59 protein-coding genes, 1 pseudogene and 2 riboswitches (1 of these 62 only partly in view) are annotated in these 57,671 nt (G+C 32.1%); of the genes and pseudogenes, 16 read left to right on the top strand and 44 right to left on the bottom strand.

Going from position 1 to position 57,671, the window contains the following annotated elements:
• The 3 genes in view from clpB to EXD82_RS02625 are tightly spaced (at most 53 nt apart) and all read right to left on the bottom strand, a layout consistent with a single transcriptional unit that may run on beyond the window.
• Positions 1-1,625 carry the 5' portion of an ATP-dependent chaperone ClpB gene (clpB, locus tag EXD82_RS02635; RefSeq protein WP_142535364.1) on the bottom strand. The gene continues 970 nt to the left of window position 1, outside the view, so only the first 1,625 of its 2,595 coding nucleotides appear in the window; its start codon is at positions 1,623-1,625; its stop codon lies off the left edge, out of view.
• Positions 1,626-1,678: 53 nt separating this feature from the next.
• The gene (locus EXD82_RS02630) at positions 1,679-2,278 is read right to left on the bottom strand and encodes a hypothetical protein (RefSeq protein ID WP_142535363.1); all 600 of its coding nucleotides are present in this window, start codon (positions 2,276-2,278) and stop codon (positions 1,679-1,681) included.
• Between the two features lie 18 nt (positions 2,279-2,296).
• A complete protein-coding gene (locus EXD82_RS02625) occupies positions 2,297-2,692 on the bottom strand; it encodes a replication/maintenance protein RepL (protein WP_142535362.1) in 396 nt (131 codons plus the stop codon).
• Positions 2,693-2,989: 297 nt separating this feature from the next.
• Here EXD82_RS02625 and EXD82_RS02620 point away from each other — a divergent pair, with 297 nt between their 5' ends.
• Complete coding sequence (locus tag EXD82_RS02620; RefSeq protein WP_142535361.1) at positions 2,990-4,114, top strand: GGDEF domain-containing protein; 1,125 nt, start codon at positions 2,990-2,992, stop codon at positions 4,112-4,114.
• Between the two features lie 38 nt (positions 4,115-4,152).
• On the opposite strand, the pseudogene EXD82_RS02615 reads toward EXD82_RS02620, so the two are convergent.
• The 8 genes and pseudogenes from EXD82_RS02615 to EXD82_RS02580 form a co-directional block, all read right to left on the bottom strand.
• Positions 4,153-4,479: pseudogene (locus EXD82_RS02615) on the bottom strand (Spx/MgsR family RNA polymerase-binding regulatory protein); the annotation flags it as partial.
• 127 nt (positions 4,480-4,606) lie between these two features.
• Positions 4,607-5,236, bottom strand: coding sequence for a thiamine phosphate synthase (locus EXD82_RS02610; protein ID WP_142535359.1), 630 nt, complete (start codon positions 5,234-5,236; stop codon positions 4,607-4,609).
• A 47-nt stretch (positions 5,237-5,283) separates the two neighbouring features.
• Positions 5,284-6,402, bottom strand: a complete 1,119-nt coding sequence (gene thiH, locus EXD82_RS02605; protein ID WP_142535358.1) for a 2-iminoacetate synthase ThiH — start codon at positions 6,400-6,402, stop codon at positions 5,284-5,286.
• 31 nt (positions 6,403-6,433) lie between these two features.
• On the bottom strand, positions 6,434-7,219 hold the full coding sequence (locus tag EXD82_RS02600) for a thiazole synthase (RefSeq protein ID WP_142535357.1): 786 nt from the start codon (positions 7,217-7,219) through the stop codon (positions 6,434-6,436).
• Between the two features lie 26 nt (positions 7,220-7,245).
• On the bottom strand, positions 7,246-8,070 hold the full coding sequence (gene thiF / locus EXD82_RS02595) for a thiamine biosynthesis protein ThiF (RefSeq protein ID WP_142535356.1): 825 nt from the start codon (positions 8,068-8,070) through the stop codon (positions 7,246-7,248).
• Between the two features lies 1 nt (position 8,071).
• The gene (gene thiS / locus EXD82_RS02590; RefSeq protein ID WP_142535355.1) at positions 8,072-8,266 is read right to left on the bottom strand and encodes a sulfur carrier protein ThiS; all 195 of its coding nucleotides are present in this window, start codon (positions 8,264-8,266) and stop codon (positions 8,072-8,074) included.
• Between the two features lie 55 nt (positions 8,267-8,321).
• Positions 8,322-9,629 (bottom strand): phosphomethylpyrimidine synthase ThiC, encoded by a 1,308-nt coding sequence (thiC, locus tag EXD82_RS02585; RefSeq protein WP_142535354.1) that lies wholly within the window; start codon positions 9,627-9,629, stop codon positions 8,322-8,324.
• Positions 9,630-9,828: 199 nt separating this feature from the next.
• Positions 9,829-9,941, bottom strand: a riboswitch (TPP riboswitch).
• A gap of 53 nt (positions 9,942-9,994) precedes the next feature.
• Positions 9,995-11,419: an alanine/glycine:cation symporter family protein gene (locus EXD82_RS02580; protein WP_142535353.1), complete on the bottom strand. Its 1,425-nt coding sequence runs from the start codon at positions 11,417-11,419 to the stop codon at positions 9,995-9,997.
• 421 nt (positions 11,420-11,840) lie between these two features.
• Here EXD82_RS02580 and EXD82_RS02575 point away from each other — a divergent pair, with 421 nt between their 5' ends.
• Both EXD82_RS02575 and EXD82_RS02570 read left to right on the top strand, forming a co-directional pair.
• The gene (locus tag EXD82_RS02575) at positions 11,841-13,106 is read left to right on the top strand and encodes an ArsB/NhaD family transporter (protein WP_142535352.1); all 1,266 of its coding nucleotides are present in this window, start codon (positions 11,841-11,843) and stop codon (positions 13,104-13,106) included.
• Positions 13,107-13,181: 75 nt separating this feature from the next.
• Positions 13,182-13,637 (top strand): hypothetical protein, encoded by a 456-nt coding sequence (locus tag EXD82_RS02570; RefSeq protein ID WP_142535351.1) that lies wholly within the window; start codon positions 13,182-13,184, stop codon positions 13,635-13,637.
• 61 nt (positions 13,638-13,698) lie between these two features.
• Here EXD82_RS02570 and ftsH read toward each other — a convergent pair whose 3' ends face one another.
• Positions 13,699-15,555, bottom strand: coding sequence for an ATP-dependent zinc metalloprotease FtsH (ftsH, locus tag EXD82_RS02565; RefSeq protein WP_142535350.1), 1,857 nt, complete (start codon positions 15,553-15,555; stop codon positions 13,699-13,701).
• A gap of 170 nt (positions 15,556-15,725) precedes the next feature.
• Positions 15,726-16,289, bottom strand: a complete 564-nt coding sequence (locus EXD82_RS02560; protein ID WP_142535349.1) for a hypothetical protein — start codon at positions 16,287-16,289, stop codon at positions 15,726-15,728.
• A gap of 193 nt (positions 16,290-16,482) precedes the next feature.
• Here EXD82_RS02560 and EXD82_RS02555 point away from each other — a divergent pair, with 193 nt between their 5' ends.
• Complete coding sequence (locus EXD82_RS02555; RefSeq protein ID WP_142535348.1) at positions 16,483-16,938, top strand: DUF6173 family protein; 456 nt, start codon at positions 16,483-16,485, stop codon at positions 16,936-16,938.
• A 66-nt stretch (positions 16,939-17,004) separates the two neighbouring features.
• Here the strand turns inward: EXD82_RS02555 and EXD82_RS02550 are convergent, their stop codons facing one another.
• The 16 genes from EXD82_RS02550 to EXD82_RS02475 all read right to left on the bottom strand — a co-directional run bounded on the left by EXD82_RS02550 (position 17,005) and on the right by EXD82_RS02475 (position 32,479).
• A complete protein-coding gene (locus tag EXD82_RS02550) occupies positions 17,005-17,847 on the bottom strand; it encodes a 4-hydroxy-3-methylbut-2-enyl diphosphate reductase (RefSeq protein ID WP_142535347.1) in 843 nt (280 codons plus the stop codon).
• A gap of 15 nt (positions 17,848-17,862) precedes the next feature.
• Positions 17,863-18,498 (bottom strand): lysophospholipid acyltransferase family protein, encoded by a 636-nt coding sequence (locus EXD82_RS02545; protein ID WP_142535346.1) that lies wholly within the window; start codon positions 18,496-18,498, stop codon positions 17,863-17,865.
• Between the two features lie 18 nt (positions 18,499-18,516).
• Complete coding sequence (gene cmk / locus EXD82_RS02540) at positions 18,517-19,167, bottom strand: (d)CMP kinase (RefSeq protein ID WP_142535345.1); 651 nt, start codon at positions 19,165-19,167, stop codon at positions 18,517-18,519.
• Between the two features lie 38 nt (positions 19,168-19,205).
• Positions 19,206-20,465 carry a BaiN/RdsA family NAD(P)/FAD-dependent oxidoreductase gene (locus EXD82_RS02535; protein ID WP_142535344.1) on the bottom strand — a complete coding sequence of 420 codons (1,260 nt, stop codon included), beginning with the start codon at positions 20,463-20,465 and terminating at the stop codon, positions 19,206-19,208.
• Between the two features lie 16 nt (positions 20,466-20,481).
• Entirely contained in the window at positions 20,482-21,123 is a 642-nt protein-coding gene (locus tag EXD82_RS02530) for a histidine phosphatase family protein (protein WP_142535343.1), read from the bottom strand.
• Between the two features lie 191 nt (positions 21,124-21,314).
• Positions 21,315-21,797: a GNAT family N-acetyltransferase gene (locus EXD82_RS02525; RefSeq protein WP_142535342.1), complete on the bottom strand. Its 483-nt coding sequence runs from the start codon at positions 21,795-21,797 to the stop codon at positions 21,315-21,317.
• Positions 21,798-21,820: 23 nt separating this feature from the next.
• On the bottom strand, positions 21,821-22,699 hold the full coding sequence (locus tag EXD82_RS02520) for a YitT family protein (protein WP_246081991.1): 879 nt from the start codon (positions 22,697-22,699) through the stop codon (positions 21,821-21,823).
• 61 nt (positions 22,700-22,760) lie between these two features.
• Positions 22,761-23,918 carry an iron-containing alcohol dehydrogenase gene (locus tag EXD82_RS02515; protein ID WP_142535341.1) on the bottom strand — a complete coding sequence of 386 codons (1,158 nt, stop codon included), beginning with the start codon at positions 23,916-23,918 and terminating at the stop codon, positions 22,761-22,763.
• 70 nt (positions 23,919-23,988) lie between these two features.
• Complete coding sequence (locus EXD82_RS02510) at positions 23,989-24,855, bottom strand: MurR/RpiR family transcriptional regulator (RefSeq protein WP_142535340.1); 867 nt, start codon at positions 24,853-24,855, stop codon at positions 23,989-23,991.
• 174 nt (positions 24,856-25,029) lie between these two features.
• Positions 25,030-25,605 (bottom strand): tRNA (mnm(5)s(2)U34)-methyltransferase, encoded by a 576-nt coding sequence (locus EXD82_RS02505; RefSeq protein ID WP_142535339.1) that lies wholly within the window; start codon positions 25,603-25,605, stop codon positions 25,030-25,032.
• A gap of 106 nt (positions 25,606-25,711) precedes the next feature.
• On the bottom strand, positions 25,712-26,428 hold the full coding sequence (locus EXD82_RS02500; RefSeq protein ID WP_142535338.1) for a pseudouridine synthase: 717 nt from the start codon (positions 26,426-26,428) through the stop codon (positions 25,712-25,714).
• A 20-nt stretch (positions 26,429-26,448) separates the two neighbouring features.
• Positions 26,449-27,114, bottom strand: a complete 666-nt coding sequence (locus EXD82_RS02495; RefSeq protein WP_142535337.1) for an outer membrane protein assembly factor BamD — start codon at positions 27,112-27,114, stop codon at positions 26,449-26,451.
• 134 nt (positions 27,115-27,248) lie between these two features.
• Complete coding sequence (lysA, locus tag EXD82_RS02490) at positions 27,249-28,541, bottom strand: diaminopimelate decarboxylase (RefSeq protein ID WP_142535336.1); 1,293 nt, start codon at positions 28,539-28,541, stop codon at positions 27,249-27,251.
• A gap of 22 nt (positions 28,542-28,563) precedes the next feature.
• A complete protein-coding gene (locus tag EXD82_RS02485; RefSeq protein ID WP_142535335.1) occupies positions 28,564-29,757 on the bottom strand; it encodes an aspartate kinase in 1,194 nt (397 codons plus the stop codon).
• Between the two features lie 142 nt (positions 29,758-29,899).
• Positions 29,900-30,068: riboswitch (Lysine riboswitch) on the bottom strand.
• Positions 30,069-30,164: 96 nt separating this feature from the next.
• Positions 30,165-31,802 (bottom strand): hypothetical protein, encoded by a 1,638-nt coding sequence (locus EXD82_RS02480; RefSeq protein WP_142535334.1) that lies wholly within the window; start codon positions 31,800-31,802, stop codon positions 30,165-30,167.
• 20 nt (positions 31,803-31,822) lie between these two features.
• Positions 31,823-32,479 (bottom strand): hypothetical protein, encoded by a 657-nt coding sequence (locus EXD82_RS02475; RefSeq protein ID WP_142535333.1) that lies wholly within the window; start codon positions 32,477-32,479, stop codon positions 31,823-31,825.
• 188 nt (positions 32,480-32,667) lie between these two features.
• On the opposite strand from EXD82_RS02475, the gene EXD82_RS02470 reads away from it, so the two are divergent.
• Positions 32,668-34,332 (top strand): glutamine--tRNA ligase/YqeY domain fusion protein, encoded by a 1,665-nt coding sequence (locus EXD82_RS02470; RefSeq protein ID WP_142535332.1) that lies wholly within the window; start codon positions 32,668-32,670, stop codon positions 34,330-34,332.
• Positions 34,333-34,434: 102 nt separating this feature from the next.
• A complete protein-coding gene (locus tag EXD82_RS02465; RefSeq protein WP_142535331.1) occupies positions 34,435-35,043 on the top strand; it encodes a sugar O-acetyltransferase in 609 nt (202 codons plus the stop codon).
• A 51-nt stretch (positions 35,044-35,094) separates the two neighbouring features.
• Here the strand turns inward: EXD82_RS02465 and EXD82_RS02460 are convergent, their stop codons facing one another.
• On the bottom strand, positions 35,095-35,547 hold the full coding sequence (locus EXD82_RS02460; RefSeq protein ID WP_330573683.1) for a GNAT family N-acetyltransferase: 453 nt from the start codon (positions 35,545-35,547) through the stop codon (positions 35,095-35,097).
• Between the two features lie 314 nt (positions 35,548-35,861).
• On the opposite strand from EXD82_RS02460, the gene EXD82_RS02455 reads away from it, so the two are divergent.
• The gene (locus EXD82_RS02455) at positions 35,862-36,107 is read left to right on the top strand and encodes a hypothetical protein (protein WP_142535330.1); all 246 of its coding nucleotides are present in this window, start codon (positions 35,862-35,864) and stop codon (positions 36,105-36,107) included.
• A 102-nt stretch (positions 36,108-36,209) separates the two neighbouring features.
• Complete coding sequence (locus EXD82_RS02450; protein WP_142535329.1) at positions 36,210-36,647, top strand: hypothetical protein; 438 nt, start codon at positions 36,210-36,212, stop codon at positions 36,645-36,647.
• 42 nt (positions 36,648-36,689) lie between these two features.
• Here EXD82_RS02450 and EXD82_RS02445 read toward each other — a convergent pair whose 3' ends face one another.
• The 6 genes from EXD82_RS02445 to EXD82_RS02420 all read right to left on the bottom strand — a co-directional run bounded on the left by EXD82_RS02445 (position 36,690) and on the right by EXD82_RS02420 (position 40,832).
• Complete coding sequence (locus EXD82_RS02445) at positions 36,690-37,190, bottom strand: VanZ family protein (RefSeq protein ID WP_142535328.1); 501 nt, start codon at positions 37,188-37,190, stop codon at positions 36,690-36,692.
• A gap of 95 nt (positions 37,191-37,285) precedes the next feature.
• Complete coding sequence (locus EXD82_RS02440; protein ID WP_142535327.1) at positions 37,286-37,480, bottom strand: hypothetical protein; 195 nt, start codon at positions 37,478-37,480, stop codon at positions 37,286-37,288.
• A gap of 4 nt (positions 37,481-37,484) precedes the next feature.
• Entirely contained in the window at positions 37,485-37,916 is a 432-nt protein-coding gene (locus EXD82_RS02435; RefSeq protein ID WP_142535326.1) for a GNAT family N-acetyltransferase, read from the bottom strand.
• Between the two features lie 151 nt (positions 37,917-38,067).
• Positions 38,068-39,333: a zinc-binding dehydrogenase gene (locus tag EXD82_RS02430; RefSeq protein WP_142535325.1), complete on the bottom strand. Its 1,266-nt coding sequence runs from the start codon at positions 39,331-39,333 to the stop codon at positions 38,068-38,070.
• Positions 39,334-39,402: 69 nt separating this feature from the next.
• Complete coding sequence (gene pfkB, locus EXD82_RS02425) at positions 39,403-40,326, bottom strand: 1-phosphofructokinase (RefSeq protein ID WP_142535324.1); 924 nt, start codon at positions 40,324-40,326, stop codon at positions 39,403-39,405.
• Positions 40,327-40,328: 2 nt separating this feature from the next.
• Positions 40,329-40,832 (bottom strand): PTS sugar transporter subunit IIA, encoded by a 504-nt coding sequence (locus EXD82_RS02420; RefSeq protein ID WP_142535323.1) that lies wholly within the window; start codon positions 40,830-40,832, stop codon positions 40,329-40,331.
• Between the two features lie 226 nt (positions 40,833-41,058).
• Here EXD82_RS02420 and EXD82_RS02415 point away from each other — a divergent pair, with 226 nt between their 5' ends.
• From EXD82_RS02415 to EXD82_RS02400, 4 genes are all read left to right on the top strand, one after another.
• Complete coding sequence (locus tag EXD82_RS02415) at positions 41,059-42,435, top strand: PTS mannitol transporter subunit IICB (protein WP_142535322.1); 1,377 nt, start codon at positions 41,059-41,061, stop codon at positions 42,433-42,435.
• 3 nt (positions 42,436-42,438) lie between these two features.
• Entirely contained in the window at positions 42,439-44,544 is a 2,106-nt protein-coding gene (locus EXD82_RS02410; RefSeq protein ID WP_142535321.1) for a BglG family transcription antiterminator, read from the top strand.
• Between the two features lie 79 nt (positions 44,545-44,623).
• The gene (locus EXD82_RS02405; RefSeq protein ID WP_142535320.1) at positions 44,624-46,072 is read left to right on the top strand and encodes a sodium:solute symporter family protein; all 1,449 of its coding nucleotides are present in this window, start codon (positions 44,624-44,626) and stop codon (positions 46,070-46,072) included.
• Positions 46,073-46,076: 4 nt separating this feature from the next.
• Positions 46,077-46,508, top strand: coding sequence for a MarR family winged helix-turn-helix transcriptional regulator (locus EXD82_RS02400; RefSeq protein WP_142535319.1), 432 nt, complete (start codon positions 46,077-46,079; stop codon positions 46,506-46,508).
• A gap of 82 nt (positions 46,509-46,590) precedes the next feature.
• Here EXD82_RS02400 and mscL read toward each other — a convergent pair whose 3' ends face one another.
• The 6 genes from mscL to EXD82_RS02370 all read right to left on the bottom strand — a co-directional run bounded on the left by mscL (position 46,591) and on the right by EXD82_RS02370 (position 50,143).
• Entirely contained in the window at positions 46,591-47,004 is a 414-nt protein-coding gene (gene mscL, locus EXD82_RS02395; protein ID WP_142535318.1) for a large conductance mechanosensitive channel protein MscL, read from the bottom strand.
• A gap of 13 nt (positions 47,005-47,017) precedes the next feature.
• On the bottom strand, positions 47,018-47,458 hold the full coding sequence (locus EXD82_RS02390) for a hypothetical protein (protein WP_142535317.1): 441 nt from the start codon (positions 47,456-47,458) through the stop codon (positions 47,018-47,020).
• A gap of 209 nt (positions 47,459-47,667) precedes the next feature.
• On the bottom strand, positions 47,668-48,426 hold the full coding sequence (locus EXD82_RS02385; protein WP_142535316.1) for an EFR1 family ferrodoxin: 759 nt from the start codon (positions 48,424-48,426) through the stop codon (positions 47,668-47,670).
• A gap of 3 nt (positions 48,427-48,429) precedes the next feature.
• Positions 48,430-48,795, bottom strand: a complete 366-nt coding sequence (locus EXD82_RS02380) for an ArsR/SmtB family transcription factor (RefSeq protein ID WP_142535315.1) — start codon at positions 48,793-48,795, stop codon at positions 48,430-48,432.
• 198 nt (positions 48,796-48,993) lie between these two features.
• Positions 48,994-49,578 (bottom strand): helix-turn-helix domain-containing protein, encoded by a 585-nt coding sequence (locus tag EXD82_RS02375; RefSeq protein ID WP_142535314.1) that lies wholly within the window; start codon positions 49,576-49,578, stop codon positions 48,994-48,996.
• 88 nt (positions 49,579-49,666) lie between these two features.
• Positions 49,667-50,143, bottom strand: a complete 477-nt coding sequence (locus tag EXD82_RS02370) for a GNAT family N-acetyltransferase (RefSeq protein ID WP_142535313.1) — start codon at positions 50,141-50,143, stop codon at positions 49,667-49,669.
• Between the two features lie 311 nt (positions 50,144-50,454).
• On the opposite strand from EXD82_RS02370, the gene EXD82_RS02365 reads away from it, so the two are divergent.
• The 4 genes from EXD82_RS02365 to EXD82_RS02350 all read left to right on the top strand — a co-directional run bounded on the left by EXD82_RS02365 (position 50,455) and on the right by EXD82_RS02350 (position 55,488).
• A complete protein-coding gene (locus EXD82_RS02365) occupies positions 50,455-51,126 on the top strand; it encodes a response regulator transcription factor (RefSeq protein ID WP_142535312.1) in 672 nt (223 codons plus the stop codon).
• Entirely contained in the window at positions 51,111-52,022 is a 912-nt protein-coding gene (locus EXD82_RS02360; protein ID WP_246081990.1) for a sensor histidine kinase, read from the top strand. Before EXD82_RS02365 ends, EXD82_RS02360 begins: the two co-directional genes overlap by 16 nt.
• Positions 52,023-52,153: 131 nt before the next feature.
• Complete coding sequence (locus EXD82_RS02355; RefSeq protein ID WP_142535311.1) at positions 52,154-52,822, top strand: ABC transporter ATP-binding protein; 669 nt, start codon at positions 52,154-52,156, stop codon at positions 52,820-52,822.
• 11 nt (positions 52,823-52,833) lie between these two features.
• Positions 52,834-55,488 (top strand): ABC transporter permease, encoded by a 2,655-nt coding sequence (locus tag EXD82_RS02350; RefSeq protein WP_142535310.1) that lies wholly within the window; start codon positions 52,834-52,836, stop codon positions 55,486-55,488.
• Positions 55,489-55,535: 47 nt separating this feature from the next.
• Here EXD82_RS02350 and EXD82_RS02345 read toward each other — a convergent pair whose 3' ends face one another.
• Positions 55,536-56,924, bottom strand: a complete 1,389-nt coding sequence (locus EXD82_RS02345) for a PTS mannitol transporter subunit IICB (RefSeq protein ID WP_142535309.1) — start codon at positions 56,922-56,924, stop codon at positions 55,536-55,538.
• Positions 56,925-57,184: 260 nt separating this feature from the next.
• The gene (locus EXD82_RS02340; RefSeq protein WP_142535308.1) at positions 57,185-57,643 is read right to left on the bottom strand and encodes a low molecular weight protein-tyrosine-phosphatase; all 459 of its coding nucleotides are present in this window, start codon (positions 57,641-57,643) and stop codon (positions 57,185-57,187) included.
• Positions 57,644-57,671 lie beyond the last annotated feature (28 nt).

The following is a 57,671-nucleotide window of genomic DNA, read 5'->3' as shown; positions in this document are numbered from 1 at the left end:
TCATCTTCAGTAACTTCTTCTTTTAATAAAGATGTTTCTGATTCATTCTTCATTTTTTCCTCTTTTTCTTTTATCTGTTCCTCAAGTTGAGGTATTTCACTGTATTTTACCTGAGCTGCACTGTTGTAGTCGTATTCTCTTTCGTATTTTTCGACTTTTGCTCTTGCATCGTCAAGTTTTGCTTTAAGCTCTTTTACTTCAGTTATATGAGCTTTTTCTTTTTCATATTTTGCTGTCATCTCATCATTCTGTGCCTTAAGTTCTGCAATTTCTTTTTTCAGATCCTCAAGTCTTACTTTACTCTTTTCATCTTCTTCTTTTAATAGAGCTTCTCTTTCTGTTTCAAGAGTAAATAGTTTTCTTCTTATTGAATCAAGTTCTGTTGGAAGCGAATCTATCTCACTTCTTATCATAGCGCTGGCTTCGTCTATAAGGTCTATAGCTTTATCAGGTAAATATCTGTCTGTTATATATCTATCTGAAAGTTTTGCAGCGGCTACGATTGCGCTATCATGTATTCTTATTCCGTGATGTATTTCAAATCTTTCTTTTAATCCTCTAAGTATTGATATTGTATCTGAAACTGTAGGTTCTTCAGCTACAACAGTCTGGAAACGTCTTTCAAGAGCCTTATCTTTTTCTATATATTTTCTGTACTCGTCAAATGTAGTAGCACCTATACAGTTTAATTCCCCTCTTGCTAGCATAGGTTTTATAAGGTTTCCTGCATCCATAGATCCCTCTGTCTTACCTGCTCCTACAATATTGTGTATTTCGTCTATAAATAATATTATCTTTCCTTCAGAACCCTGTACTTCTTTAAGTACTGCTTTTAGTCTTTCTTCAAATTCACCTCTGTATTTTGCTCCAGCTATAAGAGCACCCATATCAAGAGAGAATATTATTTTGTCTTTTAATCCCTCAGGAACATCTCCTCTTACTATTCTTTCGGCAAGTCCTTCTACTATCGCTGTTTTACCAACACCAGGTTCACCTATAAGAACCGGATTATTTTTAGTTCTTCTTGATAGAATTCTTATAACCCTTCTTATTTCTTCATCTCTTCCTATTACTGGATCCAGTTTGTTTTTCTTTGCAAGTTCTACAAGGTTTGTACCATATTTTGCAAGAGCATCATATGTTCCCTCTGGATCCTGAGTGTCTACTCTCTGGTTCCCTCTTACCTGATGAAGTACACCAAGGAAACTATCTTTTGTTATTCCATATTTTGAAAGTATTCTTCCTGAAGGAGTATTTTTCTCCAGTTCTATTATTGCAAGCATTACATGCTCTACACTTATATAAGAATCTCTGAAATCCTTTGATATCTGCTCTGCTTTTATAAGAACTTCGTTTATTCTTCTTGTCGCTGTTACTCCCTGAGAATCAGCACCTTCTCCATATACTTTTGGAAGTCTTTCAAGTTCATTTTCTATATCTCTTCTTACTGAATCAGCTGATATATTCATTTTTTCCACTATATTTGGAACGAGTCCATCCTCCTGATTCATAAGTGCTGATAAAAGATGTATTACATCAACCTGCTGATTGTGATGTCTTACGGCCTCCTGAAAGGCTTCATTTAAACTTTTCTGTACTCTCACTGTCATTTTTTCAACATCCATAATCTATTACCTCCATATCTTTTCTGATTTCGTATTTTTAATCTATTTGTTTGTTACTTTATTCCATCGTTTATAATTATAGATTTTCTCAAATCTATCAAACTATCCAGAAGATTTTCTCCCTCTGATGCATCAAAAGAAAACATGATTACAAAACTTCTGTCTCTATTGAATATCCTGAAATTTTCCTGAGTTTCTGCATTTATATATAGATTTTCTGTTATCTTTCTATCTTCTCCTATACTTAGATATCTGCATCGCTCTACAAATAACCTACTGAAATTCATTATATATGCATTTATATTTTTATCATATGTATATACAGCCACATTATTAAATATATTCAATAGGTTTGAGTTTATAAAATCATAAATCATATTATCATTATAAAATGATCTTTTTTCATATATATATTCTCTAAATATGGGATGTACATTCTTTTTTAATCTTATTACTGTTTCCTGAGGTATTTCAAAATACATTTTCCAGTAATCTGAGTTTTCTTTTTCTAGTGTAAATCCTGTTTTGTCTCCCTCTGGAGTTTTTCTTACATAACTTTTACAAAGGAAATTGTTCTTTTGAACAGATGACTTTTCATCTTCGAAAAAGGAATCAAACCACTGCATAATATTTCTATCTAGTTTCAATGCCATATTATCTACCTTCTTTCACTACTTTCCTATCGAATGGTATTCCTCTATCAAATCTTCTCTATCCATTCTACTTCCTCTATATGAGATTGCCGGATTTATCATATATTCTCCATTTTTTACTCTCTTTAAGAAATCCTTCTTTTTAAGTTTTGTAAAAAGTGTGGACAATCCTGTTTTTGGATAATCAAATTCCCTTGACATTTCATCTAAAGTCATTCTTATTCTATTATCTCTATCCATTCTCTCAATAAGCAAAAGAGGAATTATATCCTTTTTTGTATAAGAATCACCAACTACCCGTATTAGATTTTTAAGACATAAATTTGAGTATTTATCTTTTTTTCCAACTATATTTCTACTTTCTGTATACTGCTCATTTATATCTACTTTTGATTCAACATTTATTTCAAACATAAGCATCACCTGCCCTACAGGATCTTCCTGTTATCCTTTCGTTATGATTATCATAGTACAAAAAAAATGCAATGTCAAAGCTCCAAAACACAAAAGTTTATTCATAAAATAAACTTTTATTTATTTATATGATGAACTTTTATTTTTCATTGAAAACGTATTTTTCAACATTTAAGAGGATATTTTTTATTATTTTTCTATTTTTTTAAAATTTTTTTATTTACATACTACTGTGTTATAATAATCTTAATAGATTTTATATAAATATAATTAATCTCAACTAAGGGGGTATGATTTATGTCAGCTGACATAATTATAAATATAGATAGAATTTTATTTTTATTTGGTATCTTTTCATTATTTCTATTTGTATTATTTGAAAAGTATCTGAATCAGGTATCACCAATTGATTTTCTTCATATAGCTTTGTTTGCAGTACTTGTGTCTATTTCTTTCAGAGGTATAAGTGATGGTTCTTATTCGGAAAGCCTTGTATTGTTTTCTGTATCATTTATACCTGTTATAGGTCTTTTGTCCAGATACTGCGATCGAAAATATATTAAATTCTCAAGAATTATTTCATCTATGGCGTGTATAATCGCAACTGTATTATTCTTCATAGATGTTTTAGGTATTTTAGATATAAATATGTCTTTTTCAGTTATATTTATTACTGCTTTTGTCGGATATCTATTTTCTTTTATTGTTTATATGAATATAGTTATTACAAAATCATCGGACCTGATATTTATAGTATCCAATGGAATACTTTTTGCCGGCCTAATTTCCGGGGCTTTTTTTACATCTAAATTCATAATTCTTCTTTCATCCATATCTTTTGTATTTCTGATTTTTATATCGGTTTTCAGAAGATATTCAGAAGACTATAGAATTTCTGTTTTCAAATATATACATGAACAGAATATGTATAATGATATACTTACTTCTCTGGGAAACAGAAAGGCTTTTGAAAAGCAGCTGGAAGAAGATGATAAAATGATATATGATTTTTCGTCATATTGGGCAATATCAATTGATATAAATAATCTAAAATACATAAATAATAATTTTGGGTACATTCAGGGAGATAAGATTATTCAGAATTTAGCTGATACAATTGATGATGTATTTTCAGATACCGGAAAATGCTTCAGAATAGGAAGTGATGAATTTACAGTCCTGATTAAAGATTTGACAAAACCTGAGGTAGAAAAATACATCTCACTTTTTTATTCCATGATAAATTCGTATAACACAATAAATGACATAGAGCTTAGCGTTGCTATGGGATATGATTATTTTAAACCAGGATACGATCAATCTGTGTATGATCTTTTAGCAAGAACTGATAGTATGATGGCCTGTAACAAAAGAAAGGTAAAAGCTTCACGGTTCAAATCTTTTGGTGAAGATGATTTATAATAAAAAACTCGCTGTTTTTAAATCAGCGAGTTTTTTTATTATTTATTTAACTTTTCTTCCCATTCAGCTTCTTTAAATCCTATAAGGACAGCATCTTCAGCGTCAAAAATAGGTCTTTTTATAAGCATACCATCACTTGCAAGTATATCAAGAAGTTTATCATCAGACTCAGTTTTTACAACTTCTTTCATATTAAGCTCTCTGTATTTTTTACCACTTGTATTGAAGAATTTCTTTATTTCAAGACCACTTTTTCTGTATAAATTTTCAAGCTCCTCTTTTGATGGAGTTTCCTTCACTATATCAACTTCATCAAATTCAAATCCTTTTTCCATAAGCCATGCCTTGGCTTTTCTTACAGTAGATCATCTTGAATATCCATATAATTTCATATTGTTTTCCTCCGTGCAATTTTAATACTATATTTCTACCCTTATATAATATAGTATAAACACTTTTATATATTTTTACTATATTTAATATAGTTTTTATCTATTTATATATTTTTAGATTCTCTACTGTTCTGTATACATTATCACTTTTCATAATCTCGGACATAACAGCATAATCATCGGCATATTTCATAACCTCTGATACATTATCACTATTTATTCCACCAAGTGCAATTATTTTTACATCTGTGTGTTTTTTACCTTCCTCAAGCAGCTTTAATCCTTTTGGTTTAAGATTTTTTTTACAGTCAGTCTCAAAAATATGAGATAGTGTTATATAATCAACTTTTATATTGCTTTCTCTTTTTATTTTCTCCATTTCATCTATATCCTCTATGCTGTGAAGTGATATTCCAAGTAATTTGTTTTTATCAAAATAAAAATTTTCATTTATCAAGCTTTTAAATAAGCTGAATGGAAGATGTATTCCATCACATTCTTTTTTTCTGTAAATATCCGTATTGCTGTTTACAATAATTTTATTACGTTCCCTTATTGTTTTTTCTTCCGATAGCTTTACACATACTTTCATAAATAATTTCTCAAGTGATTCACTATCAAGATCTTTTTCCCTTATGATTATATATTCAACACCAGCTTTGCATGCATCATATATTATACTTTCATATTTATTTTTATCACATAATTTTCTATTTGTAATAAGAAACATTTTTTATCCTCCATACAGAAAAAGAGTCTATACAGACTCTTTTTCTTTTATTCATGTATATATTCAAATCTGTTCCAATCCTTGAATACATGCTGATATCCGATACTTTTCAGCATATCTGTAACCTGTTTTACCTCACAGTCATGATTAACCTCAAATTGAGCAGTATCATGTTCATTCTGAGAATGTCCTCCGACATCAGTTGAAACTCCTGCACTTATTTTTGTAACACCAAATGGCATTATATTTCTTCTCATTTCAAGGTTTTCTCTTGTAGATACATTAAGCCCCGCATGTGGATCAAAAAGTCTCATCGCAAGCATCGCCTGAACCATGTTTCTATCAGTTACATCCATTATTCCTTCAAAACATCCTTTGAAAGGTCTTATCCTTGGAGCTGAATAGGAAAGCTCTATATAAGGGTATTTATCCTTTAGATATTCTCCGTGCAAGATTGTAAAGAATGCATCCTCTCTCCATTTATAAAGTCCAAGAAGAGCTCCCAAAGTAAGAGTTCTCATACCAGCCATAGCCCCTCTTTCAGGTGCATCAAGTCTCCATTTGTAATTTGCCTTTGGTCCTTTTATATGAACCTTCTGGTACATTTCTTCATTATATGTTTCCTGATATACAGTAAGCCCTTCTGCTCCATTTGAAACAAGGTGTTTGTAACCCTCTACACTCATTGGATAAACTTCTATTCCTATTGAAGGAAAGTATTTCGAAGCACATTTAACCGCATCACCTATATATTCTATACTTGAATATTTTTCACTCTCTCCTGTAAGGATAAGTATATGTTTAAATCCCTGTTCTGCTATACTCTGGCACTCCAGATCTATTTCTTCAAGATTAAGTTTCTTTCTTTTTATTCCACTGTGACAGTTATATCCGCAGTAAAGGCAATGATTCTCACAATAATTTGCTATATACATAGGAGTATATAGTGTTACAGTCTTTCCAAAATTCTGTACACTTTCCTTATGTGCCTTCTGTGCCATTTCCTCCATGTGTCTTTCTGCTGCAGGAGAAAGAAGATTCAGAACATCCATATGGTTCATTCTGTGTTTTGCTATACTTCTTTTTACATCGTCATCCGTTACATTTTTCCAATACTCATCAAAATCAAAATCTCTATATTTTTCTATTACTTCATAAAAACTCATATTTGTCGCCCGCTTTCTTATTTTTAGTTAATTATTTATTATCAAGACTTCCTAAAAATCCTGTAAGCGGTGATGATGCATTTGCATATTCTGAAACAGCACCTGTTTTTGCAAGATAGGCAGCTCTACCACCTTCTACTGCAAGTTTAAATGCTCTTGCCATTTCAACAGGATCTCCTGCAGATGCTATTGCTGTATTTACAAGGACTGCATCTGCACCCATTTCCATAGCCTCCATTGCCTGTGATGGTTTTCCTATTCCTGCATCAACAACAATTGGTATATCAAGCTCTTCTATCATTATTCTGATCATTTCCTTCATCTGAAGACCTCTGTTTGAACCTATTGGGGCTCCAAGTGGCATTACTGCTGCTGCACCTGCCTCTATAAGTCTTCTTCCTGCATAAAGATCTGGAGTCATATATGGTAAAACTACAAATCCCTCATCTGCAAGTATTTTTGTAGCTTTTATTGTTTCCTCATTATCTGGTAGAAGATATCTCATATCTGATATTATTTCTATTTTTATAAAATCTCCACATCCCATTTTTCTTGATATTCTTGCTATTCTTACTGCCTCCTCAGCATTTGTAGCTCCTGAAGTATTTGGAAGAATTGTCATATCCTCAGGTATATATGTAAGTATATTTTCTTCTTTGTTTCTTTCATCAAGGTCCACTCTTCTAAGAGCCATTGTTATCATCTGACTTCCACTGGCTTCTATAACTTTTGGAAGAACATCATTTGAACCGTATTTACCAGTTCCTATAAATAATCTGCTGTCAAATTCGTGACCTTTTAATATTAACTTATCCATCTTTACATACGCCTCCTGAATAATTTCTATAATTTTTTATCCGCAAGAATCTGTACTGCAAGATTTGCCATATGATTTGCGCATATTGAGACTCTTGGAGCCATAAGCCCATCACCTTCTCTGGCCTCATGTACAAAATCACCGCATATATAGAAATTTTCTCTTATTTTTTTTGTCTGTATTATATTTGAGTCATAGTATCCAGCCATTCCCGAAGATGCTATGAGACATTTATTTTTCATATATTTAAGTACATAATTACTTATCCGAGCTTTACTTTCCGGATTATCAAATGCTTCTATTATGATGTCAGTATCACTAAATATTTGCATATTTTCAGGTGTTACCATAAGATCATGTGTTTCAATATCTATAAATGGATTTGCCATTTTTATATTTTCTTTTGTTGCTTCAGTCTTTTTTTTACCTATATCTGATATAAAGTAATTCTGCCTATTGAGATTTGAAGGTTCGACAATATCAAAGTCTGCAATTATAAGTTTCCCTATACCAACTCTTGCAAGCGATATGGCTATATTAGATCCAAGACCTCCAAGTCCAAGTATCGCTATTTTTCCGTCTTTAAGTGAATTGTGAAGACCCGGAGTATGCCTTGCAATAAGAAGTGACTCAAGTTCATCCTTATCCGGGCAGATTCCTTTTTTAATAAAAGATATCCTGTCTTTTTCTGAAACTGCTCTATTGTCTTTTTTTATATCTATTGGAAATCCGTTCAATATTGTTATATCAGAATTCGGGTAAAATTTTTCCTTTATATCTTTTAACTCTACACCCTCTGCAACACTTGTTTCTTTTTCATTTATATATATTTTTATATTGCAAAAGGACATTTTAACCGCCCCCTACAAAGGCTATAAGTTCAACCATAGCCTCTTTATCCGGTATATATGTATCGTACTCCTCTTCATCTATTATCTGCATATTTACTTCTACAACAACCCTTTTTCTGTCAATTTTATACACATCAAGAATTTCAGATATTGTCATTGTTTTATCAAAATCTACATCTTTTCCATTAATTTTCATGATTTCACCTCTTTTCAGGAAACATTTTATAAATCAGTTTTAAATTAATATCCTCTTAGTCAAACACAAGGTCTACCTCTTCACCTTTGAATATTTTATTTACAGTTCTTAATGCGCACATCTTGCCACACATAGTACAGCTGTCCTCATGTTCCGGTTTAGATGAGTCTCTATATTTTTTAGGTTTTTCAGGATCAAGTGCAAGCTCAAACATTGTATTCCAATCAAGTTCTGCTCTTGCTTTTGACATAGCATTATCCCAATCTCTTGCACCTTTTATTCCTTTCGCGATATCTCCTGCATGAGCTGCTATTTTAGTCGCAACAATTCCTTCCTTCATATCATCAAGATCTGGCAATCTAAGATGTTCTGCAGGTGTTACATAACATAGGAAATCCACTCCTTTAGATGCTGCCAGAGCTCCTCCTATTGCACTTGTTATATGGTCGTATCCTGGAGCAACATCTGTAACAAGAGGTCCTAAAACATAGAAAGGCGCTTCGTGACAAAGTTTTTTCTCAAGCATAACGTTTGCTTCTATTTCATTTATAGCCATATGACCAGGACCTTCTATCATTACCTGAACATTTCTTGCCCACGCTCTTTTAGTAAGTTCCCCTAGATTTATAAGTTCCTGTATCTGCGCATAATCTGTTGCATCTGCTATAGATCCAGGTCTACATGCATCACCAAGGCTTAAAGTAACATCATATTTTTCACATATATCAAGTATTTTATCAAACTGAGTAAGCATTGGATTTTCCTTGTTATTCATATACATCCATCCAAATAGAAGAGAGCCCCCTCTTGATACTATATGAGTAAGTCTTTTATCCTTTGCTATTCTATTTCCTATTTCTCTTGTAAATCCGGCATGTATTGTCATAAAGTCCACACCGTCTTTTGCATGCTGTTCTATAACCTGAAGGAACTGTTCCTCAGTTATTTTTACAAGTTCTGTTTCTGTAAATCCTACAGCATCATACATAGGAACAGAACCTATCATAGCCGGTGATATCTCTACTACTTTTTCTCTGAATTCCCTTGTCTTACCGTAGTTACTAAGATCCATTATGGCTTCTGCCTTCATCTCAATAGCAGTTTTTACTTTTTCAAGTTCTTTATCTACATCTTTGCAGTCTCTAGATATACCAAGATTTACATTTATTTTTGTCTTAAGACCTTTTCCTATTCCCTCTGGACTTAAAGATTTGTGATTCTTATTTGCAGGAATTACAACTTTACCTTCCGCTATAAGCTCTCTAAGTTCTTCAACATCCATCATTTCTTTATCTGCAACAATTTCCATTTCTTTTGTTATAATACCTTTTTTTGCCGCATCAAGCTGTGTAGTGTAGTTCATATCCATTACCTCCAAATAGTTAATGTTACAAATAAAATCAATCTTAAGCATATAAACCGCTTATAAATACTTTTATGCATATAAAAAGTGCCTTCCCTGAATCAGGGAAAGCACTGTAGTTTCAAATAATGTATGTATATAATAGATAGAATAAAAATTATGACTCTATCTACACTGAGTTTATACATTTCCTTTTATGATATATTTTCAGCAGCTTCCCTTCGCAAGCATTATCTTGATCAGGTATTTAGGGTTTGTAAGTTTAAGGCTCTTTCTCTCAGCTGACCAATTTCAGCGCCCCTAGCTTTTCGATTAAATTTTATTTCGAGATTAGTATATCACAATAGAATTATATGTTCAATATTTTATTTATCTTTATGCCAGTATTCAACATTTTCAAGACCTTCTATGTCATCTACATAGAATATTGGATCTTTTACTCCGGCTTTTTTCTGCTTAGTATAGTCATCAAGTGCTATATATGCAAATTTACCTAATTTCGCTATGACAATCATATTTATTATAGCCATAAATGCCATAAATAAATCCGCCATATCCCATACAAACTGAACCTTTGCAACAGCTCCGAAAAGAACCATTCCGCATACAAGAGCTCTGTATATATTAAGAGCACCCTTGCTTTCAGTTACAAACTGTATATTAGATTCACCATAGTAGTAATTTCCTACTATTGAACTGAATGCAAACAGGAATATACATATTGCTATAAATATTCCACCAAAAGAACCTATATGAGAAGAAAGTGCTTCCTGAGCAAGTGCTATACCTTCATTTGAACTCGTAGCATATCCATTATATAAGAGAACCATGAAAGCTGTACAAGAACATATTATTATAGTATCAGTAAAAACTCCTAATGACTGTATTAGACCCTGTTTAACCGGATGAGAAACCTCTGCTGTAGCCGCTGCATTAGGTGCAGAACCCATACCTGCCTCATTAGAGAATAAGCCTCTTTTTACACCTGTAAGAAGAACTGTCATAAACCCTGCTCCAGTTCCCATTATCATTTCGCTTGGTTTAAATGCTGATTTAACTATATCTGCAATAAGAGCTGGTACACTTCCTATATTCATTATAACTATTCCTATTGCAACAAGTATATATAAACCTGCAAATACAGGAACTATTATTTCAGAAACTTTTGCAACTCTGTGTACTCCCCCGAATATAACCGCTGCAGTAAGTGCAGCTAATACTATACCTATCACCAGGTAGCTTACTCCAAAAACATTATTGAATGCTATTGAAAGTGTGTTTGACTGAACAGAGTTGAATACAAATCCGTATGTAATACTTATAAGTATTGTGAATATTATTCCAAGCCATCTCATATTAAGTCCCTGCTCTATGTAATATGCAGGACCACCTTTATATGCAGTACCGTTTTTAACCTTATAAATCTGAGCAAGTGTACTTTCAACAAAGCTTGATGCTGAACCTATAAGAGCCATTACCCACATCCAGAAAATAGCCCCTGGTCCTCCTCCTGCTATTGCAAGAGCAATTCCAGCTATATTTCCAGTACCAACCCTTGAAGATGTACTTATACAGAATGCCTGGAAAGAAGAAATTTTACCATTTTTCTTTGCATTTTTATTTGCATTTCCATCAGTTAGAAGTTTAAACATTTCCGTAAAGTATCTAAACTGAACAAATTTAGTTCTGATAGAAAAATATATACCTAAAACTACAAGCATAATTATAAGTATATAAGACCATAAATAATTATTCATAACACCTATGAAACCATGTATCTGTGCTATCATATTAATCCTCCTGTTTTTATGTTATTAAAATTAAAATAGGTCAATTGTAAATAAAGTAACGACTTGCTTTAATTTTGAAAGTTTTTACAAATGACTTTTCATATTAACTAGATTATATCCAAATTCTATCCTTATTTCAAGGTATTAAATGAATAAATATATATATTATTATTCAATTATTCGATTAATAAGTTAATTGAATATATGTTTATCTTTTTATTTTTTTGCGTCAAACTTTTTTTCTTAATCAAATAAATGAATTTTAGGATAAGCCTTTCATTGTTTAATAATTATTTATCATCAAAACCTATTGATTTATCTTTTGAAAAGGTCTATTATATTTCTGTTCTTAAAATATATACTTATATTTTGAAACTTTTAATATAATTTAATATCGAAAACTTATATAGGAGGCATAATTATGGATTTTCAGCAGATATTATCAATCCTTATCTTCCTGGTTGTTATGGCTGCAATAATTTCCGAAAAGGTCAACAGAACAGTTGCTGCCCTTGCCGGAGCAATTTTAATGATTGTATCCAATATACTTACAGTAGATAAAGGACTTGAGCATGTAGATTTCAATACCATTGGTGTTCTTATCGGTATGATGCTTTTTGTTTCCGTTGTAAAAAATTCAGGTCTATTTGAATATATAGCAATATGGACTGCAAAGAAAACAAAAGGTGATCCATGGAAAATAATGGTTTACTTTATGATAGTAACAGCGCTATTATCAGCTGTTCTTGATAACGTAACAACAGTTCTTCTTATAGGACCTATGACTATCGTTGTTACTCAGCTTCTAGGAGTAAATCCAATTCCTTTCCTTATGACGCAGATACTTGCATCTAATATAGGAGGTACTTCTACTCTTATAGGGGACCCTCCAAACATAATGATAGGTAGTGCTGCCGGACTTAGTTTTATGGATTTCGTAATACATCTTGGACCAGTTGTTGTTGTAATACTTCTTGTAACAATACTTGCCTTCAGATTTATATACGGAAAGAACATGTCTGTAAGTGATGAAGCAAGAGAAAGTATAATGAAGCTTGACGAGAAAAAATCTATACAGGATAAATCTCTACTTAAAAAGAGTATTGTTCTTATTTTCCTTACACTATTTGGATTTGTTTTCCATTCAAGCCTTGGAATAGAATCTTGTGTGGTTGCTCTTACAAGTGCTGTTATAATGCTTTTCATAGGAAAGCAGGATATAGATGAGATATTTGCATCTATAGAATGGTCTACAATCTTCTTCTTTGTAGGTCTTTTCATCGTAGTAGGTGGTCTTGTTGAGTCAGGTGTAATTTCTATGCTTGCAGAACTTATAATAGGTGCAACAGAAGGACATATGGTTGCAACAATGATGATAATTCTTTGGCTTTCTGCCATTATATCTTCATTCCTTGACAATATACCATTTGTTGCTACACTTATACCACTTATACTTACAATGCAGTCACAGGGAATAGATGTAACTCCTTTATGGTGGGCAACTTCTCTTGGAGCATGTCTTGGAGGTAATGGTTCTCTTATAGGTGCTTCAGCTAACGTCGTACTTGCCGGTGTAAGTGCAAAACACGGACATCCTATAACATTTAAGTATTTCCTAAAAATAGGATTCCCTCTAATGATAGTATCTATATTAATATCAACTGCATATCTTCTTATCGTATTTTAATTAACAGAGTTTGTTATTCTGATTTAAATCATCGTTGAAATGATGTATAATAGTTTATAAGAAGGAGTGATTTTTATGGATTTAAATACATTTGAAGCGGATTCTATTGAGCTTTTACTTAGACAAATGGGTGCTACAGAAATCAAAAAAGTCAGAGGGATACTTTATTTTATAGAGTTTGAAATTGATGAGGATCTGGAAGTTTCATACTGCTATAACGTAAACAAGAAGGGTAAATATTTCCTTCAGAGAATAAATCCTTATCCAATTTCTGAGGGTGTTTTCGAAACAGAAATAGAAGTTGTTTCATTTATAACTAAGGACTTAAAGAAATTTAAAAATGCTAAAAACAGTAGAAACTTTAAAACTTTCCTTGAAGTTACAAACAAGGTAAACAAAATGACTGATACAATAGAATATCTTTTCCTTAACTACAATGTGGAAGGTAAAGATCTTGATAAGTTAAATCATGAAATAGATGATATAAATCTTACTGTTGAACAGATTGAAAAAAATGCAAAAGAATTATAGCAAGATAAAAGCCATGGAATTACATTCCATGGCTTTTTTATACACTATTTATTTTTATACACTATTCTATTTCACTGCCAGAAGCTTCTTTATTTTCTTCTACATCTTCTCTTTTTAGAATTTCCATAAACTCTTCACCTGTTATAGTTTCTTTTTCAAGAAGATATGCAGCAAGTTCATGAAGTTTGTCTATATTGTTCTGTAGTATCTCAACAGCCTGTTCATGACATGTTCTTACAAGAGATATAACCTCTCTGTCTATTTTAGCTGATGTCTCCGGAGAACATGCAAGAGATGCATCTCCACCAAGATACTGATTAGTTATAGTTTCAAGAGCAACCATACCAAATTCATCACTCATACCAAATCTTGTAATCATAGCTCTTGCTATTTTAGTCGCCTGTTCTATATCATTTGATGCTCCGGAAGTACTCATATTAAATACAACTTCTTCAGCTGCTCGACCACCTGTATATGTTGTTATTTTGTCTATAGCATCTTCTTTTGACATAAGAACCTTCTCGCCTTCTTCAACCTGCATTGTATAACCAAGAGCTCCAGATGTTCTAGGAACTATAGTTATCTTATGTACAGGGGCTGAATTTTTTGTTACTGCAGCTACAAGTGCATGTCCTATTTCGTGATATGCAATTACTTTTTTCTCATGTTCATTTATAACAGCACCTTTTCTCTGATATCCTGCGATTATAGTCTCTACAGATTCTTCAAGATCTCTCTGTGATACTGTTTTTCTATTTTCTCTTACTGCCATTAATGCAGCTTCATTTACTATGTTAGCAAGTTCTGCCCCAGATGCTCCTGATGTAGCCCTCGCTATTGCATTAAAGTCTATATTTTCATCATATTTTACATTCTGCGCATGTACTTTAAGTATTGCTTCTCTTCCTTTTAAATCAGGAAGCTCAACAGGAACTCTTCTATCAAATCTTCCTGGTCTTAAAAGAGCTTTATCAAGGCTTTCCGGTCTATTGGTTGCTGCAAGTATTACTACACCTATTCCACCGTCAAAACCATCCATTTCACTTAAAAGCTGGTTAAGTGTCTGCTCTCTTTCATCATTTCCACCGATTCCATTTCCTGAATCTCTCTTTTTACCTATAGCATCTATCTCGTCTATGAAAACTATACAAGGAGCTTTTTCCTTGGCCTGTTTAAATAAATCTCTTACTCTTGATGCACCCATACCAACAAACATCTCTACAAATTCAGATCCTGAAATTGAAAAGAACGGAACTCCCGCTTCACCTGCAACAGCTTTTGCAAGAAGTGTTTTTCCTGTTCCTGGAGGTCCTACAAGAAGAGCTCCTTTTGGCATTTGTGCTCCGATTTCTTTGTATTTTTCCGGTTTGTGTAAATAGTCAACTATTTCTTTTAGAGCTTCTTTGGCCTCATCCTGTCCTGCAACATCAGAGAATCTCTTTCCACTCTGTGCCGGAACATAAATTTTGGCATTTGACTTTCCAAACCGCATCGAATTTCCACCCATTTTTTTAGAAAGACTCTTTATCATCATATTCCCAAAGAATCCTATTATAGCAAATGGTATTATCCATGATATAAGAATATTAACAAGAGGTGATGTTTTTTCAGGTATTACCTTTGTGAAATCTACACCTTTTTCATTCAGTTTTTCAACTATATCCGGGTCATTCATATTACCGGTAACATATATATTTTTATCTTTTTCATCCTTTGGTAAAATAGCTATTTTATCGTCGTCTACTTCCACCGATTTTATTTCATTTTTTTCAAGCATTGTTTCAAATTTGCTGTAACTTATCTGAACTGTCTGTTTTTCCATTATCCCAGGAAAAACAAGTATATTCAGAAGCATGACAAATAACAGCATCATCGCATAATAATAAAACAGCGATTTTTTTGGTTTTTTCTCATCCATTATTGTTTCCTCCATATTTTATTTATAAAATCAGGTTTTGTAACCTGTTTATTATCTGTTTACTATATATTACCCTTTAGTATACGTTTTGAACCTTAATTTTTTCTTAAATATTTTGAAATACCAGTCTATAAAACAATTTCAGGGTTGTTAAATCACAACCCTTTGCATTATATATTTTTTTCCATTTCTATTCTCATTTTTTCCATTTCTGTCCAATCATATTTTCTATATGCATAAGAATCCGGATTTATTCCATTCTCAAGCCCTAGCCTAACCTGTCTCATCTGATTTGCAAACAGTTTTCTATCTATATATTCAGATACATCTACTCCATTTTCAAGCCCTTTTCTTACCTCTTCCATTACAGAGCTATAGCAATCAGGTCTTGCAAATTTTGATACATCAACCCCACTTTCAAAACCCTTTCTTATCTGCTCCATTTGACTCCATATAAACTTGTCACTTGCATATACTGATACATCGTATCCCGCTTCAAGTCCTAATCTTATCTGATACATCTGATTATTATCAAAAAGATGATTTGTATAATATGATACGTCAACTCCATTCATTATACCCATTCTTATCTCATACATCCGGTCATATTTATATCTTGGATCATCATATAAACTTACATCTATTCCATCTTCAAGGCCTAAATTAAGCTGATAAAGTTGATCTCTGTTATATAATCCACTGTTATAGTAGTCTTCTATTGTTTTCATTGTCATATTAAATCACCTCAATATTATATTCTATATATTTAAAATTATAACATATTATAGATTAAATATCTTCAATACTATATCAGTTAAAGAGATAATTATATTTGTACATCTTATTTTTTATAATTTTCCAAATATTCATCCGATTATGTTATAATTTATATAAGTATTCTTATAATCGTGGAAAGGCTGTGGTTTTATGCGTAAAAGTGATTCTAACGTTATACCTGATACAGCTGTAGACAGAATAAAAAAATCTGTTTCTGGAAGAGACTATTCTCTTGCCGACTATCAGTATCAGAGAATTATGGAAAGTATATATGATTTTGAACAGGACCTAGATAAAAACAGAGAAATTGCTCTTTATCTCACAAATTTTGGTGAAAGTGTACTTATGAATGTTACAGATATCGGTTACAGCAATCCATCTCTTATACATTATTTTGGATATGTAAACGGAAACTATTCTGAACTTATTCAACACGTTTCTCAGATAAATTTTCTTATAACTTCAACTGAAAAAACAGATGATGATAGACCTGCCAGAAGGATTGGATTTAAAAACAATCTCGACGACAAGGAGGACGATACTCCAAGCAAAGAGGAAATTGAAGATTATGAAGAAAATATAAAACCCCTGAGAACAAAATTTTAAATTCATATGATTCTTAGATTTACGACGTTAAAAAAGCATGAGTCATTTGACCCATGCTTTTTATTTTTATAGCCCTTTTATATAATTTACTATTTCGTTTATTATCCAATCTGGTGTAGATGCTCCAGCTGTTATTCCCACAGTTTTATATTGTTTTATTTCTTCACTATTTATATCAGATACTGTTTCCACTGCAAATGTAGGACATATATTTTCACATATTCCAGCCAGTTTCTGTGTATTTGAACTATGTTTCCCGCCTATTACAATCATACAGTCTACATCTTTTGCAAGTTTTGCTGCAGCTTCCTGTCTGGCTTTTGTAGCTGAGCAAATTGTGTTATTTATTTCTATATCTTCTATCTTATTTTTTAGGATTTCTACAATCTCCCCATATATTTTAAGATTCATAGTAGTCTGGGCAACAAGACAATATTTTCTGCCACTTAGAGCTTTGAATTTTTCTGCTTCTTCAACTGTTTTTATTATTGTTGCAGAATTATCACACCACCCATTTATTCCCATTACTTCCGGATGTTTTGAATCTCCTATAACTATTATTTCGTATCCCTCAGTAAATTTATCATGCACTATATTATGTATTTTTTTTACAAATGGACATGTCGTATCAACAACTGTAAGTTTCTTTTCTTCGGCAAGGTCATATACATTTTTGCATACACCATGAGATCTTATTATCATCTTTGCATCGTCTTTTATATTTTCTATATTATCTACTGTAATAAGTCCATTCTCTTCAAACTTCTCAATCGCCTGTTTATTATGGATAAGAGGTCCTAATGCATATACGCCATTTTCATCGCCTTTGCATACCTCATCCCATGCAAGTTTCATCGCTCTTTTTACACCAAAGCAAAAGCCTGCATTTTCTGATATTATTACCTCCATATACTTCTCTCCTCTCTATTCAAAGTCATATTCCACTTTGCCTGGATCTATTATTCCATCAGAGTGCTCACAATAGTTTTTGACTATAACCTTCATTATATCATTTGAAATTCTCTCATAATCATCATTTGTAAGCTTTGATTTGAAATACTGATCCATAGGTATCGGTTCACCAAAATATACTTTTACTCTACTGAAAATTTTATACGTAGATATTACAGAAACAGGAATAACACTTGCTTTTCCCTTTGTTGCAAACATGGCAACACCGGCTTTTCCTTCACCAAATTTATATCCTCTTACCCTGGTTCCTTCAGGGAAAAGTCCAACAGCATATCCTTCTTTTATAAGTTTTAATATGCTTTTTATTGTAGATATTCCAGGATTATCTCTATCTATTGGTATAACATTAAGTTTTTTCAGAACATATCCCAGTGGCTTTATATCAAATAACTCTTTTTTTGCAACAGCTGCCACTTTTCTGTTTCTTATTGCTGCTGCCACAAAAACAGGGTCTATATTTGCTTTGTGATTTGCGGCAATAACTATATTACCTGTGTCTGGAATATTTTCAGTCCCCGAAACCTCGTATCTAAAAAACAGATTACAGAAAATCCTGAACAACCCCATAACAAAATTATAAAATTTCATATTAAAATCCTCTTTCCATTATAATTTTATATTTTCTATTATTTTATTTGCAACTTCATCTATTCCAAGACCTGTTGTATCTATTTCTATTGCGTCATCAGCTTTTACAAGAGGTGCAAATTCTCTGTTTGAGTCTATCTCATCTCTTTTTACTATATCTCTTATAACATCTTCAAGGTTTACCTCAAATCCTTTTTCACGCATTTCTTTATATCTTCTATTTCCTCTTTCCTCAGCTGTGGCTACAAGATAGAATTTGTAATCAGCGTTCGGAAATACATATGACCCTATGTCTCTTCCATCAAGTATTACTGAGCTTTTTTCTCCGATTCTTCTCTGAACCTCAACCATCTGATATCTAACTTCTCTTATTTTTGCAACGTCTGATACATTTGAACTTACTTCAACAGTTCTAATTTCATCATTCACGGATTTTCCATCCAGATATATACTATTATCTCTAAAGTCTATATCGGATTTTGCTGCCATATCTGAAACTACTTTTTCATCAGAGATATCTACTCCCTCTTTTAAGCACTTATATGTTACAGCTCTATACATAGCTCCTGTATCTATATAATTTATACCTAATTTTTCTGCTACTATCTTTGATACTGTACTTTTCCCTGCTCCTGCAGGTCCATCTACTGCTATTACAAGTTTTTTCATATTTTTACCCCCAGAAAACAAATTTTCAATTTTATATATTAATCCATATCTTTTCCAGCTGCATATCCTGTTGAAAATGCAATCTGAAGATTATATCCTCCCGTTTCTGCATCTATATCAAGAATCTCTCCTGCAAAAAACATTCCGGATATTTTCTTTGATTCCATAGTTGTTGAATTTACATCTTTTACAGAAACTCCTCCAGATGTTATTATTGCCGGTTCTATGCCCATAGTTCCAGTACATGTAAGCTTCATATTCTTTATCATGGATATAAATTCTTCCTCTTTTTTCTTTGTAAGAGAATTTGGTTTTGTCTCAGACAGTCCACTTATATCTCCTATCTCCTTTAGAAATGATACCGGTAGTAACCCCTTCATATTTGTTATTATATTTCTGTTTGGATATTCCCTTATAATCTCTGAAAGTTTTTCTTTTGATGTATCCGGCAGAAAATCCACTTCAAGTTCGATATCACCATCATCAAGAGCTCTGTTTATATAAGAGGAAAGTATCAATACACATGGTCCACTTATTCCAAAATGTGTAAATATCATATCCCCTCTTTTCACTATTTTTTTCTTTTTTATTTTGCATGATATCTCAACATCCTTCATCGATATTCCCTGAAGATTCATTGCCATACTTTCATTTATTTTCAAAGGAACCAGTGCTGGATATATATCTGTAACTTTATGTCCATACTTTTGAACTATTTTGTACATATTTCCATCTGAACCTGTATTTGAAAAACTTCTTCCGCCGCATGCTATTATTACCTTGTCACATCCAATTTTTTCACCATTTTCAAGAATTACTCCACTAACTCTTCCTATTTTATCTTTTTTTGATTTTATCTGTTCCTCTGGAAACATTTCAACTTCAAAATCAGCGACTCTGATATTATATCTTATTGAAACATTTCTTCTGATAAGATCCCTATTTAATGCATTTATAAAATCCTCAGCCTTATCATTTTCTGTATATATTTTAAAATCATTATCCTTTTCAAGTTTGTATTTCAGGTTTATTCTATCCAGATATGACAGAAAATCTTCGTTTGAAAAAGAGTACATACTGCTGTACATAAATTTTCCATTTCTAACTATCTTATCGAAAAATTCATCAATACTTCTTCCATTGGTAAGATTACATCTTCCACCGCCTGTAAGTTTTATTTTTCTTCCAAGTTCTCCATTTCTTTCAAGAATAATAACTTCATTATCAGGGTTTTCAGATGCTGAAACTGCTGCCATCATACCAGCAGCTCCTCCACCGATTATAATTACTTTTGCCATAAATTCCTCCAGATTTCTACTCAAGAGCAGAATTATTCAGACTATAATCGCCTTTTATATGTGATGTATCATTCATTTTTGTAACAACAGGCCCATAACTTCTCCATTCAACTATATTAAGAGCAGTATTATCCTGTTTTATTCTGTATATATTTTTCATGTCAGAATCAAGCATCATAAGAAGAAGTACTCTTACTGTTATAGAATGGCTCACAAATAAAATATGCTTGTTATCGTATTTATTGTTAAGTTCATCTATAAACTTCTGAAGTCTTTCTTTTATCATATATAAAGATTCTCCACCAGGTATTTCTGCAAGATGTGGCTCATTTCTCCATACTTTATATATATCTGCATATTTTTCTGTTATTTCTGGAATCAGCTTTCCTTCCCATTCTCCAAATCCCATTTCTCTAAGAGCATCAGTCACCTGAACATCTATATTAAATTTTTTTCCTACCGCCTCTGCTGTCTGAACAGCTCTTCCAAGATCACTTGAAAAAATCATGTCTATAGGATATTTTGAAATTCCATCTGCAAGTTCTTCCGCCTGCTTAAGACCTTTTTCTGTAAGAGGTGAATTTCCGTGTCCCTGAGTTTTTCCAAGTATATTCCATTCTGTCTGACCATGTCTGACTATATAATAAGTATTTCCCATTTCATCCTCCATAAATTCTTATTTATATTAATTTCTGCTTTTGAACAGTACCTATCAAATTTATATTATACCACAAAATATATGTTATTTTTAATTTATATACACACTTAATCGTATATAACTGGATTATCTAAAAAATTATATTCCCCAAAAATAAAAAACAGCCGGAATAATCATCCGGCTATTTTTTATTATAAAACTTTTTTCATATATATCGATGTATCCATTGGACTGTCATTATAACTATCTATCTCATAGAATCCATATTTCCTATACATATAAATAGCACTTTTCAGAAAAGGTAATGTATCCAAAAGCATATAATTATAGTTTTCTCCTTTTGCATCTTCTATTATACGCTTTACAAGAATACTTCCTATGTGTTTACCTCTAAACTTTGGTTTTACATATAGTCTTTTCATTTCGCAGTTTTCACTATCTATTTTTCGCATAGCAATACATCCTGCAGCTTCTCCATCACAATATGCTATATATATTCTGCCTTTAGGCATACCGTATTTTTCTTCCAGATTTTCAATTTCATGGTCATAATTCTGAATATCAAGATATTTTTTAAACTCAGGATCATTTTCTATAAGCATGTCAGTATACTCCGTGAAAAGCTCTTTTAACTCATTTCTATGTTCATATGCAGGTACAATTTCAATAGTCATAAAAACACCCTCTTAAAAAATTACTACTCTTCTTTTGAAACCGGTTTGAATCCATCTCCTAATGCTTCGTGTATATCACTTACGATAACAAATGCTTTAGGATCTATTTCCCTTACCATTCTCTTAAGCTCAACAACCTGTTTTTTCCCGACAACTACAAATACGACATTTTTAGCTTCTCCTGTATAAGCTCCTTCTCCTTTAAGGAAAGTAGCTCCTCTATCAAGATCCGACATTATTCTGTCTGTAATTTCTCTGTATTTGTCGGAAATTATCATAAATGATTTTGAATAATCAAATCCCTCTATCATAAGGTCACTCATTTTTATTATGATATATAATGAAACAGATGAGTACATAGCTATCTCTATCTGCCCTGTAACTATACCTGAAAGTACGATTACTGTACAGTCAACTATACCTAACCGTATAGGAATACTTAATGTTGGAAACAGCCGGTTTATAAGAAGTGCCATAAGGTCTGTTCCTCCTGTGGATCCATTTATTCTAAGTATAAGACCCTGTCCTATTCCCATAAGTATAGACCCCATTATTATTACAAGGTATATATCATTTGTTATATTCATAAGAGACATGCTCTCAGTGAATTTAAGAGCAACTGTAAGAAGTATTATTCCAAGAACAGTCTTTATACAGTCTCTTTTTGAAAGAATCTTGTATGCCGCAATAAAAAGCGGTATGTTCAGTACAAGGTTCACTATCCAAAGCGGTATTCCAAATAACATATTTAAAACTACCGCAAGACCTGTTATTCCTCCAGATGCTATTCCATGAGGATTAAAAAACAGGTTCAAAGATATTGCCATCATTATACATCCTATTACAAGTATAAATATATCGGCAAACCCTAATCTTAAATCTTCTTTTGCCAATTGAATCACTCTCCTCTACATTAAATTATATATAATATGGAGAGGTATATTCAATATAATTTTATTTTGTCTATAAAGCTGATTTATATATTTTTAAAACATCTTCTTTTGAAAGTGATACATATCCATATTTTGCACCTCTTTTAGATGCATTTTCAGCCATTATCTCAAGATTCTCTTCTCCTATTCCAACTTCATGAAGAGTCATAGGTATTCCCATTTTTCTGAAATAATCTGCAGTTTTTTCTATTGCTTCTTTTGCAATACTGTATTTTTCAAGAGAGGAATCTATATTCCATACATTTACTCCATATTCGACAAACTTGTCTACAGTATCCTCTGAAAGAACATATTCCATCCAGTGAGGAGTAAGAAGCGCAAGTCCGACTCCATGAGTTATGTCATAATATGCACTTAATTCATGTTCCATAGGATGTACTGTCCAGCCTTCATCTGTTCCATAAGATATAAGTCCATTTATTGCAAGAGAACTTGCCCACATAAGATTTGCTCTTGCTTCATAATTTTCAGGTTCTTCTATAGCCATTATTCCATATTTTATACATGTTTTTAAAAGTGATTCCGCAAATCTATCCTGTATGTATGCTCCATCTTCTTTATGGAAATATGATTCAAGGATATGGCTCATTATATCTGCTGTTCCTGCAGCTGTCTGGTATGCTGAAACTGTATATGTATATTCCGGATCAAGTATAGATACTGTTGGTTTAAGTTTATAACTTCCCATTCCCAGTTTATCATTTGTTTCCATATTTGATATAACCGCAAATCCATCCATCTCTGAACCTGTTGCTGAAAGAGTAAGAACCGAAACTATAGGAAGTACATTACCTATTTTTGATGTATCAAGAACAAGATCCCATGCATCTCCCTCATATGATGCAGCTGCTGCAATAAGTTTTGAACAGTCTATTACACTTCCTCCTCCAACAGCAAGAACAACATCAATATTATTCTCTCTGCAAAGCTGGGCACCTTTTCTGGCTGACTCTATTTTAGGGTTTGGTTCAACTCCTGAAAGTTCTATTACGTTCATACTATCAAGTTGTTTCATAACCTGATCATATATTCCGTTTTTCTTTATACTGCTTCCACCATATACAAAAAGTACACTTTTACCAAGTGCTGATACTTCCTTACCAAGAACTGATATCTTTCCTTTTCCAAAATGTACCTTTGTAGGTATATCATACTTAAAATTTTTCATAAAAATACCTCCCGACAGTTTTGTTTATATATATAGCCTGTATATAAAATATACAGGCTATAACATTATTCTATTCATATACTCCGTATTTTTCCCACATACGTTCAAGATCGTCGAAGTAATCTTTTATATCATCTTTTTCCTTCATTCCAACTGACACTGCAAGGGCATTGGCAACACTCATAGCAGGTACAAGTGAATCTACAAAAGATGCCATACTGTTGTTTACAAGAAGTGTATTATCCGCAACAGATGCTATTGGTGCAAAAAGGCTGTCTGTTATAGATATTATAGATGCCCCTTTTTCTTTTGCATATTTTACAAGCTGATATGCTTTTTTTGAATATCTAGGGAAACTGAATGCTATCACAACATCATCTTCTCCTACTCTTACTATCTGCTCAAATGCATCTCCCATATCCATTCTTACAACATGCACATTGTCAAGAATTATTCCAAGATAAAATCCTAAATACTGGGCAACAACAAAAGAAGTTCTTACACCAAGTATATGTATCTTTTTGGCTTTAAGTATTTTTGATACAGCATCCTGGAACGCTTCATTATCTATTCCATCAAGTGTGTCTCTTATATTATCCATATCACTTCTCAGAACTTTATTAAGTATTACATTTTCATCTGAGAAATCATCTGACATTTCAACTCTCTGTACTGTTGTCAGTTTGTTTTTTATAAGTTCCTGAAGAGCTGACTGAAGTTTTGGATATCCTGAATATCCAAGTGTGTTTGCAAATCTTACAACTGTAGATTCACTTACTCCTACTGTTTCTCCAAGTTTACACGCAGTCATAAATGCCACTTTGTCATAGTTGTTCAGTATATACTGTGCTATAAGTTTCTGACCTTTACTCAATCTCGTATACTGTGACTGAATCTCGCTTATAAGCTGCTTGCTGTCTTTGATATTATCTTCCATAATCTTCTCCTTTAATATTGAACATTTTTGACATATTTTTATCCAAAGATGGATAACTTTCACAACGTAAAATAATTCATCATATTTTTAAATTTTCAGTATATTGAATGTAAATAATTATTCCATCCATCATAACCTTATTATATCACTTTTCGTAGTATATAGAATGATATTTTATTTCTTTTTTTCTATAAGTACTATATGCGGCGGATTATTTTTCTGATTTATAAAAGTAGTCATAATTACATTGTATTTTTTCTGTTCAAGATTTTGTGTATATTCTATAATTGCATTGCCTTCTTCTTTTCCACCCTCGTGACCTGTATATACAGAAATACATACAACACCACCTTCACATAAAAGATCCAGTGATTTTTCTATAGCCTGTATTGTAGTTTCCGGTTTTGTTATAATTTTATGCTCACATCCAGGCAAATAACCCAGATTAAATACTGCACATTTTATATTTTCTTTTACATATTTATCTATATTCTCATGTCCATCAAGTATAAGTTTTGTATTTTGAGGAAACATTGATTCCTCAAGTTTTTCTGATGTTTTCACAATAGCTTCCTTCTGTACATCAAAAGCATATACAAAACCTTCTTCTCCAACTGCCTCAGATAGATATATTGTATCGTATCCTTTGCCCATAGTGGCATCTACGCATACATCACCTTTTTTGATTATATCGTTTAGATATATTCTTGAAACGCTGTTTACATTGTCAAATCTGTTTAATTTTCTCATTTTTTCTCTCCTAAAAAACAAAGGCACTTTTTAAAAATGCCTTTGTAATTTTTCCCGTATTTAATTATACTCATTATTAAAATTTTTTCAATAGAAAAAAACAGTATTATCTGATATTTTTAAGATATTTAACTTCATCCTCAGTTAGATGTCTATAACTTCCCATTTCGACACCTTTAATATTTATTTTTCCCATTTGTATTCTCTTCAGATTAAGAACCTTATGATTTACTGCATCACACATTTTTCTTACCTGTCTGTTTCTACCTTCGTGTATTGTTATCTTGCATATAGATACATTCTTCTCTATATCTTCCCTTGCAATCTTTATTTTTGCAGGTGCAGTCACATAATCCTCTATATGAAGTCCTTTCTTGAATCTCTCTATTTCTTCTTTTGTAAATATCCCTCTCACTCTTGCAAGATAAACTTTCTCCACTTCGTGACTTGGGTGTGTAAGTTTATATGTAAGTTCTCCATCGTTTGTCAATATAAGAAGTCCACTTGTCTCATAGTCAAGTCTTCCCACCGGATACACTCTTTCTGAAATTCCATCCAGAAGATCAAGAACACTTGGTCTGTCAAACTGATCTTTTACAGTTGTTATATACCCATCCGGTTTATTCAGAAGTATATATACCATTTTTTCTTCCTGTTTTATTATTGAACCATCTATCTCAACAATATCATTTTTCTCATCTACCTGAGTTGACAGTTCATATACTATATTTCCATTAAGTTTTACTCTGCCATCATTTATCAGTTCCTCCGCTTTTCTTCTTGAGGCAACTCCGCATGATGCTATATATTTATTTATCCTCATATTGTTTCTCCCATAAATATTTACTGACCTGTAGATTCGCTTCCTGATGATTCTCCACCAGATGAGCTTCCACTTCCTTCTGATGAACCACCTTCACCGCCAGTTTGTCCTGAATTTCCTGATGATCCTGAACTTCCGCTATTATCTGAAGAACCTCCTGATGAAGGTTTTGAATCAGATGAACTGCTTCCTGATGAACTATTAGATGATTCTTCTTTTTTGTTTCCTGATGAATTTGCTTTAAGTGCATCAGACTCTACATTATCAGCCTGACTTGCCGCTGTTTCCCGGGCATTTTTCTTTCTTTCTTCTCTTTCTTTTTCAAGAGTTTCTATTATTTTTTCATACTCTTTTTTCTTTTCTTCAGCTTCTTTTATGATTTTTGAAGAACCATTTTTAAGAGCTATTACTTTTTCTATTTCATCAAGTGCTCTTTCATAGTCCTCACTTTTTTCATATTCTTCAACTCTTTTCATTCTCATAGCCTGAGTATACATATCTCTAGCAACTTTATTTCCACTATCTCCTTCAAGAACGTCAGAAAGTTTTTCCATTGCTGTTGTATAATCGTGTTCTTCAAGAGCAACCTGTCCTTCATTAAAAAGTTGAGAACTTTCTCTCGAACAGGCAGTAAAGAACATAGTAGATACAAGTGCCAATAAAATAATTTTTATTTTCAGATTCATATTTAATCCCTCCTACTATTTCACTTAATTCTACCATATTTATAACTATTTTTATATACTTTATAGCTTTTCAATCAAAAAAGACCTCTATTTAGTCGAGGTCTTTTTCTTGTTCTTTTATATATAATGTCAGATTATAATTCTAATTCCATTAAATCATCGAATGTCTGTCTTCTACATACTGGAGTTATTTTTCCGTCTTTTACTGCAACAACTGCCGGTTTTGGTATTTTGTTGTAGTTTGAAGACATTGAATAACCATATGCACCTGTAGATGTTGTTATAAGTGTATCTCCACTTTCTATTTCAGATACAGCTACATTACTTATAAGTATGTCTCCACTTTCACAGCATTTACCAGCTATAGTAACTTTATTGTCTGTATTACTGTTCATTTTATTTACTATACTGCATTCATATCCGGCATGATATAGAGATGGTCTTATATTATCTGTCATTCCTCCGTCTACACTCACATATACTCTTACATCTTTTATTTCTTTTATTGAACCTATAGTATAAAGAGTACTTCCTGCATTTGCAACGACAGATCTTCCTGGCTCTATCACAAGTTTTGGTACATCTATACCTATTTCTGAACATGTTTTTTCAGTTCTTTCTATTATTGCTTCACAGAAATCTTTTATAGCCTTTGGTTTGTCTTCATCAGTATAATATACTCCTATTCCTCCCCCAAGGTCTACGTCTGTAAGCTCTATCCCATATTTTTCCTTTGTTTCCTTTACAAGATTCATCATTACATCAACCTCATCAAGGAAAGGATCTATATCGAATATCTGAGAACCTATATGAGCATGTATTCCTACAAGTTTTACTCTGTCATATTCTTTAAGTTTTTCTATTGCGTTGTAGTAGTCACCATTTACAAGTGCAAATCCGAATTTTGAATCTATCTGCCCTGTTTTTATATATTCGTGAGTATGAGCTTCTATTCCAGGAGTTATTCTGAAATATATTTCCTGTACTTTATTTTCTCTTTCACATATCTCCTCAAGCATATCAAGTTCATAGAAGTTATCTACAACAAATTTTCCTACACCGTATGCAACTCCCATTTCAACTTCTTCTCTTGTTTTATTGTTTCCATGAAAGAATACATTTTCCATAGGGAATCCTGATTTGTACGCTGTATATAATTCTCCTCCAGATACAACATCAAGACACATTTTTTCTTCTTTCATAAGTCTGCACATATATGACGGAAGAAACGCCTTTCCAGCATATGCAACTCTATTTCCATTTTCTTCTGCTTTGAAGTATTTTCTATACTCTCTGCAGTTATCTATTATAAGTTGTTCATCAAACACATATACAGGAGTTTTATATTCAGATGCTATCTGTCTGCAACCTACACCACCTATATAAAGTTCATTTTCTCTTATTTCCATACTACCATGAAGTTTCATCTTATTACCTCTATCCGATTAATTATATATTAAATTCATCACACATTTTCTGTATTGCAACCTGTTTGTCAGATGAGTTTATCGCACAAGTTATTCTTATCTCTGATGTTGTTATAAGTTTTACTTTTATGTTATTGTCTTTGAATATTCTAAATACTTTTGATGCAACACCTGCTGTATGTTTCATTCCAAGACCTACAAGAGAGAATTTTGTTATGTCATTATCAACTACTATACTATCTTCTGATACATATTTTTTAACAAGTTCAACACAATCATCTACATCGTCCTTTGGTATTGTAAATGATACTGAAAGTTTTCCATCTATTGGAGCTGTCTGGCTTATCATATCCACGCTTATAGATTTAACTGCTATGTCTTCAAATAGAGCTGCTACATCTTCTACTCCGAAATCCTTTATTGTTATTGAGCTATCATCGTCACTTGTTGCTATTCCTGTTATTACTTTATCTTCTAATTTCATGTTTTTTCCTCCTCTTATATATGTTCCTTTTACTGTTCCACATGTACGTCCTACATAAAGTTCTACGCCGTATTTCTGAGCAAGTTCTATACTTCTTGAATGCATTACTTTTGCTCCAAGACTTGCAAGTTCAAGCATTTCCTCATATTCTATTTCATCAAGTTTCTTAGCTTCCGGATATGTTCTTGGGTCTGTAAAATATACTCCATCTACATCTGTATATATTTCACATCTACCTTCAAGTTTTACTGCAAGGGCAACTGCTGAAGTATCAGATCCACCTCTTCCTAAAGTTGTTATATCTCCCTCATCATTTATTCCCTGGAATCCTGTAACAACTACAACATATCCCTGGTCAAGACTTTCTTTTATTCTATCGACATTTATATCGTCTATAAGAGATTTTCCGTGATTTCCACTTGTATGTATATCAAGCTGATAAGCATTGTAGCTTATAGCTTTGCATCCAAGTGATTCAAGAGTTATTGCAAGCATTGATGCAGATATCATTTCTCCTGTAGATAAAAGTGCATCAAGTTCTCTTTTACATGGTTTGTCTGTTACAGATTTCGCCATATTTATATACTGGTCTGTAGTTTTTCCCATAGCTGAAACTACTACTACCATTTTGGGATCAGTTTTCTTTCTTTCTATGATACCCTCTGCTATTTTTCTGATTTTTTCAGTGTCTGCAACAGAGCTTCCACCGTATTTCTGTACAACTACACTCATCTTCTTACCTCCCATGAAGAATAATAAATCCTTCTACATATCTGCTTTTGCTACTTATTTTATAATTCCTTATATTATTATGTAAAAAAATAGTCCAAAGGTAACTTTGGACTATTGTATAGACATCAATATAATTACAAAGCAACCTTGTAGCTCAACACTTATCAAAGCGACAGCCCTGTACATATTCTATACAGTTCCAGAAAAACAATCCGCCGATTCTTTTTCTTCGGCTGTATTTCCTTCCCTCTGAAATCCACATCCGCCGACTTCCTCAGAGTACTCTTAAATACAGCGCCTCTACCATGGTTTATTATTCTATTAATTTTTGATATGTATTATATATATCATATTATAAATAATATTTCAATACCAAATTCTGAATATTTTAAAATAAGCGATATTTTTTACTTTTGAACTACCCCTATTGAATAGTTGTCAAACTCATCAATCTCTATATTTCCTTTTTCAGATTTTGAATATCTTATTTTTACTGTGTCCCCTTCTTTTGTAAGTGTTACTTCTGGAGATACCTTCGATGTACAATAGAAAATCGAATTTTCTATTCCTTCTATTGTCATATAATAATATGTATTGCCACTCTTTACATCCCGGGCAATTCTAAGTACCTTTCCCTCTTTTTCTATATCGTCGATTGCAGCTTCTGAGCTTATTTCACTTCCTCCTGACTCAAGAGCTTCCTTATAACTTTTTATTGCATCGTTTTTATTGTCACCGACACCTACAATATTATAATCCTCAACAGATACAAAGACTACTTTTTTTACAAGACCAGCTTTATCCTTTAATGATGATACATATGTTGGTTTTCCGTATATATTGTACATAACCGGGAAAGTTGCCTCATAATTTTTCTCCTGAACACTACCTTCTGCTGATTTCATCGCTGCTGTCTCTGTAGCACCAGGCTGTTTATAAAGTTTGGCCTCTTTTGTTCTTGAATCTACAAGCATAAAACCTATTGTAGACTCATCGCCACCTGCAGAAGTTATTCCTGTATACCAGTATGATCTGTCATCGTCACCATAAACAAGCGAAGTCCCTTCAGTTGCAACAAGTACACCTTTTTCAGATATTATGGAGTTTATAAACCCATTTACATAGAGTCCCCAGTTATTTATCTGACTTATTACAAAATCACTTGGCTGTATTCTATCCACCCATTCTGGAGTATTTTTTATTGAATATACCTTTGTCTCACCTGTCTGGGCGTCTACAATTGCAGTTCCAGTAACATCAGAACCACCGAATCCAACCTTGTGATCGTATAAAGATATTATCCAGTAGGGTCTTCCATTATCATCGACTTCCATTGTAAAATCTGTCATTCCATTTGAGACAACTCCATTTATATATGCATGCCTATGAAGATCCTGAAGGAAATATGCTTCCGGCTGATATTTAATTTTTATTTGTTTACCATCTATATTTTGCACAAGTTTTACATCCTGTGGATCTTTTGCTGACACCATCACATATCCATTAGTTCCACTCAGGTTTGTTATCCATTTGATAACATCTCTATGTACAAGTGGGGCAACCCAATATAGTTCTCCATCTACTTTCTGTATATGAAAATCTCCAAGTTTTGAAACACTTCCTATTGCAGGGACTTCTCCAAGTTTTTTGTCTCCAAGCTTCATTGCCATATCTTCATCTACTATACGTATATCATCCACACTTACAGGGCTTATATCCTCTGTAAATTCACTTTCTTCAACCTTACCGATAAGATTTCTGTACGACTTATCTCTGAAAATAGGTGTAGAAATAAGTGCAGGTATTATAACAGCAAATACAGCTATCCGGGCTGCTATTTTAAATTCAATTCCTATCCTTTTCTTCATTACCACAACAACATCTTCTTCTTTTTTTAGAAGCAGGTTCAATATACCCGCTAATACAAAGAAAATTATTGCTACATAATAAAGTGATGTAAAATCCGGTCTAAGTACCGGAAGTTTTATAAATGCATACACAGCAGTTATTACAAACGCTGCAATATAACCCTTTATATTTTTCATGTTATTCTCCCTCTAAAAAGTTATTTTACAAGTCCTTCTATAGCTGAAGAACTTATATATTTCATCATATCTGAAATCATTATACTTATGTCGGCTTTTAGATAATTTCCTTCTATATATATTTTCCCCGGTTTTATAGGGTCAATAATAGATGAACCTATCATTATTGTATTTTTTTCTATAGATAGATTTTCATCGTTTCTATTGTATTGATATATTTCTCCAAAAAGCTTACCACTTATATTAAGTTTACCTACTTTTATATTTTCTATATCAGCACAGATATTCTGATTTGACACATATGGAGTCATCGATACTTCTGCTACTGTATCTATTCCTGCTATATTTACAGGTACTGATACAATAATTTTACCCTCTGATATTGATATATCTTTTGGCATAATGGATTCGTTTCCACTTTTTTTCATAAAAGTGTATATTATATTTTCGACATCCTGTTCTGAAAGAGAAACTATTCCTTCAAATCTCGCCGGATTTTTCTTGAGTTCCATTTTTTCTATAAACTTCAGCTCTATCATCTGCTGCATGCTTATTTCTTCCGCATCTGATGATAAATTTTTCTGATTTTCGTCAGGAAGTATCATATAATATAGCCCTCCTGCAAGTACTACCACTAAAATTATCAATGCTGTCAATATTCTTTTTAATTTTTTCATTCTGACACCTCCCTGTTTACTAATTAATATGATTATATCATAATATATTACCCACAATGGACCGTAATTAATAAATATTAATCTTTTACTCTCATTACTCTTTATTTTTTCTCGATATTAGATTAAAATTATTATATGTTATTATACGTTTAATTGATATTTAACTAAAACAAAAAGGAGGAATTATTATGTCAAATGAAACTGTATCATCAAACTTTATAAAAAATATAATAATAGATGATCTTGAAACTGGAAAACACGATAGTATTATTACACGTTTCCCACCGGAGCCAAACGGATATCTTCATATCGGTCATGCGAAGAGTATATGCCTTAACTTCGGACTTGCAAAAGAATTCAAAGGTAAGGTCAATCTTAGATTTGACGATACAAACCCTACAAAAGAAGAAGTTGAGTATGTTGAGTCTATAAAAAATGATGTAAAGTGGCTTGGATTCGATTGGGATAATCTTTATTTTGCATCAGAATATTTCGATGAAATGTACAATAGAGCGGTACTTCTTATAAAGAAAGGTGAGGCTTTCGTATGTGATCTTACAGCGGATGAAATGAGAGAATACAGAGGAACTCTTACAGAGCCAGGTAAAGAAAGTCCATACAGAAATAGAAGTATAGAAGAAAACCTTGATTTATTTGAAAGAATGAAAAACGGTGAATTTGCAGACGGTGAAAAAGTTCTTAGAGCTAAAATAGATATGTCAAGCCCTAATATAAACTTCAGAGACCCTGTAATATACAGAATAGCTCATTCAACTCACCACAACACTGGAGATAAATGGTGTATCTACCCAATGTACTCTTTTGCTCATCCACTTGAAGACGCAATAGAGGGAATAACTCACTCTATATGTACTCTTGAGTTTGAAGAGCAGAGACCTCTTTACGATTGGGTTGTCAGAGAATGTGAAATGGAAAGTGTTCCTAGACAGATAGAGTTTGCAAGACTTAACATGACAAATACTGTAATGAGTAAGAGAAAACTTAAGCAGCTTGTAGACAACAACATAGTAGATGGATGGGATGATCCTCGTATACCTACTATATCTGGACTTAGAAGAAGAGGATATACTCCAGAAGCCATAAGAAACTTCTGTGCTGAAATAGGTGTATCAAAAGCTGATTCTACTGTAGACAGTCGGATGCTTGATTTCTTCCTTAGAGAAGATCTTCAGCCAAAAGCACCTCTTGCAATGGCTGTTTTAAGACCTCTTAAACTTGTAATAGACAACTATCCAGAAGATCAGAGTGAAGTTTTAGAAGTTGAAAACAATGCAAAAGATGAGTCTAAAGGTAAAAGAAAAGTTACATTCTCTAAAGTACTTTATATAGAGCAGGAAGACTTCATGGAAGAGCCTGTTAAAAAATACTTCAGACTATTCCCTGGAAACGAAGTAAGACTTAAAGGTGCATACTTTGTTAAGTGTACAGGATGTGTAAAAGATGAAAACGGAAATGTAGTTGAAGTTCACTGTACATACGATCCTGAAACAAAAGGTGGAGAAAGCAACGACGGACGTAAAGTTAAGTCAACTATACACTGGGTAGATTCAAAAACTGCTGTACCTGCTCAGTTCAGATTATTTGAACCACTTATACTTGACAATCTTGAAGAAAATAAAGGAAAAGACTTCCTTGATCAGATAAATCCTTGTTCACTTGAGGTTCTTGAAGGATTTGTAGAAGAAACTCAGATAAAAGGAGCTAAGGAGTTTGATAAATTCCAGTTCTTCAGAAATGGATTCTTCAGCGTAGATCCTAAATATTCTACAGAAGAAAAACCAGTATTCAACAGAATAGTTCCACTTAAGAGCAAGTTTAAAATATCTAAATAATTAATCAGAGCTGACTTTAAAAGTCAGCTCTATATTTTTTATTTAAATTTAAGTAAGTCTGATTTTATTTTAATATAAATTCAAATGTAGAAAGGAAATCTTATGAATAAACCGGATATGAAAAATATAATGAAAGAAAATATGGGATATGCTTGTGACCATAGAATAATACCCTCTGAATTACAATTAAATGCAAAAAATCTATGCTTTGAATTTAATTCGACCTCTCCTGCTGAAACCGAAAAAAGATCTGAAATATTAAACAGACTTTTGGGAACATGCCATCCTCTTACTTTTATCGAGCCATCTTTCAGATGTGATTATGGATTAAATATTCACACATCAGGTCTTACAATAATAAATTATAACTGTGTGATTCTAGATACATCTCCAGTATATATCGGAAAAAACGTATTTATTGCACCTGGTGTATGCATAGCATGTGCATCGCATCCAATAAATCCATCCCAGAGAGCAGAAGGAGTCCTTGTCTCAAAACCAATTTCTATCGGCAATGATGTATGGATAGGAGCAAATTCCACTATATGTGGAGGGGTAACTATAGGGAATGAAACTGTAATTGGTGCAGGAAGTGTTGTAACCAAAGATATTCCATCAGGTGTTGTTGCTACCGGAAATCCATGTAGGGTTATCAGGGAAATTTCTGAAAAAGATAAAATTCTTTTATGCGATGGTTTTACAAATATATAAACAAAAAATGCGATTAGATCCTTTCTCAATCGCATTTTTTGTTCATATAACCTATACTCTTTTCTCCATTACATAATTTGTAAGATATACTCCTCTTATATTGACCCTCTGCTCTTTTATAACTATATATCCTCTTTTTTCAAAAAATGGTTTTGCTGTAATTGATGCATGTACTGAAACACAATTATCTGCCTGTTTTTCAAGTTCATTACATATCATAGTTGCTATTCCCATCTTCTGATAATCCTTGTGTACATAAAGCATATCAAGATATCCACTTTTATCTATATTTCCAAATCCCACCATAATATCTTTATCTTCTGATATTACAGTATAACTGTTTAAATATCTTTCATCCCATAACTTCAAATCCACATTTCCATTTGCCCAGGCATTTACCTGTTCCTCATTATAGTCATTCAGATTTATACTATGTACAGTATCATAAAAAAGTTTTGCCATATTATATACGTCGTCACTTTTGTATCTTCTTATATGAATCATTCTTATTCTCCCTAATTTTAACTCTTAATTTAATTTGACGTTATCATATTCAAATAATTCCGTCAATATTTATATTTTTACTATTTTATGGCATAATAATATGTCTATGATATAATCAAATAAAAGGAGTTGGTTTTATGGATTTAAAACAGATATATACTATCTTTCAGAATAAATTTGTTCAGATATTTAGAGCTAGACGCTTTTCGAAAATAGATTTATTTTTAATATTATTATTTGTTCCGATTTTTTTGGTTCTTTTTTATGAGTATACTGATTCGCCACTATCACTTTTTATAATAATATACATATATATGTTTTATGAAAGAGTTGATTTTATAGTATCTCAATCAACAAAAGGTGTTTCTTCGGCCATATCAGCTATATTTTTTGGAATAATCTCTTTAATTGGAGTTGCGGTATTCATACTATGGCTTTTTATGCTTTTTAAAATACCTGCTTGCTGGTCTTTTACAGCGCTTATATTTGTATATCCTGTATTTTCAGCATCAATAAGAACCCTTAAAAGTTCATACGAATTTTTAAGAGATCTTAAATAGTTTAAACATTTATTACAAATAGTTACAGAAATTACTTTTGAATACCCAAATATTATGATTCTGATATAATATACTAAACATAATATTCGGAGGTGGCTATTTATGGATTTAAGAACACCTTATCTTATTATATACAGTAAATATAAAAATATTATTAATTCAAAAAAATTTACTTTTTTTGATTTTATACTGCTTATATGTTTTTCATTTATTGCTTATAACATCTACAATTTAAACCCAGAAGAATATGTATACTTTTGGGGAAAACTAAATTTATTATCAATACTCTTTGTTTCATTCTATGTACAAAGAATAGATTCTCTTATATCTTTATTTCGTTCGAATATCAATTCTAAACAAGCTGTTAAAAAGAAATTTATTCCTTCTTTTATAGGAATAATTCTTTTTATAGTATATTTTTTCAGTTTTAGGGGTAAAAATTTATTTGTTACGTATATTGGTATAGTATTTATAATTCCGGTATTTCTGTGGAGTATCAGAAATATTCAGGATATAATCAGATACAAAAAATCAAGTTAAAAATAAAAACTGCGAATACCAATTGGTAGACGCAGTTTTTTTCTATATATTAACTCCAATCAGAAGTCCTATAAAAATCACTATCATTCCCGTACACATAAGGGCAACTCTGTTTAATAAAGTCAGCGTTTTTTCTTTCATAATTTTATTGACAATAGAAAACCCGATTATACCTACAGCTCCTCCCGTAGTATTTGTTATCAGATCTGTTATATCGCTTGCTCCTATACCAATTATATATTGAAGCACTTCAAATGATAAGCTTATCAGAAATATGAATATTGTCTTTTGTTTGAATCCCCATTCATTATTTATCATAGAGAGATAAACGCCTACGGGTATAAAAACTATAACATTGTTTATTATTTCATCCACACTTACTTTTCCATTTACTATCATTGATTCCCCAAAAGGAACAAGATTTATGTTTCTCATCTGACCGATATTTTCCAATGAAAATTTAAATTTAAAAAGTATAATCCAGCAAAGAATCAACATATAGATAATAAACAATACTTTTGATAACTTTATATCTTTTGTCATATAATTCGCCCCCTTTATGGGTTTAATTATAATATGAATATCTTATGAATCTATAGTGATAATACTTAAGATTTCTTAAATTTTATGATTATATTTTATTTATTTTTTTTATAAACTACAAATTTTACTATGGCATTTATTAAGAAAAGAACTCCTGCTAATAAGTTTAACCCTATTATCCATGTAGCGGAATCTGTTTTAAATTTTAAAAATGCTATAACAAACCATACAATTGCTATCAGTCCCCAATAAAAAGCAGACATTAACTCTTTGTTTTTTTCTTTTTTCATAATATCACCTCTTATTATTTTTCCATATCATTTTATATTCGCATTCATTCGTATTATCATCTATAGATTCTTCAAGCTTTGTAAATCCCTCTCTTAGATAGAAATCCACCGCCCTGCTATTTTTGATATATACATTTAAGTTTAATTGTTTTTTTATATTTTTAATATAATCTATTAGTTCTTTTCCTATACCCTTTGATTGATATCTACAGTCTACAAAAATTCCAGCAATATAATAATCCATCAGTCCTATAAAGCCAACTATTTCTCCATTTATTTCATAAACATATATTTCAGATTCTGATATCATATCTTTTGCTATACTAAAATTTTTCCTCCAGTAACTCTCGTCTATGAAGCTATGCGTTTTTATATTTGTATTTATCCAGATTTCCATTATTCTATTTATGTCTTTATCGTTTTTTGCCCTAATCATTATAAACGCCTCTTTTTTTAAGATATACTACTTCATTATTATATTTCAATATTATATTTCAATCAAGACTACAAATTTTCCATTAACAAAATACACCGTCTGTTATTTACAAACGGTGTATTTCTATATAAATATAATGAAATTAAGGTTTCTAGCACTCTACTCCAAAATGTTCAAACAGTATTTTTTCTGCTTCTGCATTCCATAATCCTCTGTGAGCCTTACAGCTTTCGTCAAGTTTTTTGAATAGAGGATCTGTTTCTCCAAGTTTTTCAAAATCATCTATAGCAGTTAGAGGCATCTCTATCTGAGTATAAGTAAGTTTTTTACCACCAGGTATATTTGGAAGATTTAATGTAGCATCTGCTATACTATCTATTCCCCCTATATGAGTAACCATTACTGCTGGTTCTATAGCTCCTTTTGCAGCAAGCTCATTTGCTTCTATAAGGTCGTCATTGTTTCCACCTGTAGTTCCAAGTATATGAGTGCTTGTATAGTGGCAGTTGTATAAGTTTATCGCTGCACTGAACTGATTATCTGTAGGTCCTGCAAAGAAGTTCATACATCCGTCAAATGCAAGAAGCTTGTCTCCCATTTCTGCAACTTCTTTTATTGGAACGTATACAAATACATCGTCAAATCCATGTCCATCAGTCATATCCATAAGCTCTTTTATAGGATCTTCCATTTTTGCTGTATTTACATATTTTAGTTCTATTCCTTTTTCTGCTCCGTGTTCTTCTGGTATAACTGATTTTGCTCTTTCTATTCTATCATCGCTTATATCTGTAACAACTATTCTCTTTGGCTTGTTCTCAAACTGTAATCCATAACTTACAGCTCCAAGTCCCATTGGACCACATCCACCCATTATAAGGATATTTCCATCTTTTTTAGTTCCCATTTCATGGTTGTAGTTTTTCTTGTTTGTGTGGTAATTTGCATGGTATCCACCTATTATACAGCTCATAGGTTCACCAAGTGAAGCCTCAAAGAATGAATCTCCATCGTAGTTCAGTAGACATCCAAGTTCCATAACCTCGTGAGGCATTATACAGTATGTACATGCACCACCGCAGAATTCATATGAATAGCCTGGTGAATCAAGTTTTCCTTTGTAGTTAAGTGCAGGCTGCTGAGCAAATTTCTGACCTGGTTTAAACTGATCCTTCCATTTTTCTCCTACTTCAACTATTACTCCTGCAAATTCATGACCTATTATTACAGGGTTTGTATCTATATTCTGTGGTGCTCTTTTATGTTTTTTACCCTGCTCTGCAAGTTTATATGTAGACATGCATATACTGTCACTCATTACTTTTACAAGTATTTCATCATCTTTTATTTTTGGAAGTTCAAACTCCTCTAATCTTAAATCTCTTGTTCCATACATACGTACTGCTTTAGTTTTCATTTTAAATTCCTCCTGATATATATTATTTTCAATATCCTCTAACTTTTCTAAGTCAATCTGTTTTATAATCTATTTAAACTCTACCTTCCCTATAAGAGAATTTACAGTTTCTTTTGTAGGCGGTTTTGTTCCTTTTGTCATTACTGCTCCTGCAGATGTAGCTATACCAAGTCTTGCACAATCTCTAAATGAAATTTTCTCAGATACTCCATAAGAAATTGCAGCTACCATTGCATCTCCTGCTCCTACTGTTGAATGTGCCTCTACTTTTAATCCCTTGCACATAAATTTTTCATCCTCTGAAACAAATATCGCACCTTCTTTTCCCATAGACACTGCAACATGACCTATACCTTCTGATACAAGCTTTTCTGCCATTTCTATAATCTGATCCTCTGTTATATCCCCTGATATATTACAGTACTGAGCAAGTTCTACATCATTTGGTTTTATGTAATCCGGTTTTGCTTCAAGAGCTCTTACAAAAATCTCTCCATCAGCATCCACAAATACTTTTGCTCCCAGTGAGTGAACTTTTTCTGTTATATCTCTATAAATTGTCTTTTCTACACCTGCTGGAACACTTCCGGCAAGTATAAATAGAGTATCTTTGCTTGCGTATTTTTCTATTATTTCAAAAAGTTTTTCTATATCTTCGTCTTTTATATTCGGACCTGGTTCGTTTAATTCTGTAACTCTTCCACTGTTTTCAAATACCTTTGTATTTGTTCTTGTTATTCCATCAACATATACAAAGTCATTTTCTATACCTTCTGCATCAAGAGCATTTTTTATTGTATTACCGGCATCTCCACCAATAAAACCAATTGCAATACTTTTTCCTCCAAGCGCCTTTATGGTTTTTGATACGTTTATTCCTTTGCCTGCTGCATCACTTTCAAAAGCTTTTATCCTGTTAAGTCCCCCGCATATCATTTCATCTATTTCTATTGTTTTATCTATTGCAGGATTCATTGTTACTGTTACTATCATTTTTATTCCTCCACAAACATTTTGTATATTTTTTCCACATCGTTGCTTTCTACAAGATCATCTACAACACTCTGCTCCATAAGTTTCATGGCTATATTTGAAAGTATCTCAAGATGAGTTCCGCCCTCACCTGCTATTCCTATAACAAGTTTTACATCTTCTCCACCCCAGTCAGTTCCCTCAGGAAATGTCATAACTGCTATTCCAGAAGATATTACTTCTTTTTTTACACTTTCTGTACCATGTGGAAGTGCTACTGCATTTCCTATATTAGTAGAAAAGCTCTTTTCTCTTTCTATCATTCCTTCTATATAATTTTCATTTACATATCCGGAATCAACAAGCATCTGACCAACTTTTCTTATCGTATCTTCCTTTGTCATTCTGCTACACCCAGTTATTATATTTTCTTTTTTTAAAAGTTCGTGCTTCTTAGATGGTGATTTTATACTTTTATCAACGTTTTCCTCACATACATTATTTTTTTTCTTTCTTCCAAAGAACATATTCAATGCCTCCTTATCAATCTATCTTATTTTGATTTGTTTTTCTTGTTTTCTATGACCTTATTATAATTCCCACAACATTTCACTATCAATAAATACAAAATCGTATTTGTCACCATCATCTGGTGACAAAATCATATATCCCTTAACTCCAGTATTTACAGTAATCATCAGATTGAAATCGTTTTATTTGTAGGGTATAATTAAAACACAATTAAGAAAGGAGATGATAACAATAAATAATAAAATAACTTCTGCAGTCAGATTTTATAGCAGTGTTATATCATCCAATATTTCAGTTTTTGTTGCTCTTGGATTTATGTCTCTTCTCTTTTCTGAGTCGGGTTTTTTCCCCAATCCAGCTCTCGAAGGTATAAAATATAATATATATCAGTATTTTATCCCTTCACTGCTTGCATTTTCCGCATCGAGAAAAAGCGGGAGTATATATTCATCTATAATTGCTGCTCTTATGGGTATCTGTATCGGATCTTCCGGATATAGTTTTTCATCTATATCGGTATCTATTATTCTTGGTTATATTACAGGTAGGACAGGTGACAAAATAATCGATTATTTTAAAAAATCAGAGCCGGAAAAATTTGAAATGGTGTACAGAAATATTGTTCTTGGAGTATTATTTGTATCTGCAATATGTATTGTATATTTTATAATTGCTCCTATAAGTAGCACTCTTGATGAAATTTTTTCGTGGCTTGTATCTCATACATTTACACTGAAAATGTTGCCTATATTTACTTCTATTATAGAAATAGGAAAAGTATTTTTCTTAAATAACAGTATAAATCATGGTATTCTTGTTCCTGCTGCAATGACATCGGTATCCGAAAGTGGAAAATCAGCTCTTTTCTTACTTGAATCAAACCCGGGACCAGGATTCGGAATGCTTTTTGCATGTTTTTTATACTTCAGAGAAAAAAGAAGTTTTTACTCTTCATGTATGACAGTTCAGGCTATAGGCGGTATTCATGAGATATATTTTCCTGTAATTATGTCTCACCTATATCTTTTTCCAGCTCTTATAATTGGCGGTATAACAGGTAATTATTTATTTTATTTATTGGATGTAGGTGCTTTTGGAACTGTTTCTCCAGGTTCTGTGATAACTATGTTTATGATGTGTCCTTCCTCTGACTGGTTTAATCTTTTTATTTCAATATTACGGTCAGCTTTCTCATCATATATAGTGTCATATGCAATATTACTCATAAAAAATAGAGGTATAAATATACGTGATTTAATATCTACAGAAAATAAAAATATCGAGCCTAAAGACTCAGAAATCATACTTCCTGATTACGTTGAGGATATTGTATTTGTGTGTGATGCCGGAATGGGTTCAAGTGTACTTGCCGCATCTATTTTCAGGAAGAAACTTAAAGAAAACAATTTATCAGGAATAGATGTATCAGCATGTCCACTTGATAATATATCTGAAGATGCGGATCTTATTATATGTCAGAAAGGACTTGTAAGCAGAATTGATAAACTAAGTGAATACGCAACTGTAATTGAAATGGATAGTTTTATGAATATGGAAAAATATGATGAAATAATAGATAGCATCAGGAAAGGAGGCTAGATAATGAATGATTTCTCACCAAGGCTGGGACAGATTGTAATTACACTGCTTAACCAGGAAAATCCTGTATCAGTAAAATTTTTGGCGGATATCATAGGTGTAAGCAAGAGAACAGTTCAGAGAGAACTGGAGTATCTTCCATCGACATTAAAGAAATATAATCTTTCATTTCATTCAAAGGCCGGTACTGGTGTATGGATTGAAGGTGAAAATTCAGACAGAAAAAATCTTCTGTCAATACTTTCTGAAGATGATTCACTTGATGTTTCCAACAGAGATGAAAGACGAAAAAGACTTATACTTGAACTTCTAAAAGAAAGAGAACCCCAGAAACTTTTTTATTACGCTGACATTCTTACAGTAAGTGAAGCAACAGTAAGCAGCGATATAGACAGTATATCTCCCTGGTTTAAAAAGTTTGGAATATCAGTTATAAGAAAACAGGGATACGGTGTTTATCTTGATGGAAGTGAAAAAGCTTATCGAGCTGCAATGTCCTCTTTTATAGATGAAAATATAACTTCTGACACTATAATCTCGGATAGTGTATATGATGTAAGAAACGATGCGATAATGAATATGGTATCATCAAAGGACAGCAATAATATATACTCACTTTTGGATAAGGATATTATAAAAAGAGTTATAAGTTGTATAATGAGTCTGAACAATTCTCATATTGCAAATCTTACTGATACATCATACACAGGGCTTATTCTTCATACAACAATAGCTATAAATAGAATCATGCAAAATGAAATAATTGAACCAGACAACAGACTGAAAGAAAAACTGGAAAATGACAAGGATTATATTCTTGCCATGGCAATTGCTTCTTCCCTGGAGTCAGAATTTGATATAAAAATTCCAGATATAGAGATTTCATACATATGTCTCCATATCAAAGGTTCAAAATCTCAGATTATAGATTCATCTGAATTCAATGAGTCTTCTGTGTCTGATGTACATGATTTAACATCACTTGTTTATGATATGATAGAAATATTTGACCACGAGGCTTCGTATCTCCTTCAACAGGATGATGATTTTATCAGAGGTCTTATATCTCATATGCAGCCTACAATAGTCAGACTTTCAAACGGTCTTTCAATAAAAAATCCCCTGCTTGAACAGATAAGAAAGGATTACTCTGAAATATATAAAAAATGCGAGCACGTTTCTTCTTTTCTTGAAAATAAGCTTGGATATAAAGTTCCTGAAGAGGAAACCGGATTTCTTGCAGTACATTTCGGAGCCGCGCTGTCAAGAATAGAGGATACTGGTATTTCAAAAAGAAGGGTAAAAATTGGCGTTGTGTGCTCAAGTGGTATAGGTCTTTCAATGCTTATGAAGACAAGACTTGAGAAGGAATTTAAACATTCATCTGATATTTTTACATATGGTAAAAGTGATCTTAATAAAAAAGTATTTGACGATATGGATTTCTTTGTATCGGCAATAAATCTGGATGAGTCTAATAAATACGATGTGATTTATGTCGGTCCACTTATAACAGATAAAAATATTCAGGAAATATCAAATAAAATAAAACAATATGAAGTATCTCCTAAAAAAAATGATACTGAGTCGGATTTTATAAAATATCTGGATTTTATGCATAGAATTACATATAACATAAAATATCTTCTGGAAAGATTTTCTATTTCAGAAATACCTTCTGATATTTCTTTTGGAGATTATACAAACATTCTGAGAGACTTTATACTCAATGATGATGAATCTTTTGATATAGTTCTTTCTGATATACTGAAAAGAGAATCTCTATCCTCGCAGGTATTTTCAGATCTTGGTTTTGCTATATTTCATACAAGAACGGCTGGCGTAAAAAATATCAGTTTTCATGTATGTATACCGGATAATCATATGACATTTACTGATGAATATTTTAAAAATATCAGATGTATAGCAACAATGCTTATTCCACAAGACAAATATGCAAATGAAAACAGCAAAATACTAGGTATAATAAGTGAACTTATCGTTGAAAATAAATCATTTCTCGATGCTCTCTCATCAAACAATAAAGAGAAATGCTCTGATATAATATCTTTTGCTATGAAACAGTTTATATCAGATGTAAAAATATAAAATTAAATAAACTTGACAATACTTCGATATCGAAATAATATATTTCTATATCGAAGTATTTTTTAGGAGGAATTTATATATGAACAAACTTCAGATTTTTTCACTGATTGGGCTTATTTTATACTTTGCTGTACTTTTATTCGCAGTTACAAAAGAAAAGAAAAATCACAATGTCCTGGATTACTTTTTTGCAGGAAGAACTCTTCCATTCTGGGCACTTTCTATAACTTTTATAGCCTCATGGTGGGGAGCAGGTTCCGCCATATCCACTGCCGATCTTGCATATTCAGATGGGCTTGGAGCATTCTGGTATTATGGAGTTCCAGTTCTTCTATCTACGTTTCTTATGATTATTGGTTCAAAAGCTATAAGAAGAGTCGGTTTTCTTACTCAGGGTAAAATGATGGAATCCAGATATTCAAGTGGTGTATCAAAAGTTCTTTCTGTTATGATACTTCTTTTTATGACATTCAATGCTGCATCACAGATGGTTGGGATTGGTAATTTTTTCGGAACATACCTTGGACTAAGCTATGAAATGGCTATAATAGTTGGAACAGGAATAGTTTTTATCTATTCTATATTCGGAGGGTTCAGAGGTGTTGTTCTGACAGATATTATACAGTTTGTTCTTTTATTGATTTCCGCTGTTGCTGTGTTTATTGTATCTATGAATAATGCCGGATGGTTCGATGGCATACGTTCCGCATCTGAAGCTCTTGGAAAAGATAATTACATGAGTATTACAAACGGGGCATCAAAATATCTTCCTTATATTATTACCTTTGGATGTGCATGGATGATACAGGCAAATGTATGGCAGAGAATATCAGCTGCAAAAGATGATACCGACGCAAGAAAAATGACTATTATGAGTTTCTTTGCATATATTCCGCTATATCTTATCGTAGTTTTTACTGGAATGGCTGGTATAGTATTATTTGATGAAATTCCTGAGGGAGGTATTGTTCCCGCGGTGGTTATGAACTATATGTCTCCTTTAGCTGGAGCAGTTGTGTTTATCGGTATTGCAGCTGCTATAATGTCTACAATGGACTCCCTTATAAATACGGGTGCCATGACTTTATCGATAGATCTCTATACAAAAGCTGATACAGAAGAGAAAAAACTAAAATTTTCAAGAACGGCCACTTTAATTGTAACCGCAGTCGCTCTTTTTATTTCTCTTCGTATAAGATCAATTCTTGAAATAGCATGGATTGCGTCAGATATAATAACATCTGGTATATTTATACCTCTTATCGCCGGATTTATCTGGAGAAGAGGAAATTCAAAAGGAGCTATGGCTTCTATGATTACAGGATTTATGTATTCCATATATAATCTTTTCATAAGTTTTGGAATAAATCTTCCGTCATTATGGGAACAGCAATCTGCTCTTCAGGCTATAATCGGTGTTACTCTTTCGATAATAGTATATACATCTGTAAGTCTGCTTACAGAACCTGAATACGAAAAAGCTGATAAATTCATATCTTCTGCTGGTTTTTTCAGAAAGGGGAAATAATTTTATGAGATACGATGATACACATTCACTTATTTCTCTGGTTTATAAGAATATGAACGATAATCTTACACAGAAATTATCAGATGCCGGTCTATCAAATATTGTTACCTCCCATGGTAGTATATTCAATATTTTATTTCAGGAAAAAGAACTGTCAATGAATGAAATTGCCGAAAAAATAAACAAGACTCCTCAGACAGTAACTGTTCTCGTAAAAAAACTTATCTCTATGGGGTATCTTGACAGCAGGAAATCAGATAAAGACGGTCGTTCAACTATTATTTTTCTTACACAACAAGGAATGGACCTGAAGCCGGATTTTGATCTTATATCCAAAAATATGTATGATACACGGTTTAAAGGTATAGATGAAAAAGAGATTGAGAATTTTAGAAAAACATTATATAAAATAATAAACAATCTTGAAAATAAATAGTCTAATATAAAAAGGGAACTCTGCTTTGTATTTCAGAATTTTAGTTTCTGATTATATTTTACAGATTCCCTTTTAATAATTTCTACTTTTCTAATATAGATGTGCAATGAGGACATCTAGTCGCATTTGTGTCTATTTCGCTCATACAATATGGACATTTTCTTGCATTATCGGATTTAGTCTGCTCTTCTTTCTTTACTGCAGCTGTTAGTTTGTTTACGCTTTTCATCATTATGAATACCACAAGCGCCATTATTACAAAATTAAACAATGCAGTTAAAAATTTTCCATAGCTTATTACTACATCATCCATCAATTTAAGCTGATATTTATCAAAATTCATTCCACCAAAGATTCCTATTATTGGATTTATTATATCATTTACAAGAGATCCTACAATATTTGTAAAAGCACCCCCTATGATAATCCCGACTGCCATATCCATGACATTTCCACGAGCTATAAAACTCTTGAATTCATTAAAAAAACTTTTCATATCTTTTCTCCTTTTATCTGATTACAAAAATGTGAAGAATTAACGCTGCACTAAACATAATAAGAAACCCTGAAATCATCATCCCCAACACTTTTGAATAACCTTTTGGGGTTATTTTCCCCATTTTATCAAGCTCTTTAATAATTGGATGAAGTTTCCAGAAATACGTGGCTATGGAAAGTATCATGGCTACCACTGCATATACTTTTGTAGTTTCTGTACCTGTAAAAAGTACTACCATAAGTAAAAATATAAATATAAGTTTTACACCTGCTACCCAGTACGCCATATAGTGAGCAAAAAGTTCCATCGACTCGCTTTCTTTCGCATCTCTCCACGAATCAAATACTGCTACTCCGTTTCCAAGTTTTGAATCCGGTACAAAGTATAAAATTGCCACATTTCCAGCTTCCATTATACAGAATATTATAATTGCTATTGAAAGTATATCCATTTTTTCTCCCTTTTTGTATTACAAATTATTTTGTAGCTACTACAAACTATTATTCATTATCGTAATATTATACCAAAATGCTGTTAATCTGAATAGATAAAAAGTATGCTATCTATATTTTGACAACATACTTTTCATACATAAATTTCTTATTCAGATAGTGCAAATAATATATATTAATTACTTCTAAATGAAGTTACCGTATATAATTATATAAACAATTCATTGCTTTTTTCTTTTTCGCATTCTGACTTCATTTTAATGGATGCCAGTTTTAATAATAAAGGATTTAATTTTCTTGCTTTGTCAGGACATATACTTATACATCTCATACATGATATACACTGTGTAGAATTTGTATTTTTAGGATTTTCCAACGAAATAGCTCCTGTAGGACATTCTTTTGCACAGATTCCGCATTCATTGCATAATTTACCGGCCTTTGGTTTTAATGCTACTCCTTTATATTCTCTATATGGATAATTTCCGACAAATTCAATTCTTTCATTTTTTCTACTACTATTTATTTTTTTCAGGATATCTTCAGCAAAACCTTTGAGTTCTCTTTTGTCCTTTTCATTAGGTCTTCCAGATGCAAACTGGCGCATTATAGAATGTTCTGTAACCGCAGTAACAGCTGCTATACAATTAAATCCTCTATCCTGTAAAAATTCTCCCAGCTCTCTTAATGTATCCTCATATGCCCTGTTTCCATAAGAAACAACAAGTATTGCACTTGTATTGCTTCCTCTAAAATCCTTCATTCTATCAAGAGCTATACTTGGAACCCTTCCACCGTATGAAGGAACACCTATAACACATATATCATTTTCATCAAATATATAATTTGATTCTTCATTCCTTTTGCTTAAATCGATTTCATTATAGTCTCCCATTTCATTTGCAATAAGTTTTACTATCTTTTCAGTGCTGTATGTCGGACTGAAGTATACTGCGTATAAACTCATATTCTATCCCCTGCTTTCTCTCTCTTTTATACATCTTTTTAACATTGGTTCAACCTGCTGCCAAAATAATATTACCGGTTTAACTGTACTGTCATCAAAATCGATATAATAATAATTTTTTGTTCCTTCACGCCTCATATTTATAATCCCTGCGTTTAATAATATCTTCAGATGATGAGATACCGCAGAACGTGAAACATGACTTCTCTTTTGAATTTCACCTACTCTGATTCCTCCTGTTCCACCGGTTTCAATCAGTGTTAATAATATCTCCTGACGTACCTCATCTCCCAGAATAGTCATTATCGGCCTGGCTAAATTATAGTTTTCTATAAATTTCTTCTTTTCTAATATAAAATTTTCCTCCATCTGTCCTCCTAATGGTTAATCTACTTGAACCATTATATTCTTTTGATTTATTTATTTCAATATTGGTACTGCAAATAAAGACCATTAATTTTCCTCTTTTAAAACATTTCTCTATTTGAACAGGATTTAAAATAGAATTTCTTTAAATTAAAAAAGATACTAACTTAATTAATTAGTATCTCTTTATGATAACTTTTACTATACTCTTTTACTGAATAATCCATGATGATTACAATACCAGAATACTATTCCTCTACCTCTTTTGAAAAATCTAGCTTCAGCATTTCCCTCTGGATAAAGTTTTACATATTCAAATCTGTTTCCTGTGCAGTATGCGATGAATGATATATAGTGTTTCTTTGTCATTTCATGATCTATAGTTATATAATACTCATGTTCTATCAGCTCCACATTTATATCATGCTCATCATCTATTTCCTCTGTTTCAAGTACAGGAAGATTTATTCCGCAGCATGATATTACTGCTTCTCCACTTGAATGAAGCACATTACCGCATACCGGACATACATATATTTTTGATCTCATAAGATTTGCCGATACATTGGTATTTGTTACTGTTTCACCAGTCAGAAGTTCCGGTATAGATACTTTTAATACATCAGCTATTGATTCAAGCATGGATATATCCGGAAGGCCTCTTCCTGTTTCCCATTTTGATATGGTTTTGTCGCTTATACATAATTTTTCAGCCATCTGTGCCTGTGTCATGTTCTGTTTTTCTCTAAGTGTTTTTATTGTAGTACCTGTTATATAATTGTTCATTTTGTTACCCCCGTTATTTCTCTTTTGTACATTAACTAGGATATCATCTGATTATATTAGATACAACCTACGCACAGTAGAGTTGGTATTATTTGAAATATATAGCCATAATATACTCCTCTTCATTTTCATCAACCACATTAAATCCTGCTTTTTTATACATCTTTACGGCATAGTTTTCCTTTTGAACAGATAAGGATATTCCTCTGTATCCTTTCTCTTTTACCATAAATATAAATTTATTCAGTAATTCTGTGCCAATTCCTTTTCCTCTATAATTTTTGTATAAAGACATGGCAAGCGAAGGAATATCCTCCTCTATATGACCATAATCGTCGGTTATTCTAGCCCATATCGCTCCCACTATTTTTCCATCAATTTCAGCTACAAGAGCAGTATCGTGCTCTGACTTTCCAAAATCGGATATATATTTCTGAAGTTCTGGAATATATATGACAGCTCTTGGTGGAGGGTTTACCCCCTCTGGAACGTATATAGCTTCATATAAAAAATCCTCAAGTAAATCAAAATCCTCTTTCTCCATAGTTCTTATATAGTATTTCATTTTCAACTCTCCTCATACTTTTTTATAACTATTCTACTCTATATTTTCCTTTTATTATTTGACTTTGGTAAGTCATTATACATTTGTAACTTATCTCTTCAATATCTGATAACCGTTTCAAAATAAATTTAATCTATTCTCTAATTAGCACCATGATATCGCCTCATAATAATTTATTCATATACTTTCTAAGATAATCATATCTTTTTTATTGAGTTTATTCAACATACAAAACTGCAACACGTCTTGATATTGCTAAATCAAAAGAATATAATTTTAATTAATAATAACATCATAGATTGGAGACTTTTATGGAACAGATTTTAATTATAGAAGATGATATTTCCCTAAATCAGGGATTATGTCGTGCTCTTAAATCCGAAAATAGACAGATTATTTCATGTGTTAATATTAACATGGCAAAAGATCAAATATCATGTAGTATACCAAATCTTATAATTTTAGACATAAATCTTCCAGATGGAAATGGATTGGATTTTTTAAAAGAAATAAGAAAATATGATAAATATATTCCTGTAATTCTACTTACAGCCAATGATACTGATATAGATATTGTAAACGGTCTTGAACAAGGTGCCGATGATTACATAACAAAACCTTTTTCTCTCTCTATTTTAAGAGCAAGAGTAAATACCCAGCTTAGGAGAAATTCTCTTAATATACAGGATAATACTATTAATATAGATGGCTTTTCCTTCAACTTTGAAAAGATGATTTTTCGTATAAATAATACTCCTGTGGAATTAAGTAAAACAGAACAGAAACTTCTAAGAATACTTGTCGAAAATAGAGGAAATACTATGAAACGCAGTACTCTTATAGATTATATCTGGACAGATAATGCTGAATATGTTGATGAAAATGCTCTTTCTGTTACAATTAAGCGACTTAGAGATAAATTGAATGCTTACAATTATATACATACAGTCTATGGAATTGGCTATATATGGGTGAAGAAATGATTGGTTTAATTTTTTTAGTTATTATATGTATAATAATATCTGTTCTGATTATTTATATTAATCATTGTCGCACAAAAAGATTAATGGATTCTCTAGAAAAAATGATTGATTCTGCAATTGAAGGTAATAATATTGAAACAAAATTTGATGAAAGTCGTTTATCTGCATTAGAAACAAAATTTTACAATTATATATCTTCGCTATCAGTTTCAGCGAATAACACGGCTATAGAAAAAGATAATATTAAAACTCTGATTTCAGATATATCTCATCAGACTAAAACTCCTATTGCAAATCTTCTTCTACATAGTGAACTTATATGTGAAGACGAAACTTTACCTGAATCTATAAAAAGTGATATAAGTATTATACGAGAGCAAACTGAAAAATTACACTTTCTTATTGATTCACTTATAAAACTGTCTCGATTAGAAAATGGAATTTTGTCTCTTTCACCATTGAGAAACTCTGTTCAAATAATTTTTGATGATATTTTTAATCAATATAATTGCAAAGCTAATAACAAAGGTCTTTCACTTATTATAAAACCTACACAGGCTACAGCTATATTTGATTTTAAATGGACAGTAGAAGCTATTGGAAATATTGTTGACAATGCAATAAAATATACAGAAAATGGAACTATTGTTATAAATGCCACTGAATATGAGCTCTTCACAAGAATAGATATAACTGATACAGGTATTGGTATTGATGAATCAGAACAACCCAAAGTATTTTCAAGGTTTTATCGTTCTGAATCTGTCAGAGAAAATGATGGTGTTGGAATAGGACTCTATCTTGTAAGAAAAATTATTTCCAGTGAAGGCGGATATATAAAACTTATTTCAAAAAAAGGGTGTGGATCCACTTTTTCAGTATTTCTTCAAAGATAATATAAATTCTTACAAAAGTGTTAGAATTTATTTTCTATGTGAAATATTTTGGAAAGATTTTTATTAGATAGTCTGTATATAAAGATAAATAATATCTTTACATACAGATTTTTTTATGGAGGTGCATATTTATGAATATATTACAGGCAAACAATCTTACAAAGATATATGGCTCAGCTGAAAATTCAGTTTATGCTTTAAATGGAGTTAGCCTTTCTGTTAAAAAAGGTGAATTTGTAGCTGTTGTAGGGACATCCGGCTCCGGTAAATCGACTTTATTACATATGTTGGGTGGTCTTGATAGACCAACTTCTGGAAATGTTGTTGTTGATGGAAATGATATTTTTTCTTTGAAAGATGAAGCTCTTACTATATTCAGACGCAGAAAAATAGGATTTGTATTTCAAAACTATAACCTTGTTCCTGTATTGAATGTTTATGAAAATATAGTCCTTCCAATACAACTTGATGGAAATACCCCAGATAAGAATTTTATAAATAGTATAGTCGAAACATTAGGACTTGAAAATAAACTTGAAAATCTGCCGGGAAATCTTTCCGGGGGTCAGCAGCAACGTGTTGCTATAGCAAGAGCTCTTGCTTCAAAGCCTGCCATCATTCTCGCTGATGAACCTACTGGAAATCTGGATTCAAAAACAAGTCAGGATGTACTTGGTCTGCTTAAGGTTACAAGTCAAAAGTATTCTCAAACTATTGTCATGATTACTCACAATGAGGAAATTGCACAACTTGCAGACCGTATAATACGAATAGAAGATGGATCAATTGTAAATAGCTAGGAGGTATCAATATGAAAGTTAAAAATAAACAATGCATACGTAATCTTAGTTTTAAACAATTTAAATTCTCCAGAAATAGAAATATAGTAGCAGCTTTTGCAATTGCTCTTACTACGATATTATTTACATCATTATTTACAATTGCTGTTTCTATAAATGATGGTTTTCAACAATATAATTTTCGTCAATGTGGTGGATGGAATCATGGTACTTTTAAGTATCTTACTGAAGAACAATTTAATGAATTAAAGACAGATTCACTTATAAAAGAATGGGGAATGCGTAGATTTGTAGGAATGCCAAAAGAAATCCCTTTTAATAAATCTCATGTTGAAATAGGCTATTCAGATGCCAATCAGGCACATTTTATGTATTGTGATCCCATAAAGGGAAGACTTCCAAAAGAAGGTACAAATGAAGCAGCTACAGATACAAAGGTTTTACAATTGCTGGGTATAAAACCAGAATTAGGTAAACAGTTTACTGTTACATTCGATGTTGATGGTCATACAGTCACAGAAACTTTCACACTGTGTGGATGGTGGGAATATGACGAGGCTATCATAGCAAATCATATTCTAATTCCTCAAAGTAGAGCTGAAAAAATTTATAGTGAGGTAGGACTTATTCCTGGATATGCTAAAGATGGTATGACAGGTACCTGGAATCTTGATGTAATGTTCAAAAACTCAATTAATATAAATAAAAATATAAAACAGGTTCTTCATAATCATGGTTATCAGAATGAAAAAAAAGCTGATAATTATATTTCAACTGGGGAAAACTGGGGATATAGTTCATCTCAGTTTTTCGAAAATGCAGATCCAGTTACTCTAATGGGTATAATAGCCATTATTTCTATTATTATATTTACGGGATATCTTATAATTTATAATGTATTTCAGATATCTGTAGTGAATGATATACGCTTCTACGGGTTATTGAAAACAATAGGAACAACTCCTAAACAGATAAAAAAAATTATTATTTATCAGGCTATGATGATATGTATTATCGGAATTCCTGTTGGTCTTGTTGTCGGATGGTTTATTGGCTCTGCTCTCACACCTATTATAATTTCACAGCTTGATTCAATTATAAATACTGTTTCTATAAATCCTGTTATATTTATAGCTTCAACTCTGTTTGCACTTTTTACTGTTATCATTTCATGTAGGCGACCTGGAAAAATAGCTGCAAAAGTATCACCAATAGAAGCCGTAAAATATACAGAGGTAAATAATATCAGGAAAAAATCGAAAAAATCAAGAGGAAAAGTTTCTTTGACTTCAATGGCAATGTCAAATCTTGGTCGTAATAAAGGAAAAACTATTATAACAATACTTTCTCTTTCACTTGCAGTTATTCTATTGAATTTCACTGTTATATTTACTAAAAGTTTTAACATGGATAAGTATTTATCAAATTTTGTAGCAACTGACTTTATAGTTGCTGATTCCTCATATTTTCAATCAGAAGGTTTCTTTGATACTGATGCTTCACTTGATACAGATAGTATTGATGATATTTCTTCACTTGATGGAATTACTGGCAAAGGTAAGGTTTATGGAAAAACTTCTCCTATATATCAATTTATAACAGAAGATTACTATAGAAAATTCAACAGCTCATGGTTAAGTTCTGATGAAATTAAAACAAATTTAAAAAACAAACAAAAGACATCTGATGGTATGTTAGTTGATAAGGCTCAACTTTATGGAATGGATTCCTTTATACTGGATCAGCTGAAAGTACATTCTGGAGATATTACAAAATTACGTGATTCTAATAAAAAATATATTGCCGCTGTTTATATGGAGGATGATTATAATAAACTCATACCTGAAAGTAATTGGGCAAAATTGGGCGATACAGTTAAACTTCGCTATGTAGATGAATTGGAATACTATAACCCAGATACAGGAGAAATTTACACAGATGATGTTAATCTTGATGAAGTTCCTAAATGGAGAGAACGAGCTAAAAAATATAGGGATGTTGAATATACAGTCGCTGCTATAGTAACCATTCCATCGGCATTGGATTATCGTTACTATGGTTCAAATGAGTTTGTTCTTAATAGCGATAATTTTATACAGGATTCTGGTACAGATAATGTTATGTATTATACATTTAACTCTACAGATAAATCGAATACGGAAATAGAGAAATTTCTTTCTGATTATACAAAAAACCAACATCCTGAACTTGATTATGAAAGTAAAGAATCCTATAAATCTGAATTTGAAAGTTTTCGTTCTATGTTTGTTATACGGGGTGGAACTTTATGTTTCATAGTTGGTGTTGTAGGGATTTTAAACTTTTTCAATGCTGTACTTACAAGTATCTTATCAAGAAAACGTGAATTTGCTATGCTTCAATCCGTTGGCATGACTGGAAAACAACTTAGAAAAATGCTTATCTATGAAGGAATATATTACGTAATTGGAACAGGATTTGCTTCTATTATTATAACTATCATTATAGGACCATTTATAGGTTCTTCAATGGAAAATATGTTATGGTTTTTTACATATAATTTTACTATAATACCTATAATATTATTACTTGTTATTTTTATGATTCTTGGGTTAATTATACCTATAATAATCTATCACTTTGTATCAAAAGCAACTATAGTTGAACGACTTAGAGAATCAGAATAATAAAATGATAAAAAACTCTCTGCAAATATACAGAGAGTTTTTTTCATTTATTTTTCCGTAAGCTGTTTAACTATTTCATCGTATTCCGGAGCACCAAGGAAGTTCTGTATTAGAACTATCTGTGCATTTGGATTACTGTGTTTTGCTCTTTCTCCAAGTTCGTTGTGAGTTACAACAAGGTCTGCATCTGCTGGTATTGATGAAACCGGCGAATGAACAACTTCAACATCCACTCCTGCTTCTTTAAGCTTTTTGCGTAGAACTGTAGCTCCCATTGCACTTGATCCCATACCTGCATCACATGCAAATACTATTTTATTTACTTCAGAGGCTGATTTTTTAACCTCAGATACTTCATTTTCAACTTTTATACCTTTACTTTCCTGTTTCATTTCCTGCATTTTCTTCTGAGATTCTTCTATATCTCCATCTTTTCCAGTAAGCTTTAATATTGGAAGAGCTATTGCAAATGATACTGCACCTGCTGACAGAACACCTGCAAGCACTGGTATATATCCACCTTTTGGACACATAGCAAGTATAGCTATTATGCTACCTGGTGATGCAGGAGCTGTTAGTCCTGAACCAAGAAGAACGTTTACGAATACTCCTGTTGCTCCACCTGCTATTGCTGCAAGTATAAGTACAGGGTTCATTAGTATATATGGGAAGTATATTTCGTGTATACCACCAAAGAAATGTATTATAGCTGCTCCAGGAGCTGAACTTTTTGCAGATCCTTTACCTGCAAGACAGTACGCAAGAAGTATACCTATACCAGGACCAGGGTTTGCTTCAAGAAGGAAGAACACTGATTTTCCAAATTCTTCAATCTGCTGTATTCCCATTGGTGAGAATATTCCATGGTTTATAGCATTGTTAAGGAATAATACCTTCGCAGGCTCTATAAGTATACTTGCAAGTGGAAGTAAGTTTCTCTGAACGAAGAAGTTTACTCCCGCTTCCATAGCTGAGTTAAGTGCTGATACAAGTGGTGTTACACCAAGCATTGCAATTACAGCAAGTATTGCACCTAGTATTCCCAGTGAGAAGTTGTTTACAAGCATTTCAAATCCTGCTTTTACTTTTCCATCTATAGCCTGGTCGAATTTTTTCATTATCCAAGCTGATAAAGGTCCAACTATCATCGCTCCCATAAACATCGGTATATCTGCTCCTACTATTACACCCATAGTAGCTATTGCCCCTATTACTCCACCTCTTGTGTCGTGTATCATTTTTCCACCAGTATAAGCTATAAGAAGTGGTAATAGATATGTAGACATCGGCGATACAAGTTCCGCAAGCTTCTCATTTGGAAGCCATCCTGTTTCTATAAAAAGTGCTGTTATAAGTCCCCATGCTATAAATGCCCCAATGACAGGCATTACCATTCCACTCAGGAAACGCCCCATCACCTGAATTTTTTCTTTCATAAATTTATCCTCCTGTTATATATGAATAATTTTATGACATGTCATTTTCTATGATTTTATTATATTGCCCCAAGCAATCGTTTTCAATTTTAAGAAATGACATCTTTGGCATCAGGAGATAGTGACATTAGTTTGTAAATGCTGAAACCACTATTGTTTATAATAAAAAATCCGCTGCCCTTAATCTAGACAACGGATTTTTTAATTTTAAAATTAATAACCACTAATTTTATACCTTAAAATTATATTTGCAGTAAATTCTACTCACTTTTTTCAATATGTTTAAGAAAAGCCTCGCAGCCTTCAACTATATCATCATATGTAACATCAAAATTTCCTGTGTACCAAGGATCTGCTATATCTCTTTTGCTTCCTGCAAATTCAAGAAGTTTGTATATTTTTTTATCCTTGTCCTCACCAGTTATCTTTTTTATATTTGTTACATTCCTATCATCCATTACAAGCAGATAGTCATATTCTTTGTAGTCTTTTTTAGTTACCTGTCTTGCGTATTTTCCTGATGTAGATATTCCGTACTGTGCAAGTTTGTTTCTTGTCCCAGTATGTACCGGATTTCCTATTTCTTCTCTACTTGTCGCTGCTGATTCTATATGGAATCTGTCAGCTATGTTTCTTTTTTCTACCATGTCCTTTAGAACAAATTCAGCCATCGGTGAACGGCAGATGTTACCGTGGCAGATAAATAATACTCTAATCATCTTTTTATATCTCCATTTAAGTCTTGTA

This window comes from Peptacetobacter hominis, from assembly GCF_006861675.1.
Classification (GTDB): Bacteria; Bacillota; Clostridia; order Peptostreptococcales; family Peptostreptococcaceae; genus Peptacetobacter; species Peptacetobacter hominis.
The sequence above is the reverse complement of the archived record's forward strand: the minus strand, read 5'-3'. Positions and strand labels throughout refer to the sequence as shown.

Bases quoted from the DNA above. Each gene is read 5' to 3' on its own strand.
- EXD82_RS02630 (WP_142535363.1), bottom strand. From the start codon at position 2,278: ATGGCATTGAAACTAGATAGAAATATTATGCAGTGGTTTGATTCCTTT.
- EXD82_RS02625 (WP_142535362.1), bottom strand. From the start codon at position 2,692: ATGTTTGAAATAAATGTTGAATCAAAAGTAGATATAAATGAGCAGTAT.
- EXD82_RS02620 (WP_142535361.1), top strand. From the start codon at position 2,990: ATGTCAGCTGACATAATTATAAATATAGATAGAATTTTATTTTTATTT.
- EXD82_RS02610 (WP_142535359.1), bottom strand. From the start codon at position 5,236: ATGTTTCTTATTACAAATAGAAAATTATGTGATAAAAATAAATATGAA.
- thiH (WP_142535358.1), bottom strand. From the start codon at position 6,402: ATGAGTTTTTATGAAGTAATAGAAAAATATAGAGATTTTGATTTTGAT.
- EXD82_RS02600 (WP_142535357.1), bottom strand. From the start codon at position 7,219: ATGGATAAGTTAATATTAAAAGGTCACGAATTTGACAGCAGATTATTT.
- thiF (WP_142535356.1), bottom strand. From the start codon at position 8,070: ATGTCCTTTTGCAATATAAAAATATATATAAATGAAAAAGAAACAAGT.
- thiS (WP_142535355.1), bottom strand. From the start codon at position 8,266: ATGAAAATTAATGGAAAAGATGTAGATTTTGATAAAACAATGACAATA.
- thiC (WP_142535354.1), bottom strand. From the start codon at position 9,629: ATGAACTACACTACACAGCTTGATGCGGCAAAAAAAGGTATTATAACA.
- EXD82_RS02580 (WP_142535353.1), bottom strand. From the start codon at position 11,419: ATGATAGCACAGATACATGGTTTCATAGGTGTTATGAATAATTATTTA.
- EXD82_RS02575 (WP_142535352.1), top strand. From the start codon at position 11,841: ATGGATTTTCAGCAGATATTATCAATCCTTATCTTCCTGGTTGTTATG.
- EXD82_RS02570 (WP_142535351.1), top strand. From the start codon at position 13,182: ATGGATTTAAATACATTTGAAGCGGATTCTATTGAGCTTTTACTTAGA.
- ftsH (WP_142535350.1), bottom strand. From the start codon at position 15,555: ATGGATGAGAAAAAACCAAAAAAATCGCTGTTTTATTATTATGCGATG.
- EXD82_RS02560 (WP_142535349.1), bottom strand. From the start codon at position 16,289: ATGACAATGAAAACAATAGAAGACTACTATAACAGTGGATTATATAAC.
- EXD82_RS02555 (WP_142535348.1), top strand. From the start codon at position 16,483: ATGCGTAAAAGTGATTCTAACGTTATACCTGATACAGCTGTAGACAGA.
- EXD82_RS02550 (WP_142535347.1), bottom strand. From the start codon at position 17,847: ATGGAGGTAATAATATCAGAAAATGCAGGCTTTTGCTTTGGTGTAAAA.
- EXD82_RS02545 (WP_142535346.1), bottom strand. From the start codon at position 18,498: ATGAAATTTTATAATTTTGTTATGGGGTTGTTCAGGATTTTCTGTAAT.
- cmk (WP_142535345.1), bottom strand. From the start codon at position 19,167: ATGAAAAAACTTGTAATAGCAGTAGATGGACCTGCAGGAGCAGGGAAA.
- EXD82_RS02535 (WP_142535344.1), bottom strand. From the start codon at position 20,465: ATGGCAAAAGTAATTATAATCGGTGGAGGAGCTGCTGGTATGATGGCA.
- EXD82_RS02530 (WP_142535343.1), bottom strand. From the start codon at position 21,123: ATGGGAAATACTTATTATATAGTCAGACATGGTCAGACAGAATGGAAT.
- EXD82_RS02525 (WP_142535342.1), bottom strand. From the start codon at position 21,797: ATGACTATTGAAATTGTACCTGCATATGAACATAGAAATGAGTTAAAA.
- EXD82_RS02515 (WP_142535341.1), bottom strand. From the start codon at position 23,918: ATGAAAAATTTTAAGTATGATATACCTACAAAGGTACATTTTGGAAAA.
- EXD82_RS02510 (WP_142535340.1), bottom strand. From the start codon at position 24,855: ATGGAAGATAATATCAAAGACAGCAAGCAGCTTATAAGCGAGATTCAG.
- EXD82_RS02505 (WP_142535339.1), bottom strand. From the start codon at position 25,605: ATGAGAAAATTAAACAGATTTGACAATGTAAACAGCGTTTCAAGAATA.
- EXD82_RS02500 (WP_142535338.1), bottom strand. From the start codon at position 26,428: ATGAGGATAAATAAATATATAGCATCATGCGGAGTTGCCTCAAGAAGA.
- EXD82_RS02495 (WP_142535337.1), bottom strand. From the start codon at position 27,114: ATGAATCTGAAAATAAAAATTATTTTATTGGCACTTGTATCTACTATG.
- lysA (WP_142535336.1), bottom strand. From the start codon at position 28,541: ATGAAACTTCATGGTAGTATGGAAATAAGAGAAAATGAACTTTATATA.
- EXD82_RS02485 (WP_142535335.1), bottom strand. From the start codon at position 29,757: ATGAGTGTAGTTGTACAGAAATACGGTGGAAGCTCTGTTGCAGACACT.
- EXD82_RS02480 (WP_142535334.1), bottom strand. From the start codon at position 31,802: ATGAAAAATATAAAGGGTTATATTGCAGCGTTTGTAATAACTGCTGTG.
- EXD82_RS02475 (WP_142535333.1), bottom strand. From the start codon at position 32,479: ATGAAAAAATTAAAAAGAATATTGACAGCATTGATAATTTTAGTGGTA.
- EXD82_RS02470 (WP_142535332.1), top strand. From the start codon at position 32,668: ATGTCAAATGAAACTGTATCATCAAACTTTATAAAAAATATAATAATA.
- EXD82_RS02465 (WP_142535331.1), top strand. From the start codon at position 34,435: ATGAATAAACCGGATATGAAAAATATAATGAAAGAAAATATGGGATAT.
- EXD82_RS02460 (WP_330573683.1), bottom strand. From the start codon at position 35,547: ATGATTCATATAAGAAGATACAAAAGTGACGACGTATATAATATGGCA.
- EXD82_RS02455 (WP_142535330.1), top strand. From the start codon at position 35,862: ATGTTTTATGAAAGAGTTGATTTTATAGTATCTCAATCAACAAAAGGT.
- EXD82_RS02450 (WP_142535329.1), top strand. From the start codon at position 36,210: ATGGATTTAAGAACACCTTATCTTATTATATACAGTAAATATAAAAAT.
- EXD82_RS02445 (WP_142535328.1), bottom strand. From the start codon at position 37,190: ATGACAAAAGATATAAAGTTATCAAAAGTATTGTTTATTATCTATATG.
- EXD82_RS02440 (WP_142535327.1), bottom strand. From the start codon at position 37,480: ATGAAAAAAGAAAAAAACAAAGAGTTAATGTCTGCTTTTTATTGGGGA.
- EXD82_RS02435 (WP_142535326.1), bottom strand. From the start codon at position 37,916: ATGATTAGGGCAAAAAACGATAAAGACATAAATAGAATAATGGAAATC.
- EXD82_RS02430 (WP_142535325.1), bottom strand. From the start codon at position 39,333: ATGAAAACTAAAGCAGTACGTATGTATGGAACAAGAGATTTAAGATTA.
- pfkB (WP_142535324.1), bottom strand. From the start codon at position 40,326: ATGATAGTAACAGTAACAATGAATCCTGCAATAGATAAAACAATAGAA.
- EXD82_RS02420 (WP_142535323.1), bottom strand. From the start codon at position 40,832: ATGTTCTTTGGAAGAAAGAAAAAAAATAATGTATGTGAGGAAAACGTT.
- EXD82_RS02415 (WP_142535322.1), top strand. From the start codon at position 41,059: ATGATAACAATAAATAATAAAATAACTTCTGCAGTCAGATTTTATAGC.
- EXD82_RS02410 (WP_142535321.1), top strand. From the start codon at position 42,439: ATGAATGATTTCTCACCAAGGCTGGGACAGATTGTAATTACACTGCTT.
- EXD82_RS02405 (WP_142535320.1), top strand. From the start codon at position 44,624: ATGAACAAACTTCAGATTTTTTCACTGATTGGGCTTATTTTATACTTT.
- EXD82_RS02400 (WP_142535319.1), top strand. From the start codon at position 46,077: ATGAGATACGATGATACACATTCACTTATTTCTCTGGTTTATAAGAAT.
- mscL (WP_142535318.1), bottom strand. From the start codon at position 47,004: ATGAAAAGTTTTTTTAATGAATTCAAGAGTTTTATAGCTCGTGGAAAT.
- EXD82_RS02390 (WP_142535317.1), bottom strand. From the start codon at position 47,458: ATGGATATACTTTCAATAGCAATTATAATATTCTGTATAATGGAAGCT.
- EXD82_RS02385 (WP_142535316.1), bottom strand. From the start codon at position 48,426: ATGAGTTTATACGCAGTATACTTCAGTCCGACATACAGCACTGAAAAG.
- EXD82_RS02380 (WP_142535315.1), bottom strand. From the start codon at position 48,795: ATGGAGGAAAATTTTATATTAGAAAAGAAGAAATTTATAGAAAACTAT.
- EXD82_RS02375 (WP_142535314.1), bottom strand. From the start codon at position 49,578: ATGAACAATTATATAACAGGTACTACAATAAAAACACTTAGAGAAAAA.
- EXD82_RS02370 (WP_142535313.1), bottom strand. From the start codon at position 50,143: ATGAAATACTATATAAGAACTATGGAGAAAGAGGATTTTGATTTACTT.
- EXD82_RS02365 (WP_142535312.1), top strand. From the start codon at position 50,455: ATGGAACAGATTTTAATTATAGAAGATGATATTTCCCTAAATCAGGGA.
- EXD82_RS02360 (WP_246081990.1), top strand. From the start codon at position 51,111: ATGGGTGAAGAAATGATTGGTTTAATTTTTTTAGTTATTATATGTATA.
- EXD82_RS02355 (WP_142535311.1), top strand. From the start codon at position 52,154: ATGAATATATTACAGGCAAACAATCTTACAAAGATATATGGCTCAGCT.
- EXD82_RS02350 (WP_142535310.1), top strand. From the start codon at position 52,834: ATGAAAGTTAAAAATAAACAATGCATACGTAATCTTAGTTTTAAACAA.
- EXD82_RS02345 (WP_142535309.1), bottom strand. From the start codon at position 56,924: ATGAAAGAAAAAATTCAGGTGATGGGGCGTTTCCTGAGTGGAATGGTA.
- EXD82_RS02340 (WP_142535308.1), bottom strand. From the start codon at position 57,643: ATGATTAGAGTATTATTTATCTGCCACGGTAACATCTGCCGTTCACCG.